Here is a 57,671-nt window from a genome sequence, read left to right on the forward strand (position 1 = left end):
TAATACGTGAAAGCATCTTGCAATGCTTTTAATCGAAAATTCGCTCTTGAATTTTTGGATCTGACTCAATCATTTCTCGTAACTTAACATATTCGGGATCTGTTTCAAGTAAGTTTTCACGCATAACCTGAACGGCATCACGGCGCGCAACTTCTAATGCACGGTAATCATCTACGATATTGGCCACTTTAAACTCCGGCAAGCCGCTTTGTTTTTTACCGAAAAAATCACCCGGCCCTCTTATTTGTAGGTCATGTTCCGAAAGTGTAAATCCATCATTCGTTTCGGTCATGACACGCATCCGCTCTTTTCCAGTATCGCCCTTTGGATCGGCTAGTAAGATACAATAGCTTTGATCTTGACCTCGCCCAACCCGGCCGCGTAATTGGTGAAGCTGGGCTAACCCGAATCGTTCAGCATCATAAATGACCATAATCGTTGCATTCGGTACATTCACGCCAACTTCAACGACTGTTGTGGAAACGAGAACTTGGATCTCATTATCGGCATAATCACGCATGACGTCATCTTTTTCTTGTGAGGATAATCGTCCGTGCATTAAACCAACCTGAATGTCTTGAGGCAACACACTTTGTAATTGCTCATAGACGTCAACCGCATTTTGTATATCAAGCTTGTCCGACTCTTCGATTAATGGACAGATGACATAAGCCTGATGTCCGTTTTGTACTTCACTTATAATAAATTGATGAACGCGATCTAGCATATTTTCTTTCACCCAAAACGTATCAATTGCTTTTCGTCCTTTAGGCATTTCATCAATAATTGATACATCCATATCCCCAAAGGATGTAATCGATAACGTTCTTGGAATTGGCGTAGCTGTCATAAATAATACGTCAGGGTGTATTCCCTTATCTCTTAATGTTTTACGTTGTTCAACACCGAAACGATGCTGCTCGTCCACAATGACAAGTCCTATATCGTTAAAAACGGTATCTTCCTGTATTAATGCGTGAGTTCCAACGACAAGATCGACTTCACCTTTTTCAATTCGTTCTAATTTTTCCTCACGTTTTTTCCCTTTGATCGACCCTGTCAATAGTTCGATGTTTAATAACTCGCCAAATAATTCCTTTAATGATTGTTCATGCTGTTCTGCTAAAATTTCAGTCGGCACCATTAAAGCACCTTGTTGTCCGGCTAAATGCGTTGCATACAAGGCGATGGCTGCCACAACTGTTTTACCTGAACCTACGTCCCCTTGAAGTAAACGATTCATGTGTGCCTGGCTTCTTAAATCATCTAGAATCTCTTCTAATACTCTTTTTTGACTGTCGGTTAAGTCAAAGGACAATCGACTGATAAATGCCTTAATTTTTTCTTGGTCAAACGTTTTTGATATACCTTCTGACTTCTTTTTATTATGCGCTTTAATCCACTGCATTTTTAATTGAAAAATAAATAACTCCTCAAATATAAAACGTCGTCTGGCATGTTTCAGTACTGTTTTAGAAGAAGGCTGATGCAGACTTTTAATCGCCTGTTGTCGATTTGGTAATTTATAATCCGTTAAATATTTCTCAGGTAACATTTCTACTATTTCTTCTAATGATGATTTAATTGAATACGATACGAGTTTCTTAATTTGTTTGGTCGATAAATTGGCTCTTGTATGGTAAACAGGCTGAATCGTCTGATCTTCTTGAAAAGATTTGGGATGAAGCTGTTGAACTGTAAGCTGTAATCGGTGCATATCCCATTTTCCTGTTAGGGTTACCGATTCGCCACGTTTTAATTTATCTTTTAAAAAGGCTTGATTAAAGAAAATCGCTTTAATGGCGACAACTCCGACTTGAACCGTACACGTCAGTCTTGATTTTTTCCGACCGAAATAGCTAACAGAAGGTTCAGACACAATCTCACCTTGAATCGTTGCGACTTCCTCATGATTAATTTCTTTTAACGGTTTTAATTCAAAGAAGTCATAACGAAAAGGAAAGTGGAAGAGTAGATCCCCCACTTTCGAAATGTTTAACAGAGCTAGTTGTTCTTTTGTTTTTTCACCAACACTTGGTATTGAATCAACTGGATCATTAAACAAAATTAATCACTCTTTCTCTACTGCAGAACCGAAGATCTTAGCTGCTAAAGCTTTACCTGTCGGTGTTGCAGCCAAACCACCTTCAGCAGTTTCTTTTAATGTGGAAGACATTCGTTCGCCAATCTGATACATAGCACCAATTACTTCATCACATGGAATGCGACTCGTAACACCGGCAAGCGCTAAATCAGCTGATACAATCGCTTGAGATGAACCCATCGCATTTCGTTTGACACACGGGACCTCAACCAGTCCTGCCACTGGATCACAAACTAAACCGAGCATATTTTTAAGCGTGATGGCCATAGCTTGAGCAGACTGATCCGGCGTTCCACCGGCCATCTCGACAGCCGCAGCGCTCGCCATACCAGCTGCAGAACCGACTTCAGCTTGACAACCACCAGCCGCACCGGAAATCGATGCATTATTAGCAACCACCTGACCGAATGCTCCTGCTGTAAATAAAAATCGAATCATTTGCTCACGTGTTGGATTTAAACGATCCTTTAGACCGAATAAGACACCCGGAACACATCCAGCACTACCTGCTGTTGGCGTTGCGCATATCGTTCCCATAGCGGCATTCACTTCATTTGTTGATACCGCTTTACTAACAACTTCTAGTATAACGCCACCTGAAAGCGGTTTATGATCTGACATATAATTTTGTATTAAAACGGCATCTCCACCTGTTAAACCTGAGCGAGACTCGACGCCTTTAAGTCCGTCTTCTACCGCTTTTTCCATAACGTCTAAATTTCGTTCCATTTCAGCAAAAATATCTTCACGTGATTTATCACTTTCATCCATCTCTTGTTGAATCATAACTTCAGAAATAGGGATGTTGCGTTCTTCCGTTAGTTTGATTAATTCACTAACGTTTCTAAACATGTCTCATACTCTCCCTTCTTAATCAGCGATGGTTACCACTTGTAAAATGTGATCACATGTCCCAAGCTCTTCTAATATATCTTCTGGGATTCGCTGATCGGTTTCAATCACCATCATCGCATCTTTACCTTGCTCTTTTCGGACGACTTCCATATGCCCAATATTAATTTCATGACTAGCTAATACTTTAGTCACGGAAGCGATGGCACCATAACGATCATTATGCATGACTAATATAGCTGGAGAATTTCCAGACAATCTTAATTCAAAGCCATTTAACTCAGTAATTTCCGCTTTTCCACCACCAATTGAAATACCGACAAGCTCGAAATCACCCTGATCATCACCCATTTTAATTCTTGCTGTATTTGGATGATCGGCAGAACCTTCCTCTTCAATAAACTCCACATCCATACCAGCTTCTTCTGCCTGTTTAAATGCGTCTTTAATTCGTTCATCAAATGTATCGAAATCAAGTAATCCCCCAATTAACGCAACATCTGTTCCATGACCACGATACGTTTTTTCAAAGGAGCCATACAAATGAATCTTGGCCCATTTTGGCTGACGTCCAAATAGCTGTCTAGCCATTTTCCCTATTCGAGCAGCACCTGCTGTATGTGAACTAGATGGACCAATCATAACCGGACCGATAATATCAAAAACCGATCTAAACTTCATGTTCGTACACCACCTCAATATCATTCTACTTCCATTTTAGCGAGAAATTGAATAAATTCCAACAAGTATTCCATGATATGAACAAACTTTATTTGAATCTTTGTTCAATTTATCGGTATAATGACCTTTGGGTAAAACTTACCTGGGTGGGAGAGGGCTATACAACAAAAGAAGGAGTTTAGATGAAACAATTAAATAAAAAGGATTGGTCAAGCGAAATTCTTGCAGGTATTATCGGCTATTTAACGACGGTTTATATTGTAGCTGTTAATAGTTCAATTTTAGCAGAAGCAGGTATTGACCGTGAACAGGCTATGATCGCTACAATTTTAGCCAGTTTTGTTGGAAGTGTATTGATTGGATTATGGGCAAAGGTCCCCATCGTGATTATTCCTGGTATGGGAGTCAACGTTTTATTTACCTTTTCAATCGTTCAACAATACAATTTCACTTATGAAGAAGGTCTAGGTATTGTCGTTGTTTCAAGTATCATCTTTTTATTAACGGCCTTCACACCAATTGGAGAAAAATTTAAAATAGCAGTCCCCGACTCTTTAAAACACGGAATCACAATCGGGCTCGGATTGTTTTTAGTCTTAATCGGTTTAGAAAATGGTGGGTTAATCGTTAGTGGCGAATATTCCATTATAACATTAGGTGACTTTGCATCACCAACCGTTCTGGTGAGCCTTTTGTCGTTAATCATTGGTATTGTATTATTCGTTAAAAATGTACCGGCAAACTTTTTACTCACGATGATTATCGGAACGTGGCTAGCATCGATGTTTGGCATCTTAGATCAAGAAAAAGGAAGTTCGTTAAGTCTTGATGGATGGTCGAGCTTATGGGTGATGCCGGATTTCAGTCATATCGGATCCATCTTTTTTTGGATTGCCGTTTTACCACTATCGATCGTGTTGATATTTGAAAGCATGGGATTAATTCACGGACAGCTTAGTATGATTAATAAATCCGATTCCTATAAATCTGCCAATCGAAGTAGTGCCCTTTCGGCGCTATTAAGTGGATTCTTTGGAACATCACCAACGATCCCAGCAGCAGAGAGCGCTGCGGTAATTGCCTCTAAAGGAAGTACAGGTATCGCAAGCATCGTTACAGGAATTTTATTTTTGACAACTTTTTTATTTATTCCTTATATTTCATTAATCCCAACAAGCGCAATCAGTCCGATTTTAATCATTGTTGGCGTCTTAATGATGCAAAATATTAAGCATATACAAATAGATGATCTAACCGAAGCTTTTCCAACGTTTTTAATCATGTTTATGATTCCATTTACGTACAGTATTGCAGATGGTATGGCATTCGGATTTATAGCCTATCCAATCATTAAAATTGTGACACGACAGAAAGAAAAGCTTTCACCACTATTAATACTCATTTCAAGCTTATTTTTAATTGAATTTATTATAAAAGCTTTGATGTAAAGCATCCCCCCCTCATGACTGCATGAGGGGGTGCTTTAAACTATAGGTTTTCAAATATTGAGAACTTTTTTTCCGATATAAAGAACTCTTTTCTCGTTAATGAGAACTTTTCTTTTAATATTAAGAACTTTCCCCCAGAAATTGAGAACTCTTATCTCGATATTGAGAACTTTTCTTTGTTTCATACTTCTATCGGTGGTTTTTGCAATCCTATCAGTGTGTTTTGAAGTTCTATCGGTGTATTTTCACTTTCTATCGGTGTATATATAAAAGAGAGCTGGTCATTCCAGCTCCCTTTACCTATTATTCCACTGAGAAGATAAACGAATAAATCGGTTGTTTACCTTCAATCACTTCAACTTCAATGTCAGCAAAATTCTCTTCAATATATGATTCCAATTGTTCCACTTCGTCATTTGTTCCTTCTTCACCTTGAAGGATGGTGACGATTTCATCTTCTTCATCATCAATCATTTCTTTTAAAAGGCCAAAGATCGTCGTCATTTTATCTTTATCGACGGATTCAATGCTTCCATCAAGAATACCCATGAAATTGCCTTCTTCAATCGTTTTACCTTCGATTTGAGTATCTCTTACCGCATATGTAACCTGTCCAGTCTTCACAAATTGTAATGCTTCACTCATCGCTTCATGGTTCGCTGATAACTCAGCTTCTGGATTATACGATAGCATAGCTGTCATGCCTTGTGGAACAGTTTTCGTTGGCACGACTTTTATCTCGCAGTCGACAAGTTCCTCTGCTTGTTCAGCAGCCATGATGATGTTTTTATTATTTGGTAAAACTAATACATGGTCTGCGTTTGCTTCCTTAATTGCTTCTACGATATCCTGTGTGCTCGGATTCATCGTCTGTCCACCTTCGATCACTACATCGGCTCTTAAGCTTTCGAACATCGTTTTGATTCCTTCACCCATCGCAACTGTGACAACAGCCATATCCGCTCGTTTAGCTTCTTGTTTTACTGGTTTTCGCTCACGTTTTTCCTCATCAACAATCGAGGAGTGCTGTTCACGCATATTTTCAATTTTTATATTAGTTAAGCTTCCATATCGCTGACCAATTGTCATGACTTCGCCCGGGTATTCAACATGAACGTGTACTTTGACCACATCATCGTCCGAAACAACCAATAAAGAATCCCCATGTTGACTTAGTTCTTCACGGTATTCTTGTTCATCAAACGGATTTTGAGCTAATTTGTCATCCTCAAACTTAACCATAAATTCTGTACAATAACCAAATTCAATTTCATCCGTATCCATGAAATCCTGATGCATTTTATGGTGTTCAGCATTCACCATTTCATTAATGGATGGTTGTGTACTGTTTTCGGGTAACTCTTCCCCTTTTAATGAAGCGATGAACCCTTCATAAACCGTTACTAAACCTTGTCCACCACTATCAACAACACCTACCTCTTTTAAAACTGGTAATAAGTCAGGTGTACGATTTAAAGACTGTTTGGCCTCCTCAAGAACTTTTTCAAACCATTCCACGGTAGAATCAGCAGTATTAACGGCTTTGTTTCCGGCTTGAGCCGCATCTTTGGCCACCGTTAATATGGTCCCTTCTACAGGCTTCATAACAGCTTTATAGGCTGTATCAACCCCATCCTGTAAAGCATCAGCTAAATCTTTAAGCTCAAGTGATTGTTTATCTTGTACACTTTTAGAAAAACCACGAAATAATTGCGATAAAATAACGCCAGAGTTACCTCTAGCGCCCATCAGTAAACCTTTAGACAAAGCTTTAGCTATCTCATCAATGTGATCATGATTTGCTTTTTCGACTTCTTGGGCACCAGACGTCATGGTTAAATTCATATTCGTTCCCGTATCACCGTCCGGAACTGGAAATACATTTAATGAATCAATCATTTCTGCTTGGTTAGACAAATGATGTGCGCCTAATAAAATCATTTGCGCAAATTGTTCACCATTTAACGTTCGATTAGACACTCTCTTTTCCTCCTTCATCCAAAAAACAACTAAGACGTTACACGAACTCCATGAATATAAATATTCACCGTGTTTACATCTAAACCAATCATTTTTTTAAGCGAATACTTGACTTGATTTTGTATATTATGTGCAACCTCAGATACTTTTGTACCATATCCGACAATGATATACATATCAATATCAACTTGGTCGTTTTCACTGCGCACAACGACACCTCTAGAAAAATTCTCTTTTCCTAGTATTTCTGATAAACCATCTTTTAATTGTTTTCTAGAAGCCATACCTACAATACCATAACATTCAATCGCCGCTCCACCTGCAATTGTAGAAATGACCTCTTTGGAAATCGAAACGGTTCCATATTCATTTCGTATATCAATCGACATTTTCATCCTCCTCGGTTCACATGACTACGGTTATTTTACTATAAGCCATTTGAAATGAAAAGACATAGCGTCCTTTTTAAAAATGCTGAACTTTAAGATGCGCTAGCCTTTCATGATTTTTTACATATTGAAAACATTTATGCCATGTGGTAAATTAGATAAGTAATGATTAAAGAGATATTTTTTTGATAGGCAGGAGGGAATTATTGTGGCACGTAAATGTCATGTAACAGGACGTAAAACAGCGACTGGTAATAACCGTTCACACGCATTAAACGCAACAAAACGTAAATGGAAATCTAACGTACAAAAAGTTCGCGTCATGGTAGACGGTAAACCTAAAAAAGTTTACGTTTCTGCTCGCGCACTTAAATCAGGTAAAGTTAAACGCGTTTAATATTCAAATACACAAAAAAGCTACCTGGCACATCAGGTAGCTTTTTTGTTATTTTTTAAAAATACCCATAATTCCGCGAATCATTCCACTTAAAAACCTCGGTACCTTAATCGTATAAAATTTCATCTTGCCCCTCCTATACAACCTTTCAAGATCATTGGATTCACTTTAATCACGACTCTTTATAACTAATAATATGCCAGATTTAAATAAATAAGTACCTTTTTTTTCGGACCATTCATTTGAAACCGTTAAAGTCGAGTCATTAGTAATGGTATGATCTTCTAAGGTATACCGGAAACCATTTAGAGTTAACCCTTCCACGGTTTGAGAAAAAGGTAAAAAAGATATATAGGGGAGCGATTCATCCTTTAGTAATGCATACTTACCCGGGTATTTCATCGTCAATTCATTTTGATGGTTCACTAGCCATACATCAATATTCTTTTCCGCAAAATGCTTTAATAGATGAATGTTCATCCATTCGTGATCAAGCCGCCCGCCAGTAGCCCCAAAGACAAAGACTTTTTTCGGGGACAATTGAATAGTTTCTATAAAAGCCAATTCGAGATCTGTTTCATCCTTTACTGATGGATAAACTTTCACCTTTTGCGAATCTTGTTTAATCTCACTCAATCGCTCCTCTGAAATTGAATCAAAATCTCCAATCACTAAATCAGGTGTAATATTCGAATTTAATAAGACGTCAACTCCTCGATCGACACCAATCCAAAAATTAATTTGTTGGTAATGCGATAGATTAGGAATCTCAGCCTGAGGTCCAGCTCCGACAATTCCGATCATTTTTTCCATACGATCTCACCTTAGACCAAATGATTTGTAATCGATTGGATAGCTTGTTTTCGATTCTGCTGTTTAAAAATGGCACTCCCAGCAACGAGCACATCTGCGCCCGCATCCACACAAATTCTAGCAGTCTCTTGATTCACACCACCATCAACCTCTATTTCATAATCATAGTGATGTTTTTCTCTTAAATCATGTAAACGCTCTATTTTTGAAACAGCAGATTCGATAAATGATTGCCCACCAAAGCCTGGATTGACGGTCATAACTAAGACTAAATCTACATCCCCAAGGATTGGCTCTATTTGCTGAACTGGTGTTGCAGGGTTAATCACAACACCTGGTTTTACATTTAAGTCTCTAATTTGCTGAATCGTGCGATGTAAATGTGGACATGCCTCTTGATGAACAGAAATAATATTAGCTCCAGCCTTTGCGAAAGCTGGAATATAATTTTCTGGATTCTCAATCATTAAATGGACATCCAATGGAAGGTTGGTTATCGGTCTTATCGCATCAACAATTAGCGGTCCAATTGTGATATTTGGTACAAAATGACCATCCATGACATCAACATGAATATAGTCAGCGTATGAATCTACATCTTTGATTTCATCTCCCAGCTTTGCAAAATCTGCTGATAGAATTGATGGTGCTATTTTCGTCATTATGAATACCTCGGCTTTCTTGATTTAATTTCTTCATAGAAGGATTGATAATGCTCATATCGGAATGGTGTAATCGTACCTTCTTCAACTGCGTCTTTAACAGCACACTTAGGCTCATTCATATGTAAACAACCACGAAACTTACATTGGTCTTGTACTTCTACAAATTCTTTAAAACAAAATCTTAAATCCTCTAATTCAACCTCATTAAAATCTAACGAACTAAAGCCTGGTGTATCTGCGACAAAACCGCCTCCGAGTTGAAAGAGCTCCACATGCCTTGTCGTATGCTTCCCGCGGCCAAGACTTTTAGATATATCCCCTGTTGCGATATTTAATTGTTCGTTTAAACCATTTAACATGGATGATTTACCAACACCAGATTGTCCAGCTATAACTGATAGCTTATTATTTAAATATGGCAAAACCATTTTTTCTAATTGATCCATATGTTTGGAGACAAGCAATACTTTGTAACCGATTTGCTGAAAGGATCCAACATAGTCTTCTAATTTAGACAGTTGATCATCTGAAGCCAAATCTTTTTTGGTTAATATGATTAAAGGGTCAATGTTCTTGAACTCGATTAAGGTAAGGAATCGATCAAGTAATAAAGGATTAAATTCTGGTTCCACCACAGAACTAACCATAATCACTTGATCGACGTTAGCGATCGGTGGACGAACTAATTCATTTTGACGCTTCTGGATATCAATAATCGTACCAGTGCCATCAGGTTGTGTCTCAATTTCAACCCGATCACCCACAAGTGGGGTGATCTTCTTTTTCCGAAATAATCCGCGTCCTTTACATGAATAGACATCCTCACCGATCAACACATCATAAAAACCACTAAGTGCCTTCACAATTATTCCTTGACCCATTTATTGACCCTCTCTTGCCTCTTCATATGAAATCACATCTTCCTCATATAAGTCACCATCACGTTTGACTATATATTCCCCAGATTCACCAGGTTCAATCGTTAATCTAATCGTATAGGTTGTGTCGTAATAAATAGTCTCCTCATTTAACACATCATTAATACTGTTATTTTGATCACCGACATAAATCTCAACGACATGCCCTCGTCTATTTCCAAAGCCATTACCGTTCCCGTTACCTCTACCGCCTTCATATTCTACCTCAAAGGTAACTTCAGTTGTGACAGGTTTTAAGTCAGGTCCTTTTGAAACGACAACTTTTACTTCGTTTCCTTTTTCTAATTGCGCGTTGACCCCTGGTTCTTGTCTTATAACTTCACCCTCAGGTACATCCTCAGAAAACTCTTCCTCTGTTATTAAGGTTAATTCATTTTCACCTATATATTCTTGAACTTCCTCTAACGTCCAACCCCTGAACGACTGTAAGGTCACTTTAGGTGGCCCAGTACTGACATCGAAAATCACCTTCGTCTCTTCAGGTATGATTTTCTTCCCAGGCTCAGGCTGAATTTGTCGTATGATTTCGCCTTCAGGTTTATCTGATTCTTTACCGTAAGAAATCACATCATCATAGCCTTGATTTTGTAGGAAGCGCTCCGTTTGATCAAATTGCTTTCCAACATAATTATCAAACTCGATTTTTTCCTTTCCAATACTCGTATAAAGCGTAACTTCTGATCCCTCTTTTACCATCGACTGACCTTCCGGAGAAGTTCTCACGATTAACCCTTCATCGACAGTGTCTGACGTAACAGATTCTCGCTCTACATCTAATCCTAAATCAGATAACTGATTCACCGCCTCTTCATACGTTTCGCCTGCCAAATCAGGAATCTCTACATCGTCAGGGCCTAGCCATTGAGGTAACAAAAATAATGCGATGACCCCTGCTGTTATGAATAAAACGAGAAAGGATAATAATATCGATAGCCATTTTTTTGGTTTTTTCCCATTACTTTTAGAGTCTGAATGATTTTGATTAGCTACGAGCGTATCTTCTTCATAAACATTTCCTGCTGTGTCGCCAATGACTGGAAGGGCTTTTGTTTCTTCACCATCTTCAATCGGAACCATAAACTTTTCCTCATTCGCGCGTTCAGGATTTAAAACGGTTGCTAAATCCTCTTGTAGTTCTTCAATCGAATCATATCGTTGAAGTGGATCCTTAGCCGTAGCCTTTAACACGACATTTTCTAAGCTTTGTGGGACGTCTGGATTCACATCTCGAACGGATGGCGTCTCAATCTGCATATGCTTTAATGCAATCGATACAGCTGACTCTCCCGAAAATGGTAAATGACCCGTTAACAATTCATAAAGTACGATTCCGAGTGAGTATATATCTGATTTTTTGGTCGCTGTACCACCTCTTGCTTGTTCAGGCGATAAATAATGAACCGAGCCTAACACATTATTCGTTTGGGTTAATGAAGTTGCACTTAGCGCCATTGCAATACCAAAATCAGTGATTTTAACATATCTATGATTATTAAGTAATATGTTCTGGGGCTTTATATCACGATGGATGATGCCATTTTCATGGGCATGCGCCATCGCTGATGATAGTTGAGACATGATATGTACAGCATCTTGCACTGAAACCGGACCATGGTGCTGAATATGCTGCTTTAATGTCATGCCCTCAACATATTCCATCACGATATAATAGATATCCTCTTCCTGTCCAACATCATAAATACTGACAATATGGTCATGCGATAAACTAATTGTTGATTCAGCTTCTCTTCGAAAACGCTCAATGAATTCACGGTCATTCGAATATTCCATTCGTAAAATTTTTAATGCAACGTTACGATGTAATATAATATCCCGTGCCAAATAAACTCTAGCCATCCCGCCTCCACCGATCGGGCGGATTAACTTGTAGCGTTCATTTAGAACTCTTCCGATCATCATGTTGCTTCACCTGCTTTACGTTGGACGAGAACAACAGATATATTATCTTCTCCCCCGTTTTGGTTAGCCAGTGATACTAACTCATCTACTTTCTCCTCCAATGAATGATCTCCTTGTATAACCGCCATCATTTCATAGGAGCTTAATTTATTCGAAAGACCATCTGTACATGATAAAACGTATTCATGCTCTCTCCACTGGAATGTATTAATATCAATTCTTAAATTAGACTCCGTACCAACTGCTTGTAACAAAACATTTTTCTTCGGGTGGTATTCCGCCTCCTCTTCCGTTAATTCACCATTATTAACGAGCTGTTGAACGAAAGAGTGATCCTCTGTAACCTGTCGAATTTCTTCATTCGTAACGTGATAAAGACGACTATCGCCAACATGTCCTACGATGACATATTCATCAAAATATATAGTAGCAACTAATGTTGTTCCCATGCCAACACATTCTTGATGGTCATGCGCATGAGATAAAACATATTCGTTCGTCTTCATAATCGCTTCTTCCAACCAATCTTTTATCACTTCTTCAGATGTAAGCTCACCTGTTTCTTCCCATAGCTCTTTCATATATGTAGATGACAATTGGCTTGCGACATCACCGGCCTTATGACCGCCCATTCCATCAGCTATGATGGTCAGCATCTGATTCGATTGGTTGTAATAAATTCCCCCAGAATCTTCATTTACTTTTCTCACTTTCCCCACATCTGACACAAAACACGCATTCATTCAATCGGTCACCTCATTTTAGACGAATTATTTTCTTTTAAGTCTTGTAATGAAAAATCCGTCTGCATTAAAATCTTGTGGAAATAGTTGTATACCATAATCCGAAATACCGTTTAATTGCCGGCAGCTATCCGGCAATTGCTTAAAAAAGGATGGATCAACTTCAAAATCAGGAAAGTCATTCAAAAATTGTTTAATTTGATTCTCATTTTCTTCTACATCAACAGTACAGGTACTATAGACTATCCTTCCATCTTGTTTAAGCAACGGTATAACGGCTTCAAGTAATTGTCTTTGTATTTGGGCTAAGTCATAGATGTCAGATTCTTTTTTATGATATTTAATATCAGGCTTACTTCTTAACACACCTAAACCGGTACAGGGTGCATCTATTAAAATACGATCAAATGATTCCTCATTATGCTTCTCCCCTAGTAATCGACTATCCAGCGTTCCAGTTTGAATAATCGTTAGGTCTAATGTTTCCGCCTTTTCTTTTACTAGTTTAACCTTTTTGTCATGTAAATCATATGCATAGATTGTCCCTTGATTGTGCATTTTTTCAGCTATATGCGTCGTTTTCCCACCGGGTGCACTACATGCATCTAATACAGTCATGCCTGATTCAACATCTATCATTTCTGACACAAGCATCGACGTTTCATCTTGAATCGTTAGTTTTTCAGGAAATAATGAACTCGATAAGACATTCCCCGACAAGACATTGACACCTTGCTTACTTAATGACGATTGTTCTGTCTCAATGTCTTCTTGTTTTAGAGTTGATTGAGCTTCATCCATATTGATCTTCAATGGCTGTATACGAGCGGATATTTTTTTAGGTTTCAAATTAGACTCACACATTTCCTCAGTCGTGTCCATGCCATACATCTTTACCCACCGATTAACGAGCCAATAAGGATGACTCGTGCGAATCGATAATTCCTCTATTGGATCGTTTATTGAAGAAAAGGATGGCACACCTTTTCGTTGTACATTACGTAATACACCATTGACAAATCCGCTTTTCCCGCGATGTCCATTTCGTTTTGAGATTGATACAGCCTCATTTATAACGGCGTGGTCAGGAATTTTATCGAGATAAACCATTTGATAAATCGATAAATAAAGTAACCATTTAACCCATTGATCCATTTTCTTTTTGACAAACGGCTTTAAATAAAATTCTAATGTCAATCGGCGTTGTAATGTTCCATAGACAAGTTCAGTTAACAAACCCTTATCCTTCTCTGAAACATCATTATTCGATATGGCTTGGTTGATTAATATATGGCTAAAACCACCACTTTCTCCAACTTGCATCAGTAATTTTAAAGCAAGCTCTCTTACGCTTTTGATTGCCATCCTATCATCCTAACTTTGTCCCAATTTCAAAGAAGTCCTTTGAGCCACGAAGGAAATCAGCTGATTGAACCCGTTTCTTACCTGCTACTTGAAGTTCTGTTATTTTAACCGACTGACCATCACCGGTTGCCACAACAATGCCATCATCTTCAATGTCGATAATCATTCCTGGTGTTTTCTCTGAAACCTGCTTACATTTTTCTGCCCACCATACCTTTAAATTTTTATCGTGATAGATGGTGTAAGCTACAGGCCAAGGGTGTAAGCCACGAATGTGATTGTATACATCTGCCTGTGACTTATTCCAATCGATTTCCTCTTGTTCGCGTTTAATATTATATGCGAAAGTCGCTTCCTCATCATGTTGAGGTTTTGGTGTAATCTCTTCATTAAACAGTTTAGGCAAAGTATTTAATAGTAATTCAGATCCGACTTGGGCAAGTTTATCATGTAAGCTTCCAACATGGTCGTCCTCTTCAATTGGTACAGAACGCTGCGAAATAATATCACCCGCATCTAATGCTTCAGCCATGTACATAATTGTAATACCTGTTTCTTTCTTCCCTTGAATTATCGCATAGTGAACAGGCGCTCCACCGCGAAGCTCGGGTAAAAGTGACGCGTGTACATTCACACAGCCGTAATCTGGTTCCTCTAATATCGCTTTAGGTAAAATTTGACCATAAGCAGCCGTAACGATGAGATCCGGGTTATAAGCTAATATATCATTATAATCATGTCGGATTTTTTCAGGTTGAATAGCCGGAATATCGTGTTTTAAAGCCACATCTTTCACAGGTGATGGCGTTAATACCCGCTTTCTTCCTTTTGGGCGGTCAGGTTGCGTGACGACCGCAACCACTTCATATGTTGATTGGATGAGTGATTCTAAAACTGGGACACTGAAATCGGGTGTACCCATAAATACAATTCGTTTCGTCATGATAACCCTCTCTTACATAAAATGATATGGTTCAAAGTCAACCGTGAGTTGAAGTTTTTGTTGATTAATTTGTTTTTTAAAATGATCCAAAACGTCTCTTAGAGCTTCCTCGACATCTTCTCTACTTTTGTATTTTATCATGCATTGATAACGATAGCGATCTTTAATCCGAAGCATCGGCGATGGGGTCGGCCCCATCAACTGACAACGGTCGTTTGTTTTTTTTGAAATAATTTGTGCAACTTTCTTTGAGGCCTCGATTACCTCAATATGATTGTCATGTGATAGATTAATTAAAGCTAAATAATAGTACGGCGGATAATGAAACTGTTTACGCACCTGCATTTCTTTTCGGAAAAAAGCATCATAATCATATTGACTCGCTAGCTCCACACTATAGTGCTCGGGCGTGTATGTCTGAATCACGACTTCACCCGGAAGCTCATGACGGCCTGCTCGACCACTAACCTGAGTTAAAAGCTGAAACGATTTTTCCGATGCACGAAAATCTGGTAAATGTAGCATCGAGTCAGCCGCGAGAACCCCAACTAATGTTACATTTTTAAAATCTAACCCTTTGGCAATCATTTGTGTCCCAAGAAGTATATCAGCCTCATGGTTACCAAAACGCGTCAGTAACTTCTCGTGTGCGCCCTTCCGATTCGTCGTATCTACATCCATTCTGATCACATTCGCATCTGGAAAATGGAAGTTCAACGCTTCTTCAACCTTTTGTGTCCCCGTACCGAAAAAGCGAATCGCATCACTCTCACAGCTCGGGCACTGATTTGGCATCGGTTTTTCGTCATTACAATAGTGACATTTTAACTTATGCTGTCTTTGATGATATGTCATCGAAATATCGCAATGCTCACATGAAATGGTTTCACCACATTCCCGGCACATGACAAAAGTCGAATAACCCCGCCGGTTTAACATCAACACGACCTGTTCCTGTCGCTCTATACGATCATTGATTTTTTCAGTCAATGAATCTGAGAACATCGTCCGATTGCCATGATGAAGCTCCTGCCTCATATCGACAATTTCAACGTCGGGCATCGACTTATCATTGATCCGTTCTGTTAATTCTAAAAGCTGATAGACACCTTTTAGCGCACGTGCGTAAGATTCTAATGTTGGCGTTGCACTTCCGAGTACGACTGGACATTGGTGATTAGTACCGCGTTGTTTTGCTACCTCGCGTGCATGATATTTCGGATAATCCTCTTGTTTATATGTCGTTTCATGTTCTTCATCAATTATAATAATACCTAAGTTTTCAAACGGTGCAAAAATGGCAGAACGTGCTCCGACGACGACTCGCACTTCCTGTCTATGAATTTTTCGCCACTCATCATATTTTTCACCAGCCGACAAACCACTATGTAAAACAGCAACGTCATCACCGAATCTCGCCTTAAATCGTGAAACCATTTGCGGCGTTAACGCAATTTCAGGAACTAATACAATCGCTTCTTGGCCTTTACTTAATACTTCTTGAATTGACTGTAAATATATTTCTGTTTTCCCACTACCGGTTACACCATGTAATAAAAAGGTTCTGTAAGTGTTTGATTCAATGGAATCCAAAATGGGGTCTATCGCTTGTTGTTGAAGATTGGTCAACGCTAATGGTTTTGTTGATTCCTCATTTTTCCCTTCATAAGGATCGCGATATACCTCTTTTTGTACGAGTTTTAATATACCCTTTTCCACTAGGGCATCAACCGGTCCCCTTGTCGTTTGTAGCTGCTTTATTAAGTCATTTAATAGTACACTTTCGGGGTGATCAATAAAATGCTCTAAGATCTCCTTTTGCTTTTTCGCACGTCCAGGCATATTCTCATTCGTTTCCATTAAAAGATGAACCTCTTGAGCAGGCTCGACATAGGTGTGCTTTTTTATACGATTTTTCCCTTTAACGATGTATTTAATATCCATGAGTTGATCATTAATATACTTTGATACTTGAGAATGTGTAATCGAACTATTATCGAGATCTGAAAAAGGAAAAACTTCACGTCCTTGTGCCACATCTCGAAGCTTTTCAGGTAAATGATCCTCCTCTTCGATTAACCATACTTCCTTATCGTAAGATGCTTTAAATACAGCCGGTAGCATCGCTTGTAAGGCTGATATTCGATAACAAAGCGTTTGCTCCTGAAGCCAGGACGATAATTCGAGTAATTCCGAAGTCAAAATCGGTGTATAATCCATCACCTCTTGAATCGGTTTTAACTGATCAAATTCACTATCACTAGCTAAATCAACAACAAATCCCATGACCTTCCGCTTGCCAAAAGGGACGATGACACGTATCCCTTTTTGGACAACATGTTCTAATTTTTCCGGTATGTCATAATCAAAGGTTGAATCAATTGGTGATGCGGCGACATCTACGATTACCTTTGCGACTTTCACTTTGCTTCCCCCATCATATCTTCTATAAAAATATCAAATAATTGTTGCGCAATCTCATGTTTTGATCGAATAGTAACGGATTTTTCTTGGCCAGTCTTAGTTATCACTTGAACTTCGTTATCATCAGACTGAAAACCAACATTTAGATTACCAATATCATTGATAACAATGGCATCTAAATTCTTTTTATCAAGCTTTTGACGGCCATAATATAAAACGTCATCCGTTTCAGCTGCGAATCCAACTAAATATTGGTTCTCTTTCTTCTCACCTATCGTTTTTAAGATATCTTTCGTTCGTTCTAACTCGATAACGAGTGATTCGCTTTTCTTTTTAAGCTTTTGTTGTGATGGATTCTTCGGGCGATAGTCTGCAACCGCAGCGGCTTTGATGACCATATCCTGATCATCAAAACGTTCCAAGATAGCTTCATACATTTCTTGTGCTGTCTTAACTTGAATAAGCTCAACACCATTAATAGGATCCATTTGAACAGGTCCTGAAACTAATGTCACAGAAGCACCCAATTGTTTGGCAACCTCTGCTAAGGCATAGCCCATTTTGCCTGACGAATGATTGGTGAAAAATCGAACCGCATCAACTGCTTCTTTTGTCGGTCCAGCTGAAATTAAAACGTTTTTACCCTTTAAAGGCTGTCCCTTAGATTCCGAATCATCAATCACTTTAATAATATTTTCTGGTTCTTCTAAACGTCCTTTACCAACATACCCACAAGCTAAGTAACCATCACCCGGTTCGATAAAACGATACCCATATTTCTCTAAGGTTATAAGATTATCTTTTACTGCCGGATGATCATACATATGAACATTCATTGCAGGGGCAATGTATACGGGTGCCGTAGTAGCAAGCAAAATCGTTGTTAACATATCATCCGCTAATCCATTAGCTAAACGAGCTAGTAAATGCGCCGTTGCTGGTGCCAGAATCACAATATCGGCCCAATCCGCTAAATCTATATGAGCAATCTTTTCTGGATTTTTTTCATCAAATGCATCTGTATAAACAGGGTTTCGGGATAAAGCCTGAAACGTAAGCGGCTGAACAAACTCTGTTGCTCCCTCTGTCATGATCACTTTGACATCCGCACCTTGCTGAACTAATTTACTCGTTAAGGCACAGGCTTTATAGGCTGCAATCCCACCAGAAACACCGAGTACAATTTTTTTCCCTCTCATCATTTTCTCCTCCAAAAATAAACGTTTAACTTTATATTAGTTTAACATGAAAATTTCACAAAAAGAAAAACAACCTGTATCATTTCCAGGTTGTTATCATTTACGTGCTCCTAAAATTTGAACGGATAATAATTAATTATAAAACCTCTTCATCAATCGTTAATTTCTCATCCATGATCTCTTCTAATGCGACACCGACATTTTTTGTTGATTTTGGTGATTCAACCATGGCACCGCCGCCTGAGTCTTGTAAATCACGCGCACGCTTAGCTGAAATAATAACTAAGGCGTACTTAGAATTGATCTTAGTTAATAAATTATCAACAGAAGGCTCTAAAATCACGATAAATCACTCCCTAACGCTTTTTTATATTGTTTGGCGACTCTCTCACGTTTACAGTGTTCACTAACGACAATGGATTGTATACGTCTAACCGCACGTTCAATCTCATCATTAACGACGACATAATCATAGGCATCCATCATATCGATTTCTTTTTTCGCTTCTAATAATCGATTTCGTATGAGTTCTTCCGATTCGGTTCCACGATGCATAATTCTATTTTTTAATTCCTCTAAACTAGGCGGGAAAAGGAAGATAAATACGCCTTCAGGAAGACTCTCTCGGACTTTCATTGCCCCTTGTACTTCAATCTCGAGAAAAACATCTTTCCCTTGATTTAAGGTGTCCTCAACATACTGTTTTGGCGTACCATAATAATTCCCTACATACTCAGCATATTCAATGAGTTCATCATTTTCAATCATGTTTTCAAATTGTTCTCGCGATTTAAAGAAATAATCCGTTCCATCCTGTTCACCCTCACGTGGTGCACGCGTCGTGACAGATATGGAATATTGCAAATCAGAATCCTCTTCGAATAGCTGTTTTCTAACTGTTCCCTTCCCTACACCTGAAGGACCGGAAAGTATAAACAAAATCCCTTTCTCTTCCAAAACGATATCCTCCTAGTTGTCTATGTTCATATCTTCATTAACGACACGTTGTCCAACTGTTTCTGGTTGTACAGCAGATAAGATGACATGGTCACTGTCTGAAATAATAACAGCTCTTGTCCGTCTCCCATATGTAGCATCGACTAATTTGTTATTGTCTCTTGCAACTGTAATAATACGTTTAATCGGGGCTGATTCGGGTGACACAATCGAAATAATTCGATTAGCAGATACAACATTACCAAACCCGATATTAATTAATTTTAAATTCATTCGTTTCTCCCCTAACTGTTTAGTTTACCATTATGTTTATATCTATGATTTTTCTATAATAACTATTATAGTCTAAATACGGTTAAAATCTCAAATTTTATTCAATGTTCTGTACTTGTTCTTTAATTTTCTCAACTTCACTTTTTAATGCTACGACAATCTTACTGATTCGAACATCGTTTGATTTTGAACCAATTGTGTTGGTTTCACGCAACAGCTCTTGTGCGATAAAATCCAGTTTTCTCCCAATGGGTTGTTTGAGTTCTATTGTTTCAATCACTTGCTCCACGTGAGAGAACAATCTCGTAATTTCTTCAGTTATATCTGACTTATCGGTTAAAAGTGCAACTTCTTGTACAATGCGTGATTCATCTTGTACCGCACTATCTAAATGCTCTTTTATTCGCTCCGTTATTCTTTCCCGGTACTGCTTTTGAATGAGATCAATTTGACCTTCTAATTCATTTACTTGACGGTTAATCTTTTGAATTCGATTCAAAATGTCCTGTTTTAATGTCGAACCTTCTTCTTGACGCATCGTATGTACGTTTTTAAGAACGTCATCTAAAATTTCCAATATCTTCTCCTCGAGCTTTTCATCAACCTGCGCTTCCTCTTCTTCAACGAATATATCTTCTAATTGTATAAGGTCTTCAAGCTCAATGTCTCCTGACACATCACGATTTTCCTTTATTTCTTTTAGCCCCTGTAAATATTGGTCTAACGTTTTCCAGTTGACCTGAATATGTTTAGCTCGTATACCTTCACCCATAATATTAATAAAAACATCAATCCGTCCACGCTCAAAATATTGACGAATCTTTTGTTTCATCGCATCTTCAAAAACTAATAATTCCCGAGGCATTTTAAAGGAAAAATCTAAAAAACGATGATTAACAGTTTTAACTTCAATCGATATCGTTGTTTGATTGACCTTACCCTGTGACTGTCCAAACCCCGTCATGCTATTAACCATTACGTCACCTACTTCATCATTCTTGACAAAATTGTTACATTATTATTGTTGCATTAAATGGAAGGTTTTTTCAATAGATATTCATAAACCCTAACGATTTAATTTTCATTCGTGCTATACTAGACTTCGTATAGAGGTGATATTTATGGCCTTCGATGGAATTGTAACTCGAGCCGTCACACAAGAATTAAATGAAGCATTAACAAGTGGTCGAATTACAAAAATATATCAGCCAACAGAACACGAACTCATTTTCACAGTACGTCAAAATAGTAAAAACAAAAATTTATTAATTTCAATACATCCTAATTATGCTCGCCTTCATTTAACGAATGAAAAATTCAATAACCCGAAGGAACCACCCATGTTTTGCATGGTGCTTAGGAAGCATTTAAGCGCTGGATTCATTGAAAAAGTCGAACAAGTCGAGCTCGAGCGGATCATTCACATATCCGTGAAAGGTAAAGACGAAATTGGTGATGAAAAAAATAAAACGCTTATCATAGAGATTATGGGTAAGCATAGTAACGTTATTCTAGTTGACCCGGAACGCGACATGATTTTAGACAGCTTAAAGCATATTAGTACCTTACAAAACCGACATCGCGCGATTTTACCTGGGCAAACTTATATAGCGCCACCGGACCAAGGGAAAATAAATCCATTAACCCTTGACTCTCAAGCATTTGTACGTAAATTAGATTTTAACCAAGGTAAAATGGACCGACAAATTTTAAATCTGTTAATGGGATTATCTCCAATTGTTAGCCAATCGATTGCTGAGAGAGCTTTTTTAGGCTCAGCTGACACTTACCAACAGGTTTTTGAACAATTTCAGCAACATTTAATCAACCATCAGTATAAACCTTTTATCATTAAAGGAAAGAAAGATGATTTTCACGTTCTGGATATGGTCGCAGACAAAGATTATAAATACCACTTTAACCAAGTAAGTGATATGTTAAACCAATTTTATCAAGGAAAAGCCGAGCGAGACCGCGTCAAAGGCATGACACACGACCTGATGAAATGGATGAAAAATGAACGAGATAAAAATAAACGGAAAATCAAAAAACACGAAAAAACACTAAACAAAGCCCAAAAAGCTGACGAATATCAGAAAAAAGGTGAACTATTAACTGCGCATATGCACTTAATCAAACATGGTGATTCATCAGTTTCAGTTGTCGATTATTATGATCCAGATCAACAAGAACTAACAATCGAATTAGATCCCAATAAAACACCGAGCCAGAATGCGCAACATTACTTTAAACAATATCAGAAGCTCAAGAAATCACGTGAAGTCGTTACAGTCGAAATCGACAAGGCAAATGAAGAAATCGATTATTTTGAGCGACTTATCCAACAGCTAGAACAAGCGCGAGCAGAAGACATTGAGGACATTCGTGAAGAGCTACAAGAACAAGGCTATTTTAAAGCAAAACAACAAGGTAAAAAGAAAAAAGGTAAAAAACAAATTCAACCTGATCATTATGTCGCATCAGATGGGACTGAGATAGTTGTTGGACGTAACAATAAGCAAAACGAATATGTCACAAACCGAATGGCCAATAAAAATGACATATGGCTCCACACCAAAGATATTCCAGGCTCTCATGTCATTATTCGTTCGTATCAACCAAGTGAAGCTACCATCTTAGAAGCAGCGATGATTGCCGCCTTTTACAGTAAGGCAAAACTATCATCTTCAGTACCCGTTGATTACACATTAGTAAAACATGTCAGAAAACCAAATGGAGCGAAACCTGGCTACGTGATTTATGACAATCAGCAAACCGTTTATGTGACACCGGATGAAGATAAAGTGAATCAGCTTAAACAATAGTGAGAGCACATGGATTAATCCCTGTGTTTTTTGTACTTTGAGAAAATAAAAAGGACTGTTATACAGTAAGGGGTTCCGTTACTTTGGAGAAAAGTTTAAATCACAAACTAAATCACAGTGTTTTTTCACAATGATTTATGTATAAAACAGGCCAAAAATAACAACAAAAAAAGAGGTGCATTGGTACTGCACCTCTTTTGTAATATGATTTATATTTTTAAATGCTACTAATGGTGATGCTTCTTATTAAACTAACGCCCCATTTTGTTCAAGAAGATTAAGAAACATTTTTTTAAATCCAATGGCTTGGTCTTTCTAAATAATTTGGTATTTTAGTATGAACATCTCCAACTGCTGAATTGATTTGTGACTGTGTAAGAAAGAGAACTTCAGACAAGTCAGTACCACTTAAATCTGCGTCTCTAAGGTCAGCACCAATAAAATCGGCTCTCCTCAAATCACTTTGGCTTAAATTTGATGCTATCATTAGTTTCCCACGAAAATCTTCGCCTTGTAGATTTAATCCCTTTAAATTCGCTCCTAAATAGTCTGACTTTTTCTTCAAACCATTCTTTTTACCGTTTTTACTCCTGTTGGCTCTATACATTTCACTTGTCTCTAGTAACAGAGCGTTGACCTTGCTTCTATGTGCCACTATATCAATTTTTAAAATCTCTTCTGGCTCTTTCATGGTAAGTTCAATCGTTTCTTCATAAATCTTTTGCAGTCGACTTTGTATCGATTTTGTTTCCTTCAATGTAAGAGTATGTTGGAGATACCATAGCATTTCATGCAGTTGTTGAACAAGAGGAAATACAGCAAACATTTCTTCTGCATGTTCAGCATCTTCACGCCAATCTTTACCATTATAAATTGATTGTGAAACATGTTGACCAGCACCAAAACACTCATAAGAAACACAACCACGAAACCCTTTCTCCATCAATTGGTCGTGTATAGCACACAAGTTATTTGAACATAAATTACGGCAAGGATTTCCACCGTCTTTGTTAAAAGGGAAATCAGATGATTTTCCATAAGGTAACGCTACACAACATAATCCAAAACAATTTTTACAATCCGATTTTAATTCAATAAACATTTTTCAGCACTTCCTATAATTCACATATATGTTTTTACTTAATAACATAAATTAAATAGTTTTCGAACAGTTCAACTTAATCACATCTTCTTTCATTAACCTGCCCCTTTACTTAAAGTAAGAATGGAACTTTCCTGAAGTATTTGTCCCCGTTAATTATTAAGGAAGAAATTATTGACAAAACTGATTTAATCAAATTGCACTAAAACTTATTGGCAGCCTTATCTAACCTCTTGAAAAAATTACAAGCTTTCTATATCGCTCACCAATACGGGCAATCCATAGTGAAATAAATGTTGTTTGCCTTCAAGTTCCCGTAAGTTTGCTTGTGGAAATTTATCTGCATATTTTTTATGGTGTGTAAACGGTACGATATCTTCGTTACGACTATGATAAAGAAACAAATTTGGGATTTCAGGAAGTTTTTTTTCAAAGTTATTTTGGAGAGTGAAATCTTTCGACTTCCAATCATCCTCTAACCCCCAATAAGGAGCTGCAATTATAAACAAACCACTTAGAGATCTGTTAAATGATTCTTCAGAAAGGTACTTTAATAAGACAGAACCGCCTAACGAATGACCAATTAAAACCAGTTCTCCGTTTATCATATTTAGTTCCTTATTAAGCTTATTCTTCCATAGTACATACTCTGGATTTTCTGGATTAGGCATCTTAGGAATAACAAATTGATATTTATCCCTGAGTTCGCTTTCTAAATATGCTGAAAGTTTGCTACTTCCTTGTTCCTTTTCCTGTGGACCGGCACTATGAATAAATAAAACAGTTTTTTTCATTACCTCATTTCCTCCCTTACTTATTAATACATTCAACTATTATTTATTGGCTGAACAGCTTCTTTTTTTCTTGCTTTTTTATGATGTAAAGAATGCTCATTATTAAATTGTCTAATTTTCTTATTCAAAAAAGATGAAAATTTTCGCTACACTCCAACACAATTTATATATTTAAGTCCATTTTCCTTCTCTTATAATTGATTTATATTATCTCGTTATTCAACAGTCTTTCCAATGAATGCATCAATGAGCTAACTTTGTTCAACTCTAGTTAGCAATAGGTAAGCATTTGAAGTTATCCCCAGCTTTTCCCCTGCTCCGCACGAAGCATGCTAGTTTCCCAGCACTTCGCGGTCCATCTACCGATGTATGATAGATTATAAGTTCTTCGTTACCTTAGACGTGAGATGTTTCTACCTTTTTAAGCTCACATTTTACTCGATATTGATTTATTTTCTTTATCATTGAAATACTTAAATCTAATTTTTGCAACTCTGATATAATCGTTTCATGGTCTATACGGTGAACAAGTCGATGTATATCTTCATGAAGAATGCGAAGGTTGTTAAACTCATCCGTTCCTCCCAGATGTTTATGTCAGTGGACATCATAAGCCGTTAAATCCCAACCTGTGATTCGCATTTTCCCATTTTCATACTAAATCGACTAATTCGGTTATCCAAATATTCAACCGTTCTGTCTGGAAGGGTTGATTTCATTAGTATGCTGATTTCAGTTTCAATGTCTGGCATTAATTTATTGCAGACTTTCTTTCTGCCTTCTTCCGTAAAAAGAGATAATGTTGGACTAAAGTTCATTGTATTAACTGTTTTAATATTCCCTATCGGGAATAGATGGACAGTAGCAATTTTGAACGTTTTAAATCCTGTACTATAAAACTTTTTATAGGTTGAAGTGGGATTAATAGGATGTCCATATTTCCCAAAAGAACGAAGGCGGTTGTACAGAAAGGCTTTTAGCTCGTAGGCAAGACGTGAGAATTCTGGATTGACATGAGTAGCTCGGTTAAAATAATTATGAATACCCAACACCAAGCTATTGTACCGTAGAGCATTATTCAAAGTTGCCACATTTTAGTTGTTTCATGACTAATACCACTTCAATTCACGCTCATTAGTCATAACCGAGTCTGGATTTTTAACTTCCGAGTCTGGATTGATAACATATGAGTCTCGATTAATTGGTTCTGACTCTGGATATTTTATTTAAGAGTCTCGATTTTAACTATGGTTCTTCTAATTTAGATTATCAGCTCTTATTTACGTACTCCTTTTTCACATTATCAACTTGTTTCTCAAGTGCAGAGATTCTATTTTTAAAATAGGTTGATTGTTTTTCTATGTATAAGGTGATTTGATAGATTGAAAAACTGATCGATATTAATATCACCCCAAACAAGATTTGAATGATGCCTCCATTGGCATTATCTCTAATAAGGTCTACTATACCAAATAAAACAGGAAATAAACCTATAACACTTATCGCCGTACATAAACTATATATCACCTTTATATTCATCATTAATCCACCCCCAAAGTAGCATGAATGAATGCAGATATTAGGATTAAAACAAGTACTAGAACAAGTATTTTATATTCACGGCCATATTAAAATTCAATAAAACCCCTATTATTTCCTCCAAATTTCAACACATTATTCCAAAATAAAATAAAGACCCGACAAATTCGGGTCTCAAAGGGTAAAGTTAAACTTACATTTACACATCATCTCTCCATTTTAATAAATCCTCAACATCGCTATCTTCATAGGAATTCGTTGATTTGAGTTCTTCCATCAAGGAATCAAATGTCAGTAAACTATGTGATGGATAGCCGCTTTCTTTTAGGTTTTCAATACTAACTTTCATATTATAAGAAAAGATCGATACAATGCCTAAAACATCTCCTCCAGCTTCTTTAACCGCATTGGCCGCTTGAATTGAGCTTCCTCCTGTGGAAATTAAATCTTCAATGACAACGACTTTTTGTCCCTCTATTAGACATCCTTCAATCTGGTTGTTAAGGCCGTGGCTTTTTGGTTTATTCCTGACATAGATCATTGGTAAGTTTAAGCGGTCCGCTACCCATGCTGCGTGGGGGATTCCGGCTGTTGCACATCCGGCAATGACGTCAGTATCAGGATATTTTTCCTCGATGACTTTGACAAATTGATTGATAACTTCTTCTCTCACGTCAGGGTATGAGATGATTAACCGATTATCGCAATATATCGGCGATTTTAATCCTGAGGTCCACGTAAAATAGTGTTCAGTATTAACCTTCAGGGCTCCGATATCAATTAATTGTTTCGCTAGACTCATGATTCCACTCCTTTACGGCTCGATTGTATGCTTGTTTCGGATTTTTAACTTTGGTAATACTCCGTCCGATCACTAAGTAATCAGCTTGCTTTTGCTTAGCGATGGCTGGTGTAGCGACACGTTTTTGATCGTGATTTTCATCGCCAAGTAAACGAATGCCAGGTGTAACCGTAAGAAAATCGTCTTCAAAAATCTGTTTAATCTGTTCCGCTTCATAAACGGAACATACAACACCATCTGCACCACCTTTTTGGGCTAATTTAGCATAGGACTTAACCACATCATCAATAGGTTTATCAATTAACAGCTCTTGATTTAGCATGTCTTGGTCCGTTGAAGTCAGCTGTGTCACGGCCAATAGCCTAGGGCGATGACCATTGGTGACTTCTTCTAAACCTTGACGTGCTGCCTCCATCATTCGACGACCACCTGCCGCATGGACGTTGACGAAATCTACTTCTAATCGAGCAAGATTTTTCATTGCTTGATGAACGGTATTGGGAATATCGTGCAGTTTTAAATCAAGAAAAATAGAATGATCTCGTTCTTTCAGTCGCTCTATCAACTTCGGACCTTCACGGTAAAATAACTGCATGCCAACTTTAACTGGCACGCCATTTAAACCGTTACGATCTAAAAAATGAATTGCTTCCTCTTCTGTCGTAAAATCAAGGGCGATAAAAATAGGTGGTGTCATGATGTCACGGCTCCCTTCACTTCATCTAATGATTGAAATCCATACTTTTCTAATGTTTCAGGTAGTTCATCAATTAGATTTTGACAAACAAATGGGTTTTGAAAATTAGCTGTTCCAACTGCTACAGCATTTGCTCCAGCTAATAAAAATTCAATGATATCTTCTGTCGTACTTATACCTCCCATTCCGATAATCGGAAGTGTCGTTTGGGAACGAACTTGATGGATCATTCTTATTGCAATCGGTTTGATCGCGGGACCTGATAATCCGCCAGTTTCATTCGCAATTAAAGGCTGTTGGGTGTGCAAATCAATTTTCATGCCTGTTAAGGTATTAATCATTGATAACCCATCCGCCCCCGCTTCTTCTACGGCTTGAGCAATTGTTGTAATATCCGTTACGTTTGGTGAGAGCTTAACAAACAGTGGTTTTGGACATACTTTTTTAACTTGTTCAGTTAAATCATACGCTAACGTCGGATCCGTCCCGAACTGAATGCCGCCTTCTTGTACGTTTGGACACGAAATATTTATTTCAATCGCTTTAACAACCTGTTGAGCCGCAAGTTTTTCTGTCACTTCCACATACTCCTCTAATTGACTGCCCGCGACATTTGCGATCACAGGCGTATGGAATTGTTGTAAAAAAGGAAGCTCCTTTTCAATAATTTGATCAACCCCTGGGTTTTGTAGGCCAATTGCGTTCAACATTCCAGATGGTGTTTCAGCGACACGTGGTGTGGTATTACCAAATCGTTTATCACCTGTCGCCGCTTTAATCACAATGGCTCCCAATTCGTTTAAATCATAAAACTCACTAAACTCTCTTCCAAAACCAAAGCACCCCGAAGATGGCATGATAGGATTTTGTAAAGTTAAGCCACCTAAATTAACTGTTAGATTCATAGTGTCACCTCACTCGAATGAAAGACAGGACCATCCTGGCAGATTTTAACGTATCCTTTGTCGTTATGGGCTTCACGAACGCAGGCAAAACAGGCACCAATGCCACATCCCATTCGTTCTTCTATCGATAGATATCCATCTAAATATTGTAATTGCTGTTGGACAGCGCTGAGCATCTCTAAAGGTCCACAGGCAAAGTAAGTCGTGAAATCATCATTTAGATCTGTGATGATATCTGTGACAAACCCTTTTTGACCATAAGAGCCATCATTAGTTGCTATTAACGTATCCGAAACGTCCTTAAATTGGTTTTCATAAAAGATCTGAGCTCTAGATTGATAGCCTAATACAGCCGTAACATCGTTATGTTCACTCAAGTGTTGGCATAAGGCATATAGGGGTGGCACGCCCACACCGCCACCTATAACTAAAATTTTCTCTCCAAATAGATTTTCAGTTTCGAATCCATTCCCTAAAGGACCTAAAACATTAAGCGAGTCTCCTTCACTAAGTTGGCTCATCCAGTTCAACCCATCCCCGACGACCTTATAGATGAGCGTCATCTGGCTTTTGTTATGGTTATAGCTCGCAATGGAAAGGGGACGGCGTAACTTGTGATAATCCCCTTCGCTTATTTGAATGTGAACAAACTGACCGGGCCGGTTTATTTGTTGGACTAAATCGCCCTCTAGTAAAATTTCATAAGTATCAAGAGCAATTGGCTGATTAGAAATAACGGTTAAATGTTCAAGTTTCTTCATACTAGCACCGCCATTTTGGGTCTCGGCATAGCTGTAGCCGTAAAGGTCATCGATTCAATCACGCTTAACATCGCATAGGCTGTATCTAATGATGTTAGGCATGCCACACCATGTTCGACGGCTTCTCGTCGTATCCGAAAGCCATCGGTATGTGGTTGTTTTCCACGTGATAGCGTGTTAATGACGAATTGAACTTTACCTGTTTCAATTAAGTTTAAAAGATTATGTTGTGAGCCTATTTTGTTGACAGTCTTAACTGGAAGCCCCGTCGATTCGATCGCTTTGGCTGAACCTTCTGTGGCATACAGTTCAAACCCAATCGCATGGAACCGCTTCGCTAGTGTTAACATTTCATCTTTATCTTGATCAGCTACTGTTAATAGTACGGCCCCTTCAGTTGGGATAGACAATCCCGATGCAACAATGCCTTTATATAACGCCTTCTCTAAGTTGCGATCTCTACCAATCACTTCACCTGTCGATTTCATTTCCGGTCCTAATGTAATATCAACACTGCGCAACTTTTCAAAAGAGAATACCGGAACTTTAACGGAAATCATATCGTCTTCTGGAATTAAACCATCGACAAACCCTGAATCGATTAGCGATTTGCCTAACATAACTTGTGTAGCTAGATTCGCCATCGTCACGCCTGTAATTTTACTTAAAAATGGCACGGTCCGGCTAGCGCGTGGATTCACTTCTAAAACATACACATCGTCGTTATGATAAACAAATTGAATATTAATGAGACCTACGATATTAAGCTCCCGGGCTATTAATCTCGTGATTTCAACACATCGATCTTTTACTGAAGGCGCGATGTTTTGTGTCGGATAAACGGCAATCGAATCACCCGAATGAACGCCCGCTCGTTCGATATGCTCCATCACACCGGGAATGACAACGGAATCGCCATCACAAATTGCATCAACTTCAAGCTCAATTCCTGTTAAATACCGGTCAATTAAGACGGGACGATCAGGGTGAACTTCAACCGCATGCTTCATATAATACATTAAATCATTTTCGTCATGGACAATTTCCATTGCTCGGCCGCCTAATACGTAAGACGGGCGAACTAAAACAGGGTATCCGAGCTCCCTTGTTTCGGAAATCGCTTCATTTTCACTAGTGGCAACCCTAGCTTTTGGCCGTGGAATCCTTAACTTCTCTAGCATTTGTTCAAACTTATCACGATCCTCGGCACAGTCGATAGAATCCTTCGACGTCCCTAAAATCGGAACACCATGCTTCTCTAAACCATCGACTAATGAAATCGCCGTTTGACCGCCAAATTGCACGATGACACCTTCAGGCTCTTCAAGTTCAACTACATTTAAGACGTCCTCAAGTGTTAACGGTTCAAAATATAACTTATCCGAGATTTCAAAATCGGTAGAGACAGTCTCAGGGTTATTATTCATGATAATAGCTTCATAACCCGCTTCTTTTAAGGCCAAAACAGAATGGACCGTCGCATAATCAAATTCAATCCCTTGCCCGATTCTAATTGGACCTGATCCGATGACTAGAATTTTTGGTCGGTCGGTTACAACGGATTCATTTTCTTCTTCGTATGTGCTATAAAAATAAGGCGTTTCCGATGTAAACTCAGCCGCACACGTATCGACCATTTTATAAACAGGTAATGCTTGATGCCCTATTCGAAACTGGCGGATGTCATCTACTTCTGTTTGCCAAAGCCTGGCGATCGTTTCGTCTGAAAACCCTCGCTGTTTAGCTTCTTTTAATATTTCAAGATCCCAATGATTATAAGTTAATAATTGTTCTTGGTAAAGCAATTTTTCAATTTTATAAAGGAAAAACAAATCGATCATTGTATTTTGGTGTAAATCCTCTAAGGTAAACCCTCTTCTAAAGGCCTCTGCGATTAAAAAGAGTCGCTCATCATCGGCTATTTTTAATCGCTTCATTAAATCTTCCTTCGACAATTGCTCAACCTTTGGTAAATAGAAATCACGTGTACCTATCTCTAATGAGCGCACGGATTTTAATAGTGATTCTTCAAATGTCCGACCAATCCCCATCACTTCGCCTGTCGCTTTCATTTGCGTCCCTAATTGGCGGTTCGCGGCCTGGAACTTATCAAATGGCCAGCGCGGTATTTTCGTGACGACGTAATCTAGGGCCGGTTCAAAATGAGAATAGGTCGATCCCGTTACAGGATTGATCATTTCATCTAATGTTAACCCTACGGCAATTTTCGCTGCAATTTTAGCAATCGGATAACCCGTAGCTTTCGAAGCAAGAGCCGATGAACGACTCACCCTTGGGTTTACCTCAATCACATAATAGTTAAAACTATATGGATCGAGTGCCAGCTGAACATTACAGCCACCTTCGATCTCAAGCGCACGAATAATGTTTAATGACACATTTCTTAATAGCTGATACTCATGGTCACTTAATGTTTGTGATGGGGCGACAACGATGGAATCTCCCGTATGGATACCGACAGGGTCAATGTTCTCCATATTACAGACCACGATGGCATGGCCAGCACCATCACGTACAACCTCGTACTCAATTTCTTTAAAACCAGCAATACTCCGTTCGATTAAACATTGCTTAACAGGCGACACATCTAATCCATTTTGAACCGTCTCAACTAACTGCTCCTCATCCCCGCAAATTCCTCCACCCATGCCACCGAGTGTATACGCGGGGCGAACAATGACAGGGTAGCCGATTTGTTCCGCAAAATCTTGAGCTTCCTGAACCGACTGTACAATAGTGCTTTCCGGAACAGGTTCATTTAACTGATACATTAATTGACGAAAAGACTCTCGATCCTCAGCCTGTTCGATTGCACTTAGCTTTGTTCCTAATAATTCCACATCATATTCTTTTAAAATGCCACGACGTTCTAATTCCATCGCCATGTTTAAACCCGTCTGCCCACCTAAGGTTGGTAAAATAGCGTCCGGTTGCTCTTTTCGAATAATTTTAATTAAAAATTCAGGCGTTAAAGCCTCCATATAAACTTGATCCGCCATGGTTTCATCTGTCATAATCGTCGCCGGATTCGAGTTCGCTAAAATAACCTCGTAACCTTCGTCTTTTAAGGCTTGACACGCTTGTGTTCCAGCGTAATCAAATTCGGCTGCCTGACCGATGACAATAGGTCCGGAACCAATCACTAAAATTTTATTGATATCTGTACGTTTAGGCATGAACGACTCTCCCTTCTTGATAGCTACCGATTCGATTTAAAAACTCATCAAATAATCGATTAGAATCCTCTGGTCCGGGTGAACTTTCAGGATGGTACTGAACAGAAAAAACATGGTACGATTCATGCTCCAATCCCTCAACTGTTTCATCATTTAGCGCCACTTGTGTCATAGTCAAACTTGTCTGAGCTAATGACGATGCCGTAACGGCATACCCGTGATTTTGTGAAGTCATCCATACTTCACCAGAATGAAGTTGTTTAACGGGATGATTAGCCCCTCGATGGCCGAATTTCATTTTATGCGTATCCGCTCCACACGCTAACGCGATTAATTGATGACCTAGACAGATTCCAAAAATCGGAACTTTCCCCATCAAATTTTTAACTAAGGCAATTCCCTCTGGCACATCCTTGGGGTTACCTGGTCCATTCGACAACATGACGCCATCAGGTTTTAACTGTAAGATGTCTTCAGCGGACATATGATAAGGAACCACGGTGACGTGACAGTTTCGCTTCGTAAATTCACGTAAAATACCATGCTTCATCCCGAAGTCAACGAGTACAATACGTTCATCATGACCAGGTACGACATACGGTTTGAGCGTCGACACACGTTTGACTTGATCAGTCCTCGGTTGATAACGTTGAAGCGATTTGAAAACCTCATCATTTTCTTCAAGTGAATCGGTTAACATTGCTTTCATGGATCCTTCTTGACGAATCCTTTTGACTAGACGTCTTGTATCTATGTTTGCTAAGCCTGGGATATTTTTTTGACTTAAGTATTCATCAAGGGTCCATTCATGACGAAAGTTTGAAGGGAATTCAGTATATTCCTTAACAATTAAAGCTGAAATTGCCGGCTGAATCGTTTCAAAATCATCACGGTTAATCCCATAGTTCCCGATTAACGGGTAGGTCATCGTCACCATTTGATCACAATATGATGGATCCGAAATAATTTCTTGATAACCCGTCATACTTGTATTAAATACTACTTCCCCTACTCGGTTATTTACTGATGCTCCGAATGCTGTCCCTTTAAAGACAGAGCCATCTTCTAAGATGAGATATCGTTTAGACATATGCCTTCTCCTTTCGCCAAGCAATTTTTCCATTTACGATTGTTAACGTTGGTACACCATTGACATCCCAACCATTAAAAGGTGTGTTATGACCTTTTGACGAAAAGTTGGATGAATCAATCGTTTGTGTTTCTTCTAAATCGACTAAAACTAAATCGGCCGGATCTCCCACGTTCATCGTTCCATAGGGCAAGCCAAATATGTCGCATGGCTTTTTTGTTAGCCATAAAACGAGTTGGTTTAGTGTAAAAATACCTGTTTGAACAAAATGAGAATATAAAAGCGGAAATGCTGTTTCGAGCCCAACAATTCCAAATGGAGAATGTTGAAATCCATGAGATTTTTCTTGGACTGTATGTGGAGCGTGGTCCGTGGCAATGCAATCAATCGTGCCATCTAAAAGACCATCGATTAAAGCTTGACGATCTTCATAGGCACGTAATGGTGGATTCATTTTATAATGAGCATCGTCTGAAGGAATATCATTTTCTGTTAGTAATAAATGATGTGGGGTAACTTCTGCTGTAACAGGAATACCTGCTCGCTTAGCATCACGAATCACTCTGACAGACTCTTTCGTACTCACATGACAAACATGATTATGACAACCTGTTGCTTCAGCTAATAATACATCTCGAGCAATTTGCAGGGACTCACTAATAGAAGGAATACCAGGTAAACCAAGCTCTTCGTTCTTCTTACCATCATGCATGACACCTTCATAGACTAAGGAATTATCCTCACAATGGGCCACGATTGAAGCATTTGCTCCTTTCGCTTGTTTCATGGCCTCATACATCATGCCAGCTGACTGAACACCAACACCATCATCCGTAAACCCAAACGCACCTAAACCTTTCAAACGAACAAAATCAACTAATTCCTCTCCACCTTGATCTTTCGTAATAGCCGCATAAGGTAAAACGCGAACATGTGCTGATTGTTCGATCCTGTCGTTTACGAGGTTAATCGATACACTTGAGTCTGGCACAGGATTTGTATTTGGCATTGCGCAGACCGTTGTAAAACCACCTTTTGCAGCAGCAAGCGTACCAGTATCAATCGTTTCTTTTGCTTCTCCTCCTGGTTCACGTAAATGGACGTGAATGTCAACAAATCCCGGTAACAAGTACTGACCTTTGGCGTCAATCACTTCTGCATGGTAGGAAGTAAAATTCATTCCATAAGCTTTAATTTTTCCGTATTCTATAATGACATCTGTTAATTCCTGATGGTTAAGCAGTTTAACGTTCTTAATAAGCAATGTCATAGCTATATCCCCCTTGATTTAAATAAACCTGAATAATCGCTTGACGGATGGCTACGCCGTTTCGCATCTGTTTAAAAATTCGCGAACGATCACATTCAACTAATCGACTATCAATCTCAGTCCCCCGATTAATAGGAGCAGGGTGCATAATAATGCTGTTAGGTTTCATACGTCTCTCCCGCTCAACCGTTAATCCGTACTGACTTAAATAGTCATCAAACTCATAACTCTTGTTATGTCTTTCTTTTTGAACACGAAGCAGCATCAGGACGTCCGCTTGTTCGACGGCATCATCTAATTCAACGTATTGATAAGGCAGGCGTTCATCACGCCACTCATCTTTTGCAACGAACTGGACGTTCGCTCCGAGTCGACTCAACACATTGGCATTAGACCGTGCCACACGACTGTGCAAAATATCACCACAAATCGCAATGTTCAGTCCTTCAAATTGACCAAACTCCTGTTTAATCGTCAACAAATCAAGTAATGACTGAGTTGGGTGCTCCCCTGTTCCGTCACCAGCATTGATAATCGGTATTTGAATATCCGTTAATTCATCATAGTAATGTTCTTGCTCGTGGCGGATGACAACAAAGTCAACACCTATAGCTTCGACGGTTTTAACCGTGTCGTATAAGGTTTCACCCTTCGTTACACTTGAAGTTTCTGGCATGAAGGAGAGTATATTCACACCAGACTTCATACAAGCCATTTCAAAACTCATCTTTGTTCTCGTTGATGGTTCATAAAATAATAGGGCAGCCGTTTTCCCTTGATCGATCATATTGGCTTTATTAGCCAACAAATTATTTGCGTTATCCAACAATTGTTGAATCTCTCCTGTTGAAAGGTCTTGAATAGATAATAGATGCTTCAACGAACTTCCCCCTTAGCTTGCTTTCTGTTCGGCATCGAACATATTGTCACTGCCTTTGGCTTGTTCTCGACCTGGCAGAATTAGATTTAATAGGATTCCAATAATGGCTGATAAGGCCATACCAGCGATTTGTAAATCAAATTCACCGATTTGAAACTCCAGATACATGCCACCGATTCCAATCACTAAAATGACAGAGGAAATGATTAAGTTACGATTGTTTCCTAAGTCAACGTTGTTATCAATCAGCATCCGTAGACCACTTGAAGCAATGATCCCGAATAAGAGAATGGACACGCCTCCCATGACGGGTTGCGGGACCGATTCGATTAAAACAGCGATAATATCAATGAACCCGAAGAAAATAGCTAGTATCGCAGCTCCTCCGATCACAAATATGCTAAAGACACGAGTGATTGCTAATACTCCGATATTTTCGCCATAAGTCGTATTCGGTGGTCCGCCTAGAACAGACGCTATTAATGTTGCTAAACCATCTCCTAAAATGGATCGATGTAGCCCAGGCTTTTTAATAAAGTTTTGACCTGTCACTTTTGATAAAACCATTTGGTCACCGATATGCTCTGTAATGGTTACAAGCGCAACAGGTACCATAATGCCAACAACCGATAAGCTGAGCACATCAAATGGTGAAAAATCAACAAAAGGAATAATAAAATCTGGCTTCGTGAAAATCGCTGTCATCAATTCGCCAAAGCTATTGGCATTAACGACTTCATTCCAGCTCGCTTTAATCGGCTCGGTATCAACAACCCCGCAGAAAAGTGCATATAGATAGCCACCCACAATCCCTAATAAAATCGGGATAATCTTCCAGAACCCTTTGAAGAAAACGGAAGCCACAATTGTTATGAGTAGAGTCACAAGTGCAACTGAAATAAACGTCAAATTGTAATTGCCGTCTACATCATTCATTGCCATATCAATGGCTGTTGGCGCTAATCCCAAACCGATGACCATAATGACTGGTCCTACAACGACTGGTGGTAAAATATGAAGTAACCAATTAACGCCTATCCATTTAATTAAGAGTGATACAATGCCATATACAACACCGACTAAGAAGGCACCTACCATTGCACCTTCAAGGCTTTCGACCTGACTAGCGAGTGTAATCGGATAAATAAATGCAAAGCTTGAACCAAGATAAGCCGGAATTTGACCTCTTGTTATGATGAGGTAAGCTATTGTTCCTAAACCACTTGTAACAAGTGCAACGCTAGGTGGCATATCTGTTAAAAATGGTACTAAAATTGTCGCGCCAAACATCGCAAATAAATGCTGCAAGCTTAAAACTAGCCATTGGTTCCACTTCGGTACATCTCGTATATCTAACACTTTTTCATTGTTATTCATCTTAATTCCCCCATTTTTAATTTTTAGCTATTGCCTAGGTGTCTCCTTACTCCCTCTATTTTCGACACAAAAAAACCTCTTTGCGAAAGGTTGCAAAGAGGTATACCTGTACATACTACTTCCTGTAAACATACAAGTGCTCTCACAACCTTTCTAGCCTCTCTGGACTAAATTTAAAGGTTTATCTATTTAGTTATTCATAAATACTGACTTGATCCATGTCATCTGATTCAACTAATCGAACCTTGATGACTTCACCCTGCGAGGTAGGGATGTTTTTACCAACATAGTCCGCTCGAATCGGTAGTTCACGATGTCCTCGATCAATTAAGACAGCAAGCTGAATCGTTTGTGGTCGACCTAAATCAATAATCGCATCCATAGCTGCTCTTACTGTTCGTCCGGTATATAAAACATCATCTATTAAAATGATTTTTTTACCGAAAATGTCTTGTTGAATATTCGTTTGATTCACTGTCGCTTCATCAACTTCGTCCTGGTTGGATAAATCGTCACGGTAAAGCGAAATATCAAGCTCGCCCGTGTCGATCGTGACATTTTCTATCTGTTCAATATTTTGTTGAATACGTTTTGCTAAGGGCATACCACGGGTCTTAATCCCAACGAGCATTAAATTATCTGTCCCTTTATTACGCTCGATAATTTCATGGGATATCCGTTTTATGGCCCTTGCAATAGCTTGCTCATCTAGTAGCTTAGTCTTTTCCTGCATCAACACCCCTCCTTAATGCAAAAACCTCTTTTGACACGCAAGGTGACAAAAGAGGCTTTAGATACACTAATCCCTACATAACCGTACTTATTGTCACCTTGCTAGCCTCTCTGGACTATGATTAAAGGTCTTTATTTTCTAATGATTAATTTTACGTCATTTAAACTATATGTCAATAGATTTTCGCTATTTTTTCTAATGTATCCTGAAAAACTTGTGGTGGATCAGCTGTAAAACTTAACTGTTCATTCGTCACAGGGTGGGTAAACTCGATTTTTCGGGCATGTAACGCTTGCCCTTGAACATTCAACGTTTTACGGCGTCCGTATTTAGGATCACCGACAAGTGGATGGTCAATGTATTGAAAATGGACCCTAATTTGATGAGTACGTCCGGTCTCTAAATCACAATAAACATGTGAATAATGCCCAAAGCTCTCTTTAACTGAAAAATGGGTAATAGCAGGCTTACCATGATGAACGACTGTCATCTTTTGCCTGTCGTTAGGGTCTCGTCCGATTGGGGCATCAATGGTTGCCTTATCATGATTAATCACACCGTGAACAATCGCCTCATATTGACGCTTAATTGCTTTATTAGCAAGCTGATCAGACAGTTGTTCATGAACTTTGTCATGCTTCGCTACCACGAGTAACCCACTCGTATCTTTATCAATTCGGTGAACAATCCCTGGTCGATAAACACCATTAATGCCAGATAAATCATCACAATGATAAAGTAAAGCATGGACTAATGTGCCGGTACGGTGACCGTGTGACGGGTGAACCACCATACCTTTTTCCTTATTTACCACCAGTAAGTGTTCATCTTCATAAACGATATCTAACGGAATATTTTCAGGCTCAATACTCATTTCCTGAACTTCAGACTCTTCCCACTGAATGTCATCATGAAGCTGGCATTTATAATTACTTTTGATATTTTGGCCATTAACTAACACAAGTCCATCCTTAATCCAAGATTGAATTTGACTTCGGGATGCATCTTTATTTAAATCCGTTAGGACCTTATCTATACGTTTGTTATCGTATGTTTCTGTTACGACATATTGGTGTTTACTCATTAGCATTCTTTCCTTTTTTCTTCATTTCATCGATTAACATCATTATAATGACAAAAATGACCCCAACCGTTAGAGCAGAATCCGCTATATTGAAAATCGGGAAGTCATAGCCAAAGATGACAACATCGATAAAATCAATCACTTCTTGTAAGTATATACGATCGATAAAATTACCAATTGCCCCTCCTAAAATTATTGCAAAGCCAACCATCAACCACGGGTAGCTGTTCTTATATTGCTGCATGTAGTATATAATGATACCTATTACAATTACAGTCACAATATAAAAGAGCCACATTTGGCCTTCTAAAATCCCCCATGCTGCCCCACTGTTTCGATGCGATGTAATAGAGAAAAATCCTGGTATAACTTCAACGGATTCATATAATTCCATTGAACTTTTAACCATCCATTTCGTTATTTGATCGAAAAATATAATGATTAAGGTGAGTATGTAGTATTTCACTTTGTGACCTCCATTACCGTCTTTCCTATTGCATTTTACCATAAAAACAAGAACTTAACGATAAAGAATTGAAATCAAGGATTTTCTGATCAAAATAAACTTACAATGGTAAAAAAGAGTCCCGAAGACACAAGCTTCAGGACCCTTAATAAGCATTAACCAACAACGCTAGCACATCGATCACAAAGATCTGGATGTTTGTCATTTTGACCAACTGAATGAGATGAAACCCAACAGCGTTGACACTTCTCACCTTCATGTTTTTCAACCGCCACGGATACACGATCATAAGATTTAGCCAGATAATGGCTATCAGCCACGTTAACTTCCGAGACAATTAAATATTGATGGAGATGTTCCATAGACTCTAATAAATCCATGGTTTTTTCATCTTTTGGAACAATCGTTAATTTAGCTTCTAACGATTTACCAATAACTTTATCAGCACGAGCTTCCTCAAGCGATTTTAAGACATCCTCTCGTACCTCCATAAAGTCTTCCCATTTTTCTTTAATTGTTTCCTCATTTTCAACCTTTCTGGCTTCTGGCATATCAGTAAGCTGAACGTTTTCGGCTTCAACTCCTGGAATGTACTGCCATACCTCATCTGCTGTATGAGCTACAATTGGTGATAATAATTGTGTTAAGCTGACGATCATCTCATAATAAACCGTTTGAATACTACGGCGGCGATGACTATCCGCATTTTCGATATATAAAATATCTTTCGCAAAATCTAAATAGAACGCACTTAAATCAACTGTGCAGAAGTTATTAATCGTATGATAAATCGTTGAGTATTCATAATCATCATATGCTTGGCGAACCTTGCGAACGGTTTCCTGTAAACGAATTAACATATAACGATCGACTTCTTCTAAATCGGCTTCTGCAACCGCGTCTTTTTTCGGATCAAAGTCGTGTAAGTTACCAAGTACAAAGCGTAAAGTGTTACGAATTTTACGATAAACCTCTGCTACTTGTTTCAGGATTTTATCGGATACACGAACATCAGCAGAATAATCGGTACTTGCAACCCATAGGCGTAAAATATCAGCACCAAGCTGCTTCATAATCTTAGAAGGAATCATGACGTTCCCAAGCGATTTACTCATCTTACGGCCTTCGCCATCTAATGTAAAGCCATGACTTAAAATACCTTTATAAGGCGCTTTACCTGTTACGGCAACTGATGTCGTTAACGATGAATTAAACCAACCACGATATTGGTCAGATCCTTCTAAATAAAGATCAGCTGGACGATCTAAATCATCACGTTCCACTAAGACGCCTTGATGGGTTGATCCAGAATCAAACCACACATCCATAATATCGGTTTCTTTTGTAAACTCACCATTTGGACTTGATGGATGTGAAAAGCCTTCTGGTAATAAATCCTTCGCTTCTCGCTCAAACCACACATTAGAGCCATGATCTCTAAATAGATTAGCAACATGCTCAATCGTTTCTTCCGTAATGATTGGCTCATCATTTTCACCATAAAAGACGGGAATTGGGACACCCCATACACGTTGACGTGAAATACACCAATCCTCTCGATCTTTTACCATGTTGTGCATTCGGATTTCACCCCAGTCAGGGTGCCAATTTATATTTTTGATTTCCTTCAGTAGGTTGTCACGGAAGTCTTTTACCGATGCAAACCATTGCGACGTCGCACGAAAAATCGTCGGTTTCTTCGTACGCCAGTCATGTGGGTAAGAGTGTGTAATAAATTCAAGTTTTAATAAAGCACCTTTTTCGTCTAGCTTTTGTGTGATCTCTTTATTAGCCTTATCATAAAATTGCCCTTCAAAGCCTGGCGCTTCTTCAGTAAAGACCCCTTTTTCGTCGACGGGGCATAGCGCATCTAAACCGTAATCTTTTCCAATCCAAAAGTCATCTTCCCCGTGACCTGGTGCTGTGTGAACACATCCCGTACCTGATTCGGTTGTGACGTGATCACCAAGAATGACTAATGAATCACGATCATAGAAAGGATGTTGAGTGACTACATGCTCTAAGTCTTGACCTTTAAAGGAATTAAGAACGTTTGGTTGATCCCACTCGAGCTGCTCTGAAACCTCTTCAAATAAGTCATGCGCGATAACAAATTTCTCACCACTTACTTCAACAACGACGTATTCTAATTCTGGGTGTAGTGCAATCGCTAAGTTTGCAGGAATCGTCCAAGGTGTTGTCGTCCAAATGATGAACTTCTCATCCCCATTTAAGATACCTTTACCATCTGTTACCTCAAAAGAGACGTAGATTGATGGGGAGCGTTTATCTTTATATTCGATTTCAGCTTCAGCTAGGGCAGATTCTGATGATGGTGACCAATAAACAGGCTTTTTACCTTTATAGATGTAGTCACGCTTCGCCATCTCACCGAATACTCTAATCTGCTGAGCTTCAAATTCAGGTTTTAACGTGATATATGGATTATCCCAGTCACCACGTACGCCTAACTGTTTAAACTGCTCACGTTGACGATCAATTTGATCGAGTGCATATTCTTCACAAAGCTTTCTAAATTCCGCAATGGACATCTCTTTACGTTTAATTTTTTTCTTTTTAGTCAAGGCAACTTCAATCGGTAAACCATGCGTATCCCAGCCCGGTACATACGGAGCATGGAAGCCAGCCATTGATTTATAGCGAACGATGAAGTCCTTTAAAATTTTGTTTAACGCGTGCCCCATATGAAGGTCACCATTAGCATACGGTGGTCCATCATGTAACACAAATAATGGGCGCCCTTTCGTCCGTTCTTGAACTTTTCCATAAATGTTGTCTTCATCCCAATGCTTTTGCATTTCTGGTTCACGGTTTGGCAAATTACCGCGCATCGGAAATTCCGTTTTAGGCATTAACAACGTTTCCTTATAGCTCATAATAATCCTCCTTTTTCTTTCGTCCTTCGTTCACTTTCATACTTTCTATCATTAACCAAAATTTGAAAGTATAAAAAAAGAGCTTTCTCAAATCCCTAATAGGGACGAGAAAACTCGCGGTACCACCCTCATTGAATCATGCTTTAAGCATCATTCCACTCGACATTCGTAACGTGAATAAACCGTCCTTATCTACTCCATTCAAAAAGGAACTCCAGGATGATCTTCCTTAAAAGATCGTTACTAGGCTTACACCACCCCTAGCTCGCTTGAAACGATAACCTCTTAAGTACTGTTCCCATCTTCGTTTTCAAAATATGATTTGATTATGCTTATACGATATGAAATTATATGGAAAAATGATAGCTTCGTCAAGAAAAATTACTCAGATGTTGAATATTCATCTATACGTTGATCTTCGAGACCATCTTCATTCGTTTCAAGTTCAAATAAATCTTCCCAATCATTATTATCAATAATATCTAATTGTGCTTCAACTAACATTTTTAAACGCGTACGGAAAACCTTAGCTTGTTTTTTCAACTCTTCGATCTCCATTGAAACAGTTCGTGATTTTCCTAGTGCCTCATTAACTATTCGATCCGCGTTTTTCTCAGCCTCTTTAATAATTAGCTTAGCTTCTTTATTAGCATTATTTTTAACCTCATCCGCTGTTTCTTGAGCGACAAGTATCGATCGATTCAATGTCTCTTCAATATTATTGAAATGACCGTTCTTTTCTTCAAGCTCAGCTACACGATCCTCTAAAGCTTTCTTTTCACGAATGACTTTTTCAAAATCTTTAATGACTTGATCTAAAAACTCATTAACCTCATCTTCGTCATAACCACGGAACCCTCTTGTAAATTCCTTGTTATGAATATCTAATGGCGTTAAGCCCATTTTGTAGCCCCCTTTTGTACTCATACGTCGCTAGATTTATATAACTATTTCGACAACAACTTATAAATTCCTGCAAATATCTTGTTATTTTAATCTCGCCACTTGAATTCTTATCTTATTTTTCTTAGTTTCGCCTAAAAGATTGATAACCTTACTCCGGCCTTTTTTTCTAAGCGATATTAAATCACCAGGCTCTAAAGGATACGACGGATCTTTAACTAATCGGTAATTAACCTTGACAGCATCCTTTTCAATATATAATTGTGCTTTCTGCCTTGAGATTTGGTATATTTCCTTTAATATAACATCTAAACGAGTAGAGGAGACCGTTCCATGCTTCTCCTCCCAATGATGGTATTGTTCAACAATTTGTGAAAAAGGAACGTCTTTTAATGTTATCGACGTATTTTTGATCTTTGTTAGTTCCATTTGTATAAATACCGCAATTTCTTGATCAGCGATAATTTGAAAAATACCGTCATCAACGATTAAATCACCAATTTTTTTACGCCGAATACCGAGTGACATTAACGTTCCAAGCACGTCACGATGCGATAAATTCACAAATTTTGAATGATAGGATCCTTCGAGAACGGTTATATTAAACCGGTTCTCATCAATGGTTTCATAGAACGGGGCCAAAATCGCCTGCTTCCGTTCAGCATGTCCAAACCCGCCAAAAAAATCAAGCTGCATATCACTTGGCTTACCAATAATAGATTGAAAAATCGTTTGCTCCCTTGGATCTAAAAAATCCGTTACAATCGTTTTATGTAGTACTTCAACTTGTTCTTTCCAATCTAATACTTGGTCGATAAATGTTTCTTCTTCCGGTCTAAAATGTTGATAAATGTCCATATGATTAACCCCATTCAAGATTTACAAAATCATATTAAATAACTCAATTGCACCTCTTGAAGCTAAATTGAGAACAATAATCGCAACAATTGGTGAAATATCAATCATGCCTAAAGGTGGAATAATGCGACGAAACGGTTCTAAGAAGGGTTCACAAATTTTACCTAAAAATTGCCCAATCGATGAATCCCGTGCACCAGGAAACCATGACATTAAAATATAGGCAATCAATGCAAACGAATAAATTTGAATCGCGTTAACAATAATATTAGCAATTAAATACATAACTTTTACCTACCTTCTACTAAATTGTTCCTCTTCACCCATTAATTCAGTAATATTACCCGAAATATTAACATGCTCTGGTGTACATAAAAATGTTTGCTGGCCTAACTTTTGTATGTTTCCATTTAATGCGTAAACAGTACCACTCAAAAAATCGACAACTCGCCTACCGGTTGCATGGTCTAAGCGCTGTAGATTAACAACTATGGATTGACCCTTCTTTAAATGATCACCCATGTTCTGTGTCTCATCATAAGTCGTTGGTTCACAAAGTACCATTTTGGCATCATTTTGTATCGACGTTAGGTTTACAATATTACCTTTATGATCCTTTGAGGATGACTGTTCCCGAAATTCTGGGTGCTGCTTTTCCTGAACAGGTTCTTCTACTTCTTCATATTCATCAAAGTCAAAAAATGCCTTGAACTTGTCTTTAAAACCCATTTCAAAACCTCCCTTATTTCAATTCGTTTCCGACTAAGCTTGAACCAACTCGAATATGAGTAGCTCCTTCTTCAATAGCAATCTCATAATCCTGACTCATTCCCATTGATAAATATGTACATGGCGCATGGCTCAACTGCTTGTCCCTGATTTGATCACGGTATTCCCGAAGTGATCGAAAACAACGACGGATGAGGTCACGATCCTCTGTTAATGGCGCCATCGTCATGAGACCTACCACTTCAATATTTTCATAGTTTCTAAGTAAATCAATAAATGATTCTAATTTTTCAGGATCTAGCCCATGTTTCGACTCTTCTCCACTCGTATTAACTTGTACGAAACAAGGAATTTTCCGATTAGCACGTTTATTAATTTCCTTGGCTAACGATTTCCGATCTAGCGAATGAATATAATCCACATCATCAATTACTTCTTTCACTTTTCTAGACTGTAATGTGCCAATAAAATGCCAAATTGCATCATTTCCAATTGCAGCATGTTTTTCTTGAAAACCCTCTAAACGGTTTTCACCTAAATTTGTCACACCAGCATCTATGGCTTCTTGGGTGGTTTCGATTGATACATACTTCGTAACAGCAATGACTGTAATATCGTCTTGATTCCGATTAGCACGCTGAGAAGCTTCTTCTATTTGGTTTGTTAATTGATTATATTTCTCAATAACTGTCATCAGAAATCCCCTCTTATATATCTAATAGTTCAACTATTTGCGATAGATAAATGCCATCATTCGCCCTGTTTGACCTTGATCACGACGATGAGAGTAAAATAAAGATTGATCACGATACGTACAATAGTCCGTGATATGGATATTTTCTTCTTTAACCCCATCATCGACTAAATAAAGGAAATTTAGTCGTTTTAAATCTAAAAGCCCATGATTTTCAGTCGTTGGTGTTAAAACTTTGGTCTGATAGGATTTTGGAATATGTTGAATGACATACGCATCAATTTCATAATAAGACTGCGAAATACAAGGTCCAATCACAACCTCAATATCCTCAGGGTTAATGCCTTTATGCTTAAATCGCTCTATCATGTGTGGACCGATTTGTTTAACAGTCCCTTTCCAACCTGCATGTGCAATGCCAATCCAATTATCCTGTTTAGTGCGAAAGATGAGCGGAACACAATCAGCGTAATAGGCCGTTAAAACATGATCAGGGTTATTCGTAATCATGCCATCACCATCTACTTGTGGAGCATCATGGCGTAAGTCCTCTTCATTATAATGGGGCTCCGTTAGATCTAAAATGTTACGACTATGTATTTGGTTTAAAGATTTCCACTGTTTAAGATCTCGCTCTATCCATTGACTAAACCGTTTACGATTTTGTAAAACATTCTCGCGTCGATCTTGGACATGAACACCTAAATTCATCGAATCATATGGTGTTTGGCTAAATCCATTTTGGCGCGTCGAAAAACCGGCCACAACGTTTGAATTTTTCCACGGTAATATGTCCAAATACCCTTTTTCGTGTTGTTGTAAAACCTCCATCGTATTCTCCCCTTATATGATTATCATTTTATCATAAATAACGCTATTTTTCTGCATAATCAGGTGTCAATTTGCTGATTCATTTGGGGTACACGAACTAAAATAACATCCTCCCCGATTTTTTCAATATGCGACCAACGAATAAGCATTTCTTCTTCTTGACCGAATATACCAAACCATTTGCTTTGAGTTGTAATAACTAATGCTAACACAACGCCAACGGCAACATCGACCTCTAAATCATTAATAAAACCAATCTTTTCACCATTTTCAACATTAATAATATCCTTCGTTTGCAGCTGAGATAACAACATGCACCATCACCCCTTACTCCATACATATGTCAAAACAGATAAAAAAATAGCCTCCGAATATTATTCAGAGGCTATTGTTAAAGAAAATTAACTTTCTAACACATTTTTATTCATTTCTTTAATCGCTGATTTCTCAAGTCGTGATACTTGAGCCTGGGAAATGCCAATTTCCTCAGCCACTTCCATTTGTGTTTTGCCTTCAAAGAAACGTTGATTAATAATTAATTTTTCACGATCATTTAAACCTTTAATCCCTTCCCGTATAGCTAAATCATTAACCCAGGAAGAATCTTTTTGCTTTTCATCTTTTAATTGATCCATAACAAAGATAGGATCACTACCATCATTATAAATCGGTTCAAACAATGATACTGGATCCTGAATCGCATCCAGCGCAAAGACAATATCTTCTTGGGGAACGTCCATTTCTTTAGCAATCTCTTGGGTTGTTGGTTCAGTTGATGTCTTACTCATGAGCTGTTCTTTAATTTGTAACGCCTTATAAGCGATATCTCTTAAAGAACGAGATACTCGAATAGGATTATTATCTCTTAAGTATCTGCGAATCTCACCTATAATCATGGGAACCGCATAAGTAGAAAACTTCACATTTTGTCCTAAATCAAAATTGTCAATAGATTTCATTAATCCAATACATCCGACTTGAAATAAATCATCAACATTCTCTCCACGATGGTTAAATCTCTTGATGACACTGAGTACTAATCTTAAATTTCCGTTAACTAAATCTTCTCTAGCTTGTACCTCTCCATCTTGCATTCTTCTGAATAGATCACGCATTTCCTCGTTTGTGAGTACTGGTAACTTTGAAGTATCAACACCGCAAATTTCAACTTTATGTCTCGCCATTTATGCCCCTCCCGTATGGAGATGATGTTCAATTTAAAGTTTCTCCATTACGAGAGTTTTTATGCGGATAAGATCATTTTCAAAATATTATATTTCTGAAATCAATTTAGAAAATTCCACCTCGATTTATCTAAAAATGCGTGTTTGAAGCCTTATAATATTACTCAGTACTATACCATCTTGTTAAATTCTCTTTTCAATCGTTTAATAATTTTTTTCTCTAAACGAGATATATATGATTGCGATATGCCTAATTGCTCAGCCACATCTTTTTGCGTTTGCTCACTATTTCCTCTAAGACCAAAACGCATCTCCATAATTTGCTTCTCTCTTCCAGAAAGCTTTGATAACGCAGATTTTAATAAATTTTTATCAACTGTCAAATCAAGGTCCTTCGTAATAATATTCTCATCTGTTCCAAGCACATCAGACAACAATAATTCATTACCGTCCCAATCGACATTTAAAGGTTCATCAAAAGAAATTTCCGTTTTACGTTTATTATTTCTTCTTAAGTACATTAATATTTCATTTTCAATACATCTTGATGCATATGTTGCTAACTTAATATTTTTCTCAGGATTAAATGTATTAACGGCCTTTATTAAGCCTATCGAGCCAATACTAATTAAATCTTCAATATGAATACCAGTATTTTCGAACTTTTTCGCAATGTATACAACCAATCTTAAGTTATGTTCGATCAATTTTGATTTTCCCTTAGGATTCCCTTCAGCGACTAGATCAAGCATCTCTTTCTCTTCTTCTTTTGATAATGGAGGTGGTAAGGCTTCACTTCCCCCAATGTAATATATTTCATCAGGGTCTCGTTTAAACTTTATGATAATGGATAAAAAGATATTTTTTATACGATACCAAACTCGCTTCATTAGGATACTCCTTTCGTTTCTTGAACCTTTGTATTTTTAGATTGAAGTAATAATGGATGTAATAAGCTGTTATAGGAAATTTGACTTGAAAATTTACCAAAATGGATGCCGATGTACACCCGTTTTGTTGAATGAATTAATTGATTCACGTGAATCGATATTTGATTCACTTGAATAACAGGTATATAACCATGATCGCCCCCAGCTTTTTTGAGCGGTATATATTCAAACATGTACTCAGAATTTGTATCGTCTATAGGTTTATGTTTTAATCGCTCAACAAGCTCTTGACCGAACCAATTACTGGCTGTGGGCTCATCGATGAGCATGATGGGTTTATTAACTAATGGATGTGTGAGCTGATTACCTGTATCATAAAAACCTTTTAATTGATAGATGCGTCGATCATCTAATTGCACAGACACATCATATAATTGTTGATGATGCAGTTTAGTGACAGATAAATGCTGCAGACGATCCTTTGTAAACCATAAAAATATCGGGAAACTGATCACAATAAATATCCAACTGACACTGTTTCCATACCCAATATATGTTAACCATGGGAATTCCACATTCTGACTTTGCAAGAAAAAGTGCAGCCCAAATAATCCACCTCCGATGGCAAAATTAATGAAGTAAAAACTAAACATGTATTTTATAAATGTTTTGACTGACCGAATGTTAAAGGCAATCAGAATAATTCCAACGGAGTAAATAATTTTAATAACGGGGTGCCCGAGCCAGTCCAAACTAGTGACAAACGTTAAAGGAATGATTAATGATGCATAGAGACTCGCCAGAAATAAACGGGTATGGGTAAACGGGAGTTTCATAACCCAAGCGACGACCAATAAAACTAACCAATCAAAAAAAAGATTTAATAACCAAACTAAGTCTAGATAGATTTGCACGAGATTCATCCTCTATCGAAATCAAAACTTTAATGCCTTGTCTGTATTTAAAGTATAAAAAATAGAGCCGAAAAATCGTGTCAATTTTTCGGCTCTTTGAGCATCTAATTTTGCAAGCTTTTGTCATTAAACAAAAATGGGCAATTATAATATCTAAAAAACCCTGCCGCTTTTATAGCAACAGAGTTTATCATATGTTTATCGATCGCGATTACGATTTCTTAAGAATGTTGGAATGTCTAAAGTATCCTCTTCATAGGATGGTCTGCGATTGGTCGGTTCTGGTTTTGGCTGCTGTTGCGAACCGATTGGTGATTGACTAGGGTTAATATTCGGTCGCTGTTGTTGGAAGGTTTGAGTCTGTTCTTGCTGTGTATTCTCATCAAAACCAGTTGCAATAACCGTTACAACAATCTCATCTTTTAAGTTTTCATTGATTACGGAACCAAAGATAACATTAACCTCTTGGTCAGCAGCTGAGGTAACGATTTCGGCTGCCTCTTGTACTTCAAATAAGCTTAAGTTTGCGCCACCTGAAATATTCATAAGCACGCCATGAGCACCGTCAATGGATGTTTCTAATAAAGGAGAGGATATAGCCTTTTTCGCGGCCTCGGTCGCACGGTTTTCACCTGTTGCAACACCAATTCCCATAAGTGCAGAGCCGCGATCTTCCATTATGGTTTTAACGTCAGCAAAGTCAACGTTAATAAGACCAGGAACAGCGATTAGATCTGAAATACCTTGTACACCTTGTCTAAGTACATTATCTGCTTCGCGGAATGCTTCAAGCATTGGTGTATTCTTATCGACGATTTCTAGCAAACGATCATTCGGAATAACAATTAAGGTATCCACATTAGCTTTAAGTGAATCCACTCCAGATGTTGCTTGCGACGAGCGTTTACGTCCTTCGAATAGGAAAGGACGAGTGACAACACCAACTGTTAAAGCATTGATTTCCTTGGCAATTTGCGCAATAACAGGTGCCGCACCAGTACCTGTTCCACCACCCATTCCAGCAGTGACAAATACCATGTCCGCACCGTGTAAAGCTTCTTCAATTATTTCTTTACTTTCCTCTGCTGCTTTTTTACCGACTTCTGGATTAGCGCCTGCTCCTAATCCCCTAGTGAGTTTCTCTCCGATTTGTAGTTTTGTTTCAGCTTTTGATAGATTAAGAGCTTGAGCGTCTGTATTAACAGCGATAAATTCGACACCTTGTACACCATGTTCAATCATTCGGTTAACAGCGTTGCTTCCACCACCACCGCAACCGATTACTTTTATCTTGGCTAATTGATCAACATTTGATTCGAAATCTAACATGTTCTGTTCCTCCTATTGTTCAAAATTCCTTTTCCATGACTTTTGTGAAGGAATCACTCAATATTAATCGAAAAAGTAATTCTGCAGACGTTTTACTAGATTATCTTTATTTTTACTTCTTGTCTTTGCTGCTTCTTTTTTGACTTGTTTTTCTGACTTTTCAATGACTGGCGTTTGACTTGAGTCATTTACCCCGCTAACATATTCTTTACCTTGTATTTTCGCATTACGATAAGCAAATTGCAAGGTACCAATACCAACTGTGAAATGTGGTTCCCGAACACCGATATGTGTAGGAATGGATAACCTTACATTGGTTTGAAATATATCACGAGCTAGGTCAGCGACGCCAGGTAAGCTCATTACGCCTCCCGTTAAAACGTAACCACCCGGTAAGTCGCGATACCCCATTCGTTTGAATTCTTGTAAAACAAAATGATAAACCTCGGCTAATCGAGCTTCAATTATTTCTGTAATTTGTACTTGGTTAAACGTTTGTTTTTCATTACTTCCTATTGTCGTAACTGAAAAAGTATTATCCGCCAAGGCATCATTTAAATAAGCATGTCCATAATCTTGTTTAATAATTTCGGCTTCTTCAGTGGTCGTTTTCATGCCAATAGATAAATCTTTCGTTATGTTGTCTCCACCTAGTGGAATAACGGATGTTTCAACTAAATCTCCACCTGTAAAGACTGAAATCGATGTACTGCCAGCACCGATATTCACCAAACCGACACCAAGGCTTTTCTCATCAGGAGATAATGCCACCTCTCCTGCAGCTAATGATTGTAAGCATATGTCCTGAACTTCTAAACCTGCTCGTTCAACACATTTTAAAATGTTATGTAAATTAGTTCGACCACAAGTGATTAAGGTCCCTTGCATCTCTAATCGGACTCCAATCATACCTCGTGGATCAGATATTTCGTCCTGTCCATCAACAATAAATTGTTTTGGAAATACATCGACGATTTCTCGTTCTGGGGGAATGGACATCACCTGTGATGCCTCAATGACACGTTGAATGTCTTCATTTGCAATTTCTCTTGTATCACTTGAGACAGCGACAACCCCATGGCAATCCTGTAATTGTATATGGCTTCCGTTAATACTTACAATCACGCGTCTAATTTCCATGTCGACCATGCGTTCAGCTTGATCGACAGCATTTTGTATCGAATGTACGGTTTGATCAATATCAACAATGGCTCCTTTTTTCATCCCTTTGGATTCCGCCACGCCAACACCTATGATATTCATCGTATCATTAGAAACTTCTCCAATTATAACTTTAACTTTGGAAGTACCAATTTCTAGACTGACTAATATTTCACTACGATTCAATTTTTCTCGCACCTCCGACTAAGGCATCATTGACTTGTTCATTTTAATTCCTTATACATAATTTCAATGTATGTTCTGTAATACCTTCAAAAATTCAGCAAAAAGTTACAAATTTCTACATTATGATGTGGTATCCTCTTCAGCTGATTCTAATTCAATTTCTTCAATTGATTTATATGGCTGAAAATAGGCTCCAACATCGATATACAACACGCCTTCCATTTCAGGCGTGAGTTGAGCTGAGATAGAAGGGTAAACGCTCATTTTGTCTAAAAAATTATGGATGGAAGCAATAACCTCTTGTCCATCTGTTGTAAACATTCTAATTCGATTATGATTTGAATCATCTGGATCCCAGTAAATTTCAGATATTAACTGAACAATTGAGGGGTCAAGCTCCGCAAGTTGATTGGTTAAATCACCAAGAAGCTCCTCATCCGAAAATCCATATATGATTGGTGCATCACCTTTTGGAACTACGATTTCATTTTTTTCTAGTATTTTACCTGTCTCTAGTACCGGAAAATATAGATTGCTAGATTTAACATAGCCAACGCGACTAAACTCTTGAACATCGATATTGATTTGATTATACCATTTTCTTTCAATGTTGACTTCATTAATCTCTAAATGTTTCTCTATTTTTTGTTCCACTTCATCAGCATCAACTGTCCAAAAAGATTGTGTAGTCGATAAACCGCTTAAATCTAAAATGTCATCCTCTGAGACAACCCGGTTATGGGTAACGTTAATCGATTGGATGTGGCTAAAGGGTGACTGTAAATAGACAATGACTAAAATTAATAGCAAAATGACTGTCAAATAAGTAAAAAATCGCCTATTAGCCTTCTTTTTTCTCTCTTGTTTTAACTGAGGAATTCGATCTTCTATTGAGACTACTTTTTTTTCAGCCATTCAAACAGTTTCCCCTTACAATCAGAAAATTCTTATTCACATCATTATATCATAGTTTAAACCCATGATAATAAGGTAATTTGACTTAATTTAATCACTATACAATTGTTACGAATTTTTGAAAGTAGACTGTTATGAAAGGATTTCAACCTCAGTCATCATTTCGATTTGATATTCGGCTTTTACCTGTTCTTTAATCAGCTCAATCAAGACAATTACATCATGATAGGAAGCATCACCCTCATTGACAATAAAGTTCCCATGCATATCAGATATTTTTGCACCACCAATGCGGTGACCTTTTAACCCTAATTCTTCAACCAATTGCCCCGCATGATTCGGTAGAGGATTCCTGAAGATGCTTCCTGCGCAAGGATAATCCCAAGGTTGTGTTTCTCGTCGATATTCCTTATGCTTTTTCATTTCCTTTAGGACCGCTTTTTTGTCCCCTCTCGCTAATTGGAACACAGCCTCTATACAATACCCTTTCCGTTCATCCTGTAAAACCGATTTTCGGTAATCAAATTGCATTTGTTCATTGGTTAACCACTCAGTCGTTCCATCCTCAAACAGAATATGGGCTTTAACCAAAATCTTAGATATATCAGAGCCATGCGCGCCAGCATTCATAAAGACGGCCCCACCAACACTTCCAGGAATTCCTGCAGCGAACTCAAGACCGCTTAAACTTTCACGACTGATCATGGCCGCTAATCGTACCAATGGGTAGCCACCGCCTACACGGATTTGGTCATCCAAAACTTCTAGATGATCTAATCCCTTACCGAACTGGATAACAGCTCCCCTTATACCTTCGTCAGGAGTTAATAGATTAGACCCTCGCCCAATTACACGTATTGGCAAATCATGCTTTTTTAAAATAGCTAAAGCATCCTTTAGGGAGTCAATTGATTTCGGGCGAATAAATAAATCAGCTGGTCCCCCTATTTTAATCGTCGTATGTTTTTTGAAAGGTTCATCTATTAAAACTTTTCCAACGGATTTTTCTGTTAATTCATTATAAACGTGTTGCATCTTTACCATCCTTTTATCACCTTAAACATAATCATTCATGACTCAATTATTATTATACTGAATTTCATTTAGGAAATTAACCCGATAAAGTACAGATTATGTTTATTTAATTGTCGCATAACGGCTTATATTTAACAATATGCCAAGTGATAATAATGTTAATGTTAGTGATGAACCTCCATAGCTTAATAGTGGGAGTGTAATACCCGTAACGGGAATTAAGCCTATGACGACACTGATGTTGATCATAACTTGGATCATGATTAACGATGTGATGCCAAAGGCCATTAACGAGGCTGATAAGTCTTGAGCATGAACAGCGATTAAAAAACCTCGCCAAACGACGATAAAGAACAAAAATAAGATAAATGTTCCGCCAATCAAGCCTAACTCTTCAGCCATAACCGAAAATATAAAGTCAGTCTGTGGTTCAGGTAGATAAAAGTACTTCTGCATACTATTCCCAAATCCTAAACCCATTAAACCTCCTGGACCGATTGCATATAAAGACTGAATGATTTGGAAACCATCGCCTAACGGATCTTCCCATGGATTTAAAAAAGCTTGTATACGACTTATTCGATAAGGTGCTGAAATGATTAAACCAGCCAGTCCGACTAACCCTAATGAAGCTAGTCCGATAAAATGGCTTATCTTTGCACCAGCAATAAATAGTAATAACATGCCTGATAAAACGAACACAACGCCTGTACCTAAATCTGGCTGAAGCATAATTAATCCAAACGGTAACAGGATTAATAATAACATTGGCATAAATCCTTGTAAGAAATTAGGCAGCTTATGTTGGTTTTGTGGTAACAGCTTAGCAAAGAGCAGAATTAAACCTAATTTCATAAATTCACTAGGCTGTATACTAAATGCACCTACACCAATCCAACTTTTGGCACCACCTCGAACAATCCCAACGCCCGGAATAAATAATGCAATTAATAAAACAAAACAAGCAATATAAATGACGACCGCCCAATTAACCCATTTAAAATAAGGTATCTTCACCATTACCCATATTCCGATTAATCCAGCAATCGCAAACAACATCTGTCTTTTTAAATAAAAAAATTCATCCCCAAACTTATAATCGGACCAAACCGATGATGCACTATATACCATGAGTACACCAATTAATAAAAGGATTAGGACAGCTGTTAATAGGACATAATCCATACGCAACTTATTTGTATGATCGAATTCTCTTTTTTTGTTCATAAAAAAACACCCCTACTTCACTGGAAGTCGGGGCTATTGGTAGACAAGCCCCTATTAGAGCTTATGCACCAATTCAAGAAACATGTCTCCACGTTCTTCAAATGATTTAAACTGATCCCAACTCGCACATGCTGGGGAAAACAATAAAACATCTCCTGAATGACTGTTTTCGTAAGCTTTAATAGTTGCTTGTTCAACATTCTCAACCATAGATAAAGCATTATAGTGCTGCCGTTCACAAGCCTCTTGAATTTTTTTAGCCGATTGACCATAGGCCACACAATACTTGACATTCCTAAAATTTTGGATGAGTTCATCAAATTCATTGCCTCGATCCAGTCCACCTACCATTAAGACGATTGGCTCTTTAAATGCGTTGATGGCTTTTATGGTTGCAGAAATATTTGTAGCCTTAGAGTCATTATATATTTTGCGACCATACACCTGCTCGACAAATTGAAGGCGATGCTTAACACCCGTAAATGATTTAAGCACTCGAATAATCGTTTCGTTAGGTATATTAAATTCCATTGCAACCACGATGGAAGAAAGTACATTCTCTAAATTGTGATCACCAGGCAAAGAGATATCTTTCGTATCGATGATGAATTCACCTTGATTGTAAATCATTCCATTATCAACATATATCCCCTCTTTATAACTTCCGCTAACTGAAAAGGGGAATGATTTTGCATGAGAAGTCTGTATTGATTTAGTCAATACAGAATCATCATGATTATAAATCAATAAATCGTCATCAGTTTGGTTTTCCGTAATTCTTAATTTCGACTGAACATAGTCTTCCATCGTTTCGTGATAATCAAGATGAGCTTCGGTTATATTTAATAATACCGCTATATCAGGTTTAAATTGTTCAACAGCTTTTAATTGGAACGATGATAACTCCATCACCACAGGTTGTCCATTTGATTGTTCACGAACCACTTGAGTTGCAACCTTTCCAATATTACCTGCGATAAGCGGATTTAAGTTTCCGGCTCTTAATAATTCATGTACGAGTGTCGTCGTTGTCGTTTTACCATTAGAGCCTGTAATCGCTACGATTGGTCCATCCACTAAATAATAAGCTAACTCTACCTCTGTCACAACAGTGATGTCACGTTTAACTGCTTCATTAACTAATTCATGTTTATACGGTATCCCAGGGTTTTTAACGACTAAATCGACACCCTCTAAAACAAATAAAGGGTGACGGCCTGTAATAACTTCGACACCAAGTGATTCAAAGTGCTGAGCAATTTTATTTTCTTCAAATGGTGTTATATCATTTATTTTAAATGGAATATGACTATCATATAATAATTGCGCTGCAGCTTCCCCACTACGAGCTAAGCCCAAAACTAAAACTTGTTGATAAGGAAATTGTTGTAATGTTTTCACTAAATCCACACCTCAATATATATACCTAAAGCCGCACATACCATAGCGACTAACCAAAACGTCACCACCACACGCCATTCGGACCAACCTGATAATTCATAATGGTGGTGTAAAGGACTCATTTTAAATATTCGCTTACCACCTGTTAGTTTAAAATAACTTACTTGAATCATAACAGATAGCGTCTCAATCACAAATACGCCACCGATAACAATGAGCAATAATTCCAATTTCATTAAAATAGCTACCATAGCTATAACGGAACCAATAGCTAATGATCCTGTATCCCCCATAAAAACTTTAGCAGGATGACCATTAAACACTAAGAACCCAAGTAAAGCCCCTACGGCCGAAAGTGTAAATATGATAATTTCAGCATCCACATGTTGATGTGTCCCTATAATAGCAAAAGCGGCAAATGCAATAGAGGCTGTCCCCGCTACCAATCCGTCAAGTCCATCTGTTAAATTAACGGCATTTGAGGAACCTACGAGCATAAGTAGTAAAAATACACTATAAAACCAGCCAAATTCTAAAGTAAAATCGGTTCCTGGTACAGTAATCGTTGTATCGTAGCCTTGATTATGTAACACGATATAGGCGACTACCGCAATAAAAATTTGGCATAACATCTTTTGTTTTGACGTAAGACCTAAATTACGTTTTTTAATGATTTTAATAAAATCATCTAAAAAGCCGACCAACCCATAACCGACTAACACAAATAATAGGATGAGAAATTCACTCGTTTGGCTTGAAAATTCATATCGCCACACCACAAAAATGGAAGTGAATAAAATGGATGCGATAATGATGATCCCACCCATTGTTGGGGTTCCTGATTTAACTTGATGCGATTCGGGTCCTTCCTCGCGAATACTTTGTCCAAACTTTAACCGCTTTA

The 57,671-nt window shown here is 38.1% G+C and carries 56 protein-coding genes and 1 other annotated feature (1 of these 57 only partly in view); of the genes, 3 read left to right on the top strand and 53 right to left on the bottom strand.

What is annotated here, in order from left to right; translation table 11 throughout:
- Positions 1-28 precede the first annotated feature (28 nt).
- From recG to sdaAB, 3 genes are read right to left on the bottom strand one after another with little or no spacing between them, the layout of a single operon-like run.
- Positions 29-2,065, bottom strand: coding sequence for an ATP-dependent DNA helicase RecG (recG, locus tag BLP77_RS03360; RefSeq protein ID WP_093855707.1), 2,037 nt, complete (start codon positions 2,063-2,065; stop codon positions 29-31).
- Between the two features lie 6 nt (positions 2,066-2,071).
- Positions 2,072-2,956, bottom strand: a complete 885-nt coding sequence (gene sdaAA / locus BLP77_RS03365) for an L-serine ammonia-lyase, iron-sulfur-dependent, subunit alpha (protein ID WP_093855708.1) — start codon at positions 2,954-2,956, stop codon at positions 2,072-2,074.
- Positions 2,957-2,974: 18 nt separating this feature from the next.
- Positions 2,975-3,637, bottom strand: a complete 663-nt coding sequence (gene sdaAB / locus BLP77_RS03370) for an L-serine ammonia-lyase, iron-sulfur-dependent subunit beta (protein ID WP_093855709.1) — start codon at positions 3,635-3,637, stop codon at positions 2,975-2,977.
- Between the two features lie 182 nt (positions 3,638-3,819).
- Here sdaAB and BLP77_RS03375 point away from each other — a divergent pair, with 182 nt between their 5' ends.
- Complete coding sequence (locus tag BLP77_RS03375) at positions 3,820-5,085, top strand: NCS2 family permease (protein ID WP_093855710.1); 1,266 nt, start codon at positions 3,820-3,822, stop codon at positions 5,083-5,085.
- A gap of 303 nt (positions 5,086-5,388) precedes the next feature.
- On the opposite strand, the gene BLP77_RS03380 is transcribed toward BLP77_RS03375, so the two are convergent.
- Entirely contained in the window at positions 5,389-7,065 is a 1,677-nt protein-coding gene (locus BLP77_RS03380; RefSeq protein ID WP_093855711.1) for a DAK2 domain-containing protein, read from the bottom strand.
- Positions 7,066-7,094: 29 nt separating this feature from the next.
- A complete protein-coding gene (locus tag BLP77_RS03385) occupies positions 7,095-7,454 on the bottom strand; it encodes an Asp23/Gls24 family envelope stress response protein (protein WP_093855712.1) in 360 nt (119 codons plus the stop codon).
- A gap of 208 nt (positions 7,455-7,662) precedes the next feature.
- On the opposite strand from BLP77_RS03385, the gene rpmB reads away from it, so the two are divergent.
- Positions 7,663-7,851, top strand: a complete 189-nt coding sequence (rpmB, locus tag BLP77_RS03390) for a 50S ribosomal protein L28 (protein WP_093855713.1) — start codon at positions 7,663-7,665, stop codon at positions 7,849-7,851.
- A 48-nt stretch (positions 7,852-7,899) separates the two neighbouring features.
- Here rpmB and spoVM read toward each other — a convergent pair whose 3' ends face one another.
- The 14 genes from spoVM to BLP77_RS03460 all read right to left on the bottom strand — a co-directional run bounded on the left by spoVM (position 7,900) and on the right by BLP77_RS03460 (position 21,067).
- Positions 7,900-7,977, bottom strand: a complete 78-nt coding sequence (spoVM, locus tag BLP77_RS16220; protein WP_143001397.1) for a stage V sporulation protein SpoVM — start codon at positions 7,975-7,977, stop codon at positions 7,900-7,902.
- Between the two features lie 42 nt (positions 7,978-8,019).
- Positions 8,020-8,664 carry a thiamine diphosphokinase gene (locus tag BLP77_RS03400; RefSeq protein WP_093855715.1) on the bottom strand — a complete coding sequence of 215 codons (645 nt, stop codon included), beginning with the start codon at positions 8,662-8,664 and terminating at the stop codon, positions 8,020-8,022.
- A gap of 11 nt (positions 8,665-8,675) precedes the next feature.
- Positions 8,676-9,326, bottom strand: coding sequence for a ribulose-phosphate 3-epimerase (gene rpe / locus BLP77_RS03405; protein ID WP_093855716.1), 651 nt, complete (start codon positions 9,324-9,326; stop codon positions 8,676-8,678).
- Positions 9,326-10,210 (bottom strand): ribosome small subunit-dependent GTPase A, encoded by an 885-nt coding sequence (gene rsgA / locus BLP77_RS03410; RefSeq protein ID WP_093855717.1) that lies wholly within the window; start codon positions 10,208-10,210, stop codon positions 9,326-9,328. Before rsgA ends, rpe begins: the two co-directional genes overlap by 1 nt.
- Positions 10,211-12,187, bottom strand: a complete 1,977-nt coding sequence (gene pknB, locus BLP77_RS03415) for a Stk1 family PASTA domain-containing Ser/Thr kinase (protein ID WP_093855718.1) — start codon at positions 12,185-12,187, stop codon at positions 10,211-10,213.
- The gene (locus BLP77_RS03420) at positions 12,184-12,930 is read right to left on the bottom strand and encodes a Stp1/IreP family PP2C-type Ser/Thr phosphatase (protein WP_093855719.1); all 747 of its coding nucleotides are present in this window, start codon (positions 12,928-12,930) and stop codon (positions 12,184-12,186) included. The genes pknB and BLP77_RS03420 overlap by 4 nt, the downstream gene beginning before the upstream one ends.
- Positions 12,931-12,957: 27 nt before the next feature.
- Entirely contained in the window at positions 12,958-14,295 is a 1,338-nt protein-coding gene (rsmB, locus tag BLP77_RS03425) for a 16S rRNA (cytosine(967)-C(5))-methyltransferase RsmB (protein ID WP_093855720.1), read from the bottom strand.
- 4 nt (positions 14,296-14,299) lie between these two features.
- The gene (gene fmt, locus BLP77_RS03430; protein ID WP_093855721.1) at positions 14,300-15,238 is read right to left on the bottom strand and encodes a methionyl-tRNA formyltransferase; all 939 of its coding nucleotides are present in this window, start codon (positions 15,236-15,238) and stop codon (positions 14,300-14,302) included.
- Between the two features lie 12 nt (positions 15,239-15,250).
- Positions 15,251-17,662: a primosomal protein N' gene (gene priA, locus BLP77_RS03435; RefSeq protein WP_093855722.1), complete on the bottom strand. Its 2,412-nt coding sequence runs from the start codon at positions 17,660-17,662 to the stop codon at positions 15,251-15,253.
- The gene (gene coaBC, locus BLP77_RS03440) at positions 17,659-18,864 is read right to left on the bottom strand and encodes a bifunctional phosphopantothenoylcysteine decarboxylase/phosphopantothenate--cysteine ligase CoaBC (protein ID WP_093855723.1); all 1,206 of its coding nucleotides are present in this window, start codon (positions 18,862-18,864) and stop codon (positions 17,659-17,661) included. Before coaBC ends, priA begins: the two co-directional genes overlap by 4 nt.
- Before the next feature lie 133 nt (positions 18,865-18,997).
- On the bottom strand, positions 18,998-19,204 hold the full coding sequence (gene rpoZ / locus BLP77_RS03445) for a DNA-directed RNA polymerase subunit omega (RefSeq protein WP_093855724.1): 207 nt from the start codon (positions 19,202-19,204) through the stop codon (positions 18,998-19,000).
- Positions 19,201-19,824 carry a guanylate kinase gene (gmk, locus tag BLP77_RS03450; protein WP_093855725.1) on the bottom strand — a complete coding sequence of 208 codons (624 nt, stop codon included), beginning with the start codon at positions 19,822-19,824 and terminating at the stop codon, positions 19,201-19,203. The genes rpoZ and gmk overlap by 4 nt, the downstream gene beginning before the upstream one ends.
- A gap of 6 nt (positions 19,825-19,830) precedes the next feature.
- Positions 19,831-20,091 (bottom strand): extracellular matrix/biofilm regulator RemA, encoded by a 261-nt coding sequence (remA, locus tag BLP77_RS03455; RefSeq protein WP_093855726.1) that lies wholly within the window; start codon positions 20,089-20,091, stop codon positions 19,831-19,833.
- 97 nt (positions 20,092-20,188) lie between these two features.
- On the bottom strand, positions 20,189-21,067 hold the full coding sequence (locus BLP77_RS03460; protein ID WP_093855727.1) for a YicC/YloC family endoribonuclease: 879 nt from the start codon (positions 21,065-21,067) through the stop codon (positions 20,189-20,191).
- Positions 21,068-21,212: 145 nt separating this feature from the next.
- Between BLP77_RS03460 and BLP77_RS03465 the strand changes: the two genes are divergently transcribed.
- Positions 21,213-22,916: an Rqc2 family fibronectin-binding protein gene (locus BLP77_RS03465; protein ID WP_093855728.1), complete on the top strand. Its 1,704-nt coding sequence runs from the start codon at positions 21,213-21,215 to the stop codon at positions 22,914-22,916.
- Between the two features lie 292 nt (positions 22,917-23,208).
- Here the strand turns inward: BLP77_RS03465 and BLP77_RS03470 are convergent, their stop codons facing one another.
- From BLP77_RS03470 to mraY, 34 genes are all read right to left on the bottom strand, one after another.
- Positions 23,209-24,018: a pentapeptide repeat-containing protein gene (locus BLP77_RS03470; protein ID WP_093855729.1), complete on the bottom strand. Its 810-nt coding sequence runs from the start codon at positions 24,016-24,018 to the stop codon at positions 23,209-23,211.
- Between the two features lie 242 nt (positions 24,019-24,260).
- Entirely contained in the window at positions 24,261-24,812 is a 552-nt protein-coding gene (locus BLP77_RS03475) for an alpha/beta hydrolase (protein WP_093855730.1), read from the bottom strand.
- A 617-nt stretch (positions 24,813-25,429) separates the two neighbouring features.
- Positions 25,430-25,894: a hypothetical protein gene (locus BLP77_RS03480; protein ID WP_245686793.1), complete on the bottom strand. Its 465-nt coding sequence runs from the start codon at positions 25,892-25,894 to the stop codon at positions 25,430-25,432.
- Between the two features lie 187 nt (positions 25,895-26,081).
- Positions 26,082-26,354: a hypothetical protein gene (locus tag BLP77_RS03485; RefSeq protein ID WP_093855731.1), complete on the bottom strand. Its 273-nt coding sequence runs from the start codon at positions 26,352-26,354 to the stop codon at positions 26,082-26,084.
- A 196-nt stretch (positions 26,355-26,550) separates the two neighbouring features.
- Entirely contained in the window at positions 26,551-27,153 is a 603-nt protein-coding gene (pyrE, locus tag BLP77_RS03490; protein WP_093855732.1) for an orotate phosphoribosyltransferase, read from the bottom strand.
- Positions 27,128-27,850, bottom strand: coding sequence for an orotidine-5'-phosphate decarboxylase (pyrF, locus tag BLP77_RS03495; RefSeq protein ID WP_093855733.1), 723 nt, complete (start codon positions 27,848-27,850; stop codon positions 27,128-27,130). Before pyrF ends, pyrE begins: the two co-directional genes overlap by 26 nt.
- Positions 27,847-28,755 (bottom strand): dihydroorotate dehydrogenase, encoded by a 909-nt coding sequence (locus BLP77_RS03500; RefSeq protein WP_093855734.1) that lies wholly within the window; start codon positions 28,753-28,755, stop codon positions 27,847-27,849. Before BLP77_RS03500 ends, pyrF begins: the two co-directional genes overlap by 4 nt.
- On the bottom strand, positions 28,752-29,516 hold the full coding sequence (locus BLP77_RS03505) for a dihydroorotate dehydrogenase electron transfer subunit (RefSeq protein WP_093855735.1): 765 nt from the start codon (positions 29,514-29,516) through the stop codon (positions 28,752-28,754). The genes BLP77_RS03500 and BLP77_RS03505 overlap by 4 nt, the downstream gene beginning before the upstream one ends.
- Positions 29,513-32,713, bottom strand: coding sequence for a carbamoyl-phosphate synthase large subunit (gene carB, locus BLP77_RS03510; protein ID WP_093855736.1), 3,201 nt, complete (start codon positions 32,711-32,713; stop codon positions 29,513-29,515). The genes BLP77_RS03505 and carB overlap by 4 nt, the downstream gene beginning before the upstream one ends.
- Positions 32,706-33,803, bottom strand: a complete 1,098-nt coding sequence (locus tag BLP77_RS03515; RefSeq protein WP_093855737.1) for a carbamoyl phosphate synthase small subunit — start codon at positions 33,801-33,803, stop codon at positions 32,706-32,708. The genes carB and BLP77_RS03515 overlap by 8 nt, the downstream gene beginning before the upstream one ends.
- The gene (locus BLP77_RS03520) at positions 33,796-35,073 is read right to left on the bottom strand and encodes a dihydroorotase (protein WP_093855738.1); all 1,278 of its coding nucleotides are present in this window, start codon (positions 35,071-35,073) and stop codon (positions 33,796-33,798) included. The genes BLP77_RS03515 and BLP77_RS03520 overlap by 8 nt, the downstream gene beginning before the upstream one ends.
- Complete coding sequence (locus tag BLP77_RS03525) at positions 35,057-35,953, bottom strand: aspartate carbamoyltransferase catalytic subunit (RefSeq protein WP_093855739.1); 897 nt, start codon at positions 35,951-35,953, stop codon at positions 35,057-35,059. The genes BLP77_RS03520 and BLP77_RS03525 overlap by 17 nt, the downstream gene beginning before the upstream one ends.
- A 12-nt stretch (positions 35,954-35,965) precedes the next feature.
- Positions 35,966-37,330, bottom strand: a complete 1,365-nt coding sequence (locus BLP77_RS03530; protein ID WP_093855740.1) for a uracil-xanthine permease family protein — start codon at positions 37,328-37,330, stop codon at positions 35,966-35,968.
- Positions 37,331-37,523: 193 nt separating this feature from the next.
- Positions 37,524-38,063 (bottom strand): bifunctional pyr operon transcriptional regulator/uracil phosphoribosyltransferase PyrR, encoded by a 540-nt coding sequence (gene pyrR / locus BLP77_RS03535; protein ID WP_093855741.1) that lies wholly within the window; start codon positions 38,061-38,063, stop codon positions 37,524-37,526.
- Positions 38,064-38,235: 172 nt separating this feature from the next.
- Positions 38,236-39,147 (bottom strand): RluA family pseudouridine synthase, encoded by a 912-nt coding sequence (locus tag BLP77_RS03540; RefSeq protein ID WP_093855742.1) that lies wholly within the window; start codon positions 39,145-39,147, stop codon positions 38,236-38,238.
- Positions 39,140-39,613, bottom strand: a complete 474-nt coding sequence (gene lspA / locus BLP77_RS03545; RefSeq protein WP_143001393.1) for a signal peptidase II — start codon at positions 39,611-39,613, stop codon at positions 39,140-39,142. The genes BLP77_RS03540 and lspA overlap by 8 nt, the downstream gene beginning before the upstream one ends.
- 155 nt (positions 39,614-39,768) lie before the next feature.
- On the bottom strand, positions 39,769-42,510 hold the full coding sequence (ileS, locus tag BLP77_RS03550; protein ID WP_093855744.1) for an isoleucine--tRNA ligase: 2,742 nt from the start codon (positions 42,508-42,510) through the stop codon (positions 39,769-39,771).
- 97 nt (positions 42,511-42,607) lie between these two features.
- Positions 42,608-42,824 (bottom strand) — a binding site (T-box leader).
- 67 nt (positions 42,825-42,891) lie between these two features.
- The gene (locus tag BLP77_RS03555; protein ID WP_093855745.1) at positions 42,892-43,413 is read right to left on the bottom strand and encodes a DivIVA domain-containing protein; all 522 of its coding nucleotides are present in this window, start codon (positions 43,411-43,413) and stop codon (positions 42,892-42,894) included.
- 84 nt (positions 43,414-43,497) lie between these two features.
- Positions 43,498-44,271 (bottom strand): YlmH family RNA-binding protein, encoded by a 774-nt coding sequence (locus BLP77_RS03560; protein ID WP_093855746.1) that lies wholly within the window; start codon positions 44,269-44,271, stop codon positions 43,498-43,500.
- A gap of 21 nt (positions 44,272-44,292) precedes the next feature.
- Positions 44,293-44,556 (bottom strand): YggT family protein, encoded by a 264-nt coding sequence (locus BLP77_RS03565; RefSeq protein ID WP_093855747.1) that lies wholly within the window; start codon positions 44,554-44,556, stop codon positions 44,293-44,295.
- A gap of 9 nt (positions 44,557-44,565) precedes the next feature.
- Positions 44,566-45,000, bottom strand: a complete 435-nt coding sequence (locus BLP77_RS03570) for a cell division protein SepF (protein WP_093855748.1) — start codon at positions 44,998-45,000, stop codon at positions 44,566-44,568.
- A 13-nt stretch (positions 45,001-45,013) separates the two neighbouring features.
- Positions 45,014-45,694 (bottom strand): YggS family pyridoxal phosphate-dependent enzyme, encoded by a 681-nt coding sequence (locus BLP77_RS03575; protein ID WP_093855749.1) that lies wholly within the window; start codon positions 45,692-45,694, stop codon positions 45,014-45,016.
- 33 nt (positions 45,695-45,727) lie between these two features.
- Positions 45,728-46,525: a peptidoglycan editing factor PgeF gene (gene pgeF, locus BLP77_RS03580; RefSeq protein ID WP_093855750.1), complete on the bottom strand. Its 798-nt coding sequence runs from the start codon at positions 46,523-46,525 to the stop codon at positions 45,728-45,730.
- A gap of 59 nt (positions 46,526-46,584) precedes the next feature.
- Positions 46,585-46,839 (bottom strand): YlmC/YmxH family sporulation protein, encoded by a 255-nt coding sequence (locus BLP77_RS03585; RefSeq protein WP_093855751.1) that lies wholly within the window; start codon positions 46,837-46,839, stop codon positions 46,585-46,587.
- A gap of 87 nt (positions 46,840-46,926) precedes the next feature.
- Positions 46,927-47,709, bottom strand: coding sequence for an RNA polymerase sporulation sigma factor SigG (sigG, locus tag BLP77_RS03590; protein ID WP_093855752.1), 783 nt, complete (start codon positions 47,707-47,709; stop codon positions 46,927-46,929).
- A 170-nt stretch (positions 47,710-47,879) separates the two neighbouring features.
- Positions 47,880-48,599, bottom strand: coding sequence for an RNA polymerase sporulation sigma factor SigE (gene sigE / locus BLP77_RS03595; protein WP_093855753.1), 720 nt, complete (start codon positions 48,597-48,599; stop codon positions 47,880-47,882).
- A complete protein-coding gene (gene spoIIGA / locus BLP77_RS03600) occupies positions 48,599-49,513 on the bottom strand; it encodes a sigma-E processing peptidase SpoIIGA (protein WP_176752946.1) in 915 nt (304 codons plus the stop codon). Before spoIIGA ends, sigE begins: the two co-directional genes overlap by 1 nt.
- Before the next feature lie 198 nt (positions 49,514-49,711).
- On the bottom strand, positions 49,712-50,842 hold the full coding sequence (ftsZ, locus tag BLP77_RS03605) for a cell division protein FtsZ (RefSeq protein ID WP_093855755.1): 1,131 nt from the start codon (positions 50,840-50,842) through the stop codon (positions 49,712-49,714).
- A 63-nt stretch (positions 50,843-50,905) separates the two neighbouring features.
- Positions 50,906-52,189, bottom strand: coding sequence for a cell division protein FtsA (ftsA, locus tag BLP77_RS03610; RefSeq protein WP_093855756.1), 1,284 nt, complete (start codon positions 52,187-52,189; stop codon positions 50,906-50,908).
- A gap of 120 nt (positions 52,190-52,309) precedes the next feature.
- Positions 52,310-53,104, bottom strand: coding sequence for a cell division protein FtsQ/DivIB (locus tag BLP77_RS03615; protein WP_093855757.1), 795 nt, complete (start codon positions 53,102-53,104; stop codon positions 52,310-52,312).
- A 132-nt stretch (positions 53,105-53,236) separates the two neighbouring features.
- Entirely contained in the window at positions 53,237-54,139 is a 903-nt protein-coding gene (gene murB, locus BLP77_RS03620) for a UDP-N-acetylmuramate dehydrogenase (protein ID WP_093855983.1), read from the bottom strand.
- Between the two features lie 102 nt (positions 54,140-54,241).
- Positions 54,242-55,366: a stage V sporulation protein E gene (spoVE, locus tag BLP77_RS03625; RefSeq protein WP_093855758.1), complete on the bottom strand. Its 1,125-nt coding sequence runs from the start codon at positions 55,364-55,366 to the stop codon at positions 54,242-54,244.
- A gap of 54 nt (positions 55,367-55,420) precedes the next feature.
- Positions 55,421-56,767 carry a UDP-N-acetylmuramoyl-L-alanine--D-glutamate ligase gene (murD, locus tag BLP77_RS03630; protein ID WP_093855759.1) on the bottom strand — a complete coding sequence of 449 codons (1,347 nt, stop codon included), beginning with the start codon at positions 56,765-56,767 and terminating at the stop codon, positions 55,421-55,423.
- Positions 56,767-57,671, bottom strand: the 3' portion of a protein-coding gene (gene mraY, locus BLP77_RS03635; protein ID WP_093855760.1) for a phospho-N-acetylmuramoyl-pentapeptide-transferase. It continues 82 nt past the right edge of the window; only the last 905 of its 987 coding nucleotides appear in the window; the start codon falls outside the window, past its right edge; its stop codon occupies positions 56,767-56,769. The genes murD and mraY overlap by 1 nt, the downstream gene beginning before the upstream one ends.

Source organism: Tenuibacillus multivorans, from assembly GCF_900103915.1.
In the GTDB taxonomy this organism is placed as follows: Bacteria; Bacillota; Bacilli; order Bacillales; family Alkalibacillaceae; genus Tenuibacillus; species Tenuibacillus multivorans.

What these genes read in the sequence shown, in the direction of transcription:
- sdaAA (WP_093855708.1), bottom strand. Translation starts at nt 2,956, where the DNA reads ATGTTTAGAAACGTTAGTGAATTAATCAAACTAACGGAAGAACGCAAC.
- sdaAB (WP_093855709.1), bottom strand. Translation starts at nt 3,637, where the DNA reads ATGAAGTTTAGATCGGTTTTTGATATTATCGGTCCGGTTATGATTGGT.
- BLP77_RS03375 (WP_093855710.1), top strand. Translation starts at nt 3,820, where the DNA reads ATGAAACAATTAAATAAAAAGGATTGGTCAAGCGAAATTCTTGCAGGT.
- BLP77_RS03385 (WP_093855712.1), bottom strand. Translation starts at nt 7,454, where the DNA reads ATGTCGATTGATATACGAAATGAATATGGAACCGTTTCGATTTCCAAA.
- spoVM (WP_143001397.1), bottom strand. Translation starts at nt 7,977, where the DNA reads ATGAAATTTTATACGATTAAGGTACCGAGGTTTTTAAGTGGAATGATT.
- BLP77_RS03400 (WP_093855715.1), bottom strand. Translation starts at nt 8,664, where the DNA reads ATGGAAAAAATGATCGGAATTGTCGGAGCTGGACCTCAGGCTGAGATT.
- rpe (WP_093855716.1), bottom strand. Translation starts at nt 9,326, where the DNA reads ATGACGAAAATAGCACCATCAATTCTATCAGCAGATTTTGCAAAGCTG.
- rsgA (WP_093855717.1), bottom strand. Translation starts at nt 10,210, where the DNA reads ATGGGTCAAGGAATAATTGTGAAGGCACTTAGTGGTTTTTATGATGTG.
- pknB (WP_093855718.1), bottom strand. Translation starts at nt 12,187, where the DNA reads ATGATGATCGGAAGAGTTCTAAATGAACGCTACAAGTTAATCCGCCCG.
- BLP77_RS03420 (WP_093855719.1), bottom strand. Translation starts at nt 12,930, where the DNA reads ATGAATGCGTGTTTTGTGTCAGATGTGGGGAAAGTGAGAAAAGTAAAT.
- rsmB (WP_093855720.1), bottom strand. Translation starts at nt 14,295, where the DNA reads ATGGCAATCAAAAGCGTAAGAGAGCTTGCTTTAAAATTACTGATGCAA.
- fmt (WP_093855721.1), bottom strand. Translation starts at nt 15,238, where the DNA reads ATGACGAAACGAATTGTATTTATGGGTACACCCGATTTCAGTGTCCCA.
- coaBC (WP_093855723.1), bottom strand. Translation starts at nt 18,864, where the DNA reads ATGATGAGAGGGAAAAAAATTGTACTCGGTGTTTCTGGTGGGATTGCA.
- remA (WP_093855726.1), bottom strand. Translation starts at nt 20,091, where the DNA reads ATGAATTTAAAATTAATTAATATCGGGTTTGGTAATGTTGTATCTGCT.
- BLP77_RS03460 (WP_093855727.1), bottom strand. Translation starts at nt 21,067, where the DNA reads ATGGTTAATAGCATGACGGGGTTTGGACAGTCACAGGGTAAGGTCAAT.
- BLP77_RS03465 (WP_093855728.1), top strand. Translation starts at nt 21,213, where the DNA reads ATGGCCTTCGATGGAATTGTAACTCGAGCCGTCACACAAGAATTAAAT.
- BLP77_RS03470 (WP_093855729.1), bottom strand. Translation starts at nt 24,018, where the DNA reads ATGTTTATTGAATTAAAATCGGATTGTAAAAATTGTTTTGGATTATGT.
- BLP77_RS03475 (WP_093855730.1), bottom strand. Translation starts at nt 24,812, where the DNA reads ATGAAAAAAACTGTTTTATTTATTCATAGTGCCGGTCCACAGGAAAAG.
- BLP77_RS03485 (WP_093855731.1), bottom strand. Translation starts at nt 26,354, where the DNA reads ATGATGAATATAAAGGTGATATATAGTTTATGTACGGCGATAAGTGTT.
- pyrE (WP_093855732.1), bottom strand. Translation starts at nt 27,153, where the DNA reads ATGAGTCTAGCGAAACAATTAATTGATATCGGAGCCCTGAAGGTTAAT.
- pyrF (WP_093855733.1), bottom strand. Translation starts at nt 27,850, where the DNA reads ATGACACCACCTATTTTTATCGCCCTTGATTTTACGACAGAAGAGGAA.
- BLP77_RS03500 (WP_093855734.1), bottom strand. Translation starts at nt 28,755, where the DNA reads ATGAATCTAACAGTTAATTTAGGTGGCTTAACTTTACAAAATCCTATC.
- BLP77_RS03505 (WP_093855735.1), bottom strand. Translation starts at nt 29,516, where the DNA reads ATGAAGAAACTTGAACATTTAACCGTTATTTCTAATCAGCCAATTGCT.
- carB (WP_093855736.1), bottom strand. Translation starts at nt 32,713, where the DNA reads ATGCCTAAACGTACAGATATCAATAAAATTTTAGTGATTGGTTCCGGA.
- BLP77_RS03515 (WP_093855737.1), bottom strand. Translation starts at nt 33,803, where the DNA reads ATGTCTAAACGATATCTCATCTTAGAAGATGGCTCTGTCTTTAAAGGG.
- BLP77_RS03520 (WP_093855738.1), bottom strand. Translation starts at nt 35,073, where the DNA reads ATGACATTGCTTATTAAGAACGTTAAACTGCTTAACCATCAGGAATTA.
- BLP77_RS03530 (WP_093855740.1), bottom strand. Translation starts at nt 37,330, where the DNA reads ATGAATAACAATGAAAAAGTGTTAGATATACGAGATGTACCGAAGTGG.
- pyrR (WP_093855741.1), bottom strand. Translation starts at nt 38,063, where the DNA reads ATGCAGGAAAAGACTAAGCTACTAGATGAGCAAGCTATTGCAAGGGCC.
- BLP77_RS03540 (WP_093855742.1), bottom strand. Translation starts at nt 39,147, where the DNA reads ATGAGTAAACACCAATATGTCGTAACAGAAACATACGATAACAAACGT.
- ileS (WP_093855744.1), bottom strand. Translation starts at nt 42,510, where the DNA reads ATGAGCTATAAGGAAACGTTGTTAATGCCTAAAACGGAATTTCCGATG.
- BLP77_RS03555 (WP_093855745.1), bottom strand. Translation starts at nt 43,413, where the DNA reads ATGGGCTTAACGCCATTAGATATTCATAACAAGGAATTTACAAGAGGG.
- BLP77_RS03560 (WP_093855746.1), bottom strand. Translation starts at nt 44,271, where the DNA reads ATGGACATTTATCAACATTTTAGACCGGAAGAAGAAACATTTATCGAC.
- BLP77_RS03565 (WP_093855747.1), bottom strand. Translation starts at nt 44,556, where the DNA reads ATGTATTTAATTGCTAATATTATTGTTAACGCGATTCAAATTTATTCG.
- BLP77_RS03570 (WP_093855748.1), bottom strand. Translation starts at nt 45,000, where the DNA reads ATGGGTTTTAAAGACAAGTTCAAGGCATTTTTTGACTTTGATGAATAT.
- BLP77_RS03575 (WP_093855749.1), bottom strand. Translation starts at nt 45,694, where the DNA reads ATGACAGTTATTGAGAAATATAATCAATTAACAAACCAAATAGAAGAA.
- pgeF (WP_093855750.1), bottom strand. Translation starts at nt 46,525, where the DNA reads ATGGAGGTTTTACAACAACACGAAAAAGGGTATTTGGACATATTACCG.
- BLP77_RS03585 (WP_093855751.1), bottom strand. Translation starts at nt 46,839, where the DNA reads ATGTTGTTATCTCAGCTGCAAACGAAGGATATTATTAATGTTGAAAAT.
- sigG (WP_093855752.1), bottom strand. Translation starts at nt 47,709, where the DNA reads ATGGCGAGACATAAAGTTGAAATTTGCGGTGTTGATACTTCAAAGTTA.
- sigE (WP_093855753.1), bottom strand. Translation starts at nt 48,599, where the DNA reads ATGAAGCGAGTTTGGTATCGTATAAAAAATATCTTTTTATCCATTATC.
- ftsZ (WP_093855755.1), bottom strand. Translation starts at nt 50,842, where the DNA reads ATGTTAGATTTCGAATCAAATGTTGATCAATTAGCCAAGATAAAAGTA.
- BLP77_RS03615 (WP_093855757.1), bottom strand. Translation starts at nt 53,104, where the DNA reads ATGGCTGAAAAAAAAGTAGTCTCAATAGAAGATCGAATTCCTCAGTTA.
- murB (WP_093855983.1), bottom strand. Translation starts at nt 54,139, where the DNA reads ATGCAACACGTTTATAATGAATTAACAGAAAAATCCGTTGGAAAAGTT.
- spoVE (WP_093855758.1), bottom strand. Translation starts at nt 55,366, where the DNA reads ATGAACAAAAAAAGAGAATTCGATCATACAAATAAGTTGCGTATGGAT.